Source organism: Arthrobacter globiformis (assembly GCF_030815865.1).
Classification (GTDB): Bacteria; Actinomycetota; Actinomycetes; order Actinomycetales; family Micrococcaceae; genus Arthrobacter; species Arthrobacter globiformis_B.
Window position 1 is genome coordinate 2,684,275 of record NZ_JAUSXI010000001.1, and the last position, 55,901, is coordinate 2,740,175.

The following is a 55,901-nucleotide window of genomic DNA, read 5'->3' on the forward strand; positions in this document are numbered from 1 at the left end:
GGTCCGAGTGGCAGGGACAACTTCAAAGAGGAACAGAGACATGGGTTTGCCTTTCAACCGAAAAGAGGGTGTAACCGGGGTAGGTGAGACGGCGGCAACGCGCTTCTTCCAAAGGGCGTAAGTCGCGTTGCGCACTACTCCTTTGCATCGATTGGTACGCTAATGATTAGCACCCTAACCATATTGGGCAATGAGATTACAAAGAATGAAGTGTGCGTCAACAGGCGGGCCAGCTGAAGTCGAACTGGTGCTCAAGAGGAGACCCACTGGCTGTAACAAGGGCAGTACGGACCGTAGTTGGGGAATGGAAGCCGATATTGGATGCCTTGAGACTTACGGACTCCCAGTATCTGCTGACGTTGGCGTCCGTGGAGCTCGGTGGCCCGTTCCAGTGAGTCTTCTCCGCCCTTTGTAGGCGCCGATGCCTAGCCGCGTTGCACCTTCTGACGGTTGCCGGCCCGCGTGCGCACGGACGAAGAAGTAGCGCGGATGGGCGATAAACCTGCATTAGCGCTGTCCCGGTCGAGGTGCGGCTCGTATGCCTGGTCGAGTCGCCCTTCCCAGAGTGGCCACCCGGCAGTCCGCCATCTCCGCTCCCGGGGCGCGTGGCTTCATGATCGAACGCAACTCCGGGGCCTATCGGATTCGTTCCTGGTATCGCAGGCCTGAGAGTTCGCACACCTCCATACCGAATACGACGAATTCCTGCACTTGGCCCTTTCCCCAGCACTGGCCGGCGAAGCAATAGCAAAGGGGTAGGCCATGGCACACCCGCTGACAGGCATCACGCGGGCCTAAGAACAAAGTCAGGAGGAAGGCGATGAGCACAGCCGCGCCGGTGCAGCTGTATTCATGTACCGGGATCGGGCGCGTACGATGCCACTAACCAATCGGTTTGGCCCTCGCGGCCCCTGCCGGTAAGGAGTCGCTCGTGTTCGTCGATGTTGTTGTCCAGGTCCAGCCCCTCGATCTGATGGCCGCTCGCTTGCAGATGGCCCTGTCGCTGGGCTGGCACATCATCGTTGCGTGCTTCGGCGTCGGCATGCCGGTGATCACGCTGCTGGCCGAGTGGCGTGGCCACAGGACCGGTGATTTGAACTACCGTCTATTGGCCAGGAGGTGGGCCCGGGTGATGGGCGTCCTCTTCGCCGTCGGTGCCGTCTCGGGAACCATCCTCTCGTTCGAGATGGGCCTGCTCTGGCCCGGACTGATGGGAGTCTATGGGGAGGTGATCGGCCTGCCGTTCACCCTGGAGGGCGTTGCCTTCTTTATCGAGGCGATTTTCTTGGGCATCTACCTTTACGCCTGGGACCGGTTGCCGCCGCGCACGCACATGCTGACAGGGATCCCCGTCATCCTTGCCGGCATTGCCAGTGCCTTCTTCGTGGTTACGGCGAACGCCTGGATGCAGCAGCCCACCGGGTTCGACGAAGAAAACGGGCGGATTATCGCAGTGGACCCGGTGGCAGCCATGTTCAACCCCGCCGCGCCGCCACAGACCGTCCACATGATCCTGGCCGCATTCATGGTGACAGGTTTTGGCATGGCCTCGGTCTACGCCTTCGCCATGTTGCGCGGGCGGCGCGACAACTACCACCGGCTGGGCTTCATGCTGCCCTTCGCCGTTGCTGCCGCTGTCACTCCCGTCCAGATCGGGGTAGGCGACTGGGCAGCGCACTTCGTCGCCAACTACCAGCCAGTGAAACTCGCGGCCATGGAGGGCATTTTCGAGACGCAGCGGGGAGCCCCGCTGCATCTCGGCGGTATTGCCGTAGATGGGGAAATGCAGTACGCCATTGAAATCCCCAGCGGCTTGTCCCTCCTGGCACACTTTGACCCGAACGCTGAAGTAATGGGCCTTAACGAGATCCCGGAGGACGCCCGGCCGCCAGTGAACATCGTTCATCTCGCCTTCCAGGCCATGGTGGGCGGAGGCTTTGCCCTGCTGGCGCTCTCCGTTTGGATGGCAATCGCCTGGAAGCGGCGCAAGGATCTGCCCCGGTCCGATTGGTTCCTCCGGGCCGTGAGCCTCTCGGGCCTCATCGCCGTGGTCTGTTTGGAGGCCGGCTGGGTGGTTACCGAGGTGGGCCGGCAGCCCTGGATCGTTTTCGGCGTCCTGCGGACCTCTGACGCCGTCAACCCTGCGCCCGGGCTGTTCTACGGGTTCATTCTCGTCTCCGTGGTGTACCTCTTCCTCACAGTTGCCACTCTCTATGTGCTGCGGCGGCTCGCCAAAGACAAGCCGATTCCCCTCGCGCCTCAGGAGTCGGATGTGACAGGCTACAAAATCATCTAGGAGGTCAGCCATGCCGCTTGCCGAGCTGCTGATGGCAGCAATGTGGATCTGCCTGACGGCGTATGCACTGTTCGGAGGAGCCGACTTCGGCGGGGGCTTCTGGGACCTCATCGCCGGCGGGGCGGAGAAGGGCAGACCGCAACGAAACCTGATTGAGCATTCAATCGGCCCCATTTGGGAGGCCAACCACGTCTGGTTGATTTTTGTGATCATCCTGACCTGGACCGTCGTCCCCTCGGTGTTCGCCGCCGTGTCCTCAACCCTCTACATTCCGCTGACCCTCGTCGCCCTGGGCATTATTGCAAGAGGATCAGCCTTCGCGTTCCGAAAGGTCAGCCAAAAACTGTGGCAGCAGCGCCTGTTCGGCGGAGCCTTTGCCCTGTCCTCCGTAGTTACTCCCTTCTTCCTCGGCACCGTCGGCGGCGCCCTTGCCTCCGAGCGGGTTCCTCCGGGAATAGCGGCAGGTGACCCGATCACCAGCTGGGTCAACCCGACCTCGCTTGCCAGCGGACTGCTCGCCGTGGCGACAACTGCCTACCTTGCCGCCGTGTACCTGACCCACGATGCCCGAAGGGAAGGTGATCCAGCGCTCGCCCAGGCCTTCCGCCGTAAGGCCCTCGCCTCCGGAGTGGTCACCGGCGTGCTCGCAGTCCTCGAGCTGCTCATCTTAGCGACAGACGCCCCAGGGCTGTTCCGCCAGCTGCTGTCCATGCCCGCGTTGCCCTTCGCCGCCGTATCGCTTGCTGCCGGCGTGGCGTCCCTGATCCTGATGTCCCGGCGCAGTTTCCTTACCGTCCGTCTCTCCGCGGCCCTCGCCGTTACGGCGCTACTGTGGAGCTGGGGAATCGGGCAATATCCCAACGTCCTTCCCGGACTCCCTCTCGCCGACGCTTCAGCGACCGAAAGCGTCCTTTTAGCCAACTCAATTGCCGTACTGATCGCCGGGATTCTAGTGATTCCCTCTCTGTGGTGGCTCTACGCAATCTTTCAGCGGGACCAGTCCGCCAACCGCCACTGACGGCAACGATCGTATCCGCGTTGGTGCTTGATGGTCCGCCAAGATGGTGACCTACTTGGACCAGAAGGGTCGGTCCACGGTCAACTTGCTCGGACTGTCCGAGGAACGGCGAAGGAAAGGGGATCACCTCTAAGGTCCCCGAAGGACGTCCTGCTGCTCACCGACGGCCGGTTCTCCAGCGGTACCACCGCCCTGCGCGTCCGTCACGTTGCTCCGGAAGCGGTCGACGGCGGTCCAATCGCCTTCGTCAAGGACGGGACCCGCCCCTTTGCACCAGCGCCTAGAATCCCTATTTTCATACTCCTACTTACCTGCACTTTCTGTTATCCCTCAGAAGGGGTACCGGGCTGCTTCTTGTTGAATGGTGACCCGCTGGATGTCAGTAAATGATTCGATGTTAGCTTCGGCTCCGCCGATCCGGCTTCCGTTTCCGGAGTTGCCGACGCCGCCGAACGGAACGTGGGCCTCATCTGCACGGTCTGATCGTTGATGTGCAGCAGGCCGGATGGGATCCTGCGGGCAACATTCCAAGCGTTCATCGCATTGCCGCCCATCACGCTCAGAGACAGGTCGTACTCGGATGGGATGGGTAAAACACAGCTGCACATCCGGTGGCACCAAGCGGTGGACCAGGGAAGGGATGTCGGGTGCGCGGTGGGGCTGGCTACTCAACGCTATGCTCCTTCCCTCGCACTTCTGTCGCTTCTCCGGCGTCGTGCCCAGGCCAGGAGGCGAATGCCCCTGCACTGCCTATCATCGCAACAATTGTCAGCGCTCCCGCAGCCCAGCCCAGACCAGCTGCCGCACCGACCCAACCGGCCAGCGGATACGTCAGGATGTAACAGGCGTGCGAGAGGGAAAACTGGGCAGTGAACACGTATGGCGGTGTCTCCTCCGGGGACGCAGCGCGCAGCAGCCTCGATGACTGTGTGAGGATCGTGGCGATCGCCGCGACGAGCAGGAACCAGAGCCCCAGCAGCAGCCACCAGTTAGTCCGTAATGTCCTGCCCGCGGCTCGCCTTTGTAGCATCGATGAGCCGCATCATCGCCGAGTGGAGTTGTTTGACATCCTCCCGGTTAAGGCCGAGGCTTTGCATCGTCGGCTTCGGGACTGACATTGCTTCGGCCCGTAACGCAGAACCTGCTGCTGTCAGCTCAACGGCAAGCGCGCGTTCGTTTTCCGGCACCCTTCGGCGGGTTATCAGACCCGCCGCCTCCAGCCGGCGCAAGAGCGGTGACAGCGTCGCCGGCTCATGAACGCCACAAGCAAATGCGGGCAGTTTTTGGTCCGGCGAACAAGAGCGCAATCGATCACGACATGACCGAAGAAAACAAGGAACTGCTGGAGAAGCGCCAAGCAGAAACCCAGCAGTGGGAAACTCTCCGCCGCCCCGGACGGCAGCACTTATGTCGTCCCCAAGAACCCGGATGACCAATCGCTGCGATGACGAAAGCAGCAACTGCGCCTCTCGGGCAGGAGTGCATGACATAGCCGTCGGCGCGAAGCCCGCAACGGGTGCCAAGGACATCGATAACGCCGACGTGTTGCGCATCCGGGCCGATTTTCCTGCCCTGGACCAGGAGGTCAACGGCAAACGCCTGATCTACCTGGATTCGGGCGCCACCTCCCAAAACCCTTTCGCAGTCATCGAAGCTGAGCAAGCGTTCTACCAGGAACGCAACGCTGCCGTGCACCGGGGGGCGCACAGCGTCGCTGTGGAAGCCGCAGAGGTGTTCGAAGAGGCCCGGCAAACTGTGGGCCAATTCGTCGGAGCGGCAGAGGACGAAATAATTTGGGTCTCAAACGCTACAGAGGCCGTCAACGCCCTGAGCTGCGCCTTCTCCAACGCAACGCTCTGGGGCGCCCGGCAAAGGGGCGGGGCTGAACTCGCCCCGTTCATTCTTGGTCCCGGGCGATGAAATCGCCGTCACCGAAATGGAACACCACGCCAACCTGATGCCCTGGCAGGAGCTGGCCTTCCGTACAGGGGCGCGTCTGCGGTACGTACCGGTATCGGACTGCGGGACCCTGCAAATGGACGAGGCCCGGCATTGATCGGCCCCCGGACCCGGCTGGTTGCGTATACCCACGCCTCCAACGTACTGGGCACCATCAACCCCGTAGGCCAGCTGGTATCAATGGCACGCGAGGTGGGCGCCCTGACCGTCCTTGACGCCTGCCAGTCAGCCCCGCACATGGCCTTGAACCTTCACCAGCTCAACGTGGACTTCGCCGTCTTCTCCGGACACAAATGCTCGGCCCCACCGGCATCGGCGTACTCTACGGACGCCGCGAATTACTCAACGCACTGCCTCCCTTCCTCACCGGCGGTTCCATGATCACAACCGTGACCATGGAATCCGCCGAACATCTGCCCGCTCCGCAACGATCTCCCAAGCAGTTGGGTCGGCCACTGCCGTGAAGTACCTCGACTCCATAGGAATGGAACGGATTCACCAGTGCGAGGCAAAGCTTGGTCAGCGTCTGATCGACGGACTGAACAGTATAGACCGAGTACGCATAGTGGGTCCCGCTGCGGGAGAGCAGCGGGTCGGCCTAGCTGCCTTTGACGTCGCAGGAGGTGCATCCGCACGACGTCGGACAGTACCTGGACGATACGGGGATTGCTGTTGCGCGTACGTCCTCACTGCGCCCAACCGCTCCACCGCCGACTTGGACTGACCGCAACCACCAGGGCCAGCACCTACCTCTACAACACCACGGACGGCATCGACACCTCCCTCGAAGCCGTCGCAGGAGTCCGCAGCTACTTCCGCGCCTAACGCTCAAGCATGCCGCTAGGGCAGGGGCGGCGGCGTTTCGTGAGCTTCGCCTCGGGATCGCCGGCGTTGCGTCGCGGCACCTTGCTGCGCGACGGTTCACCTTCCGGTTATATCGTCGCTGCCCGACGGCACTGTCTACTGAACTTACGCGAGGAAGAGCCCGCACTTAACGGGCTCTTCCTCACGGTGACTCAGCGGGATCTAGTGTGCGTGATCTCCGCGGCTGTATTCGTATACCCAGCCGATTAGTGCGATCAAAGTCAGGGCCAATCCGATGTACAGGATCCAAAACCCGACTGCCAGGCCGAGGAATCCGGTCGCTGCCGCGAGACCGAGAACAAGCGGCCACCAACTCCAGGGAGCGAAGTGTCCCTGCTCGCCGGATCCCTCGTGCATTTCGGCGTCCGGGCGGTCCTCAGGGCGTGAACCGACTCGCTTTCCCGTAAAGGCGAGGTAGGCACCGATCATTCCGCTCAAACCGCCCGTGAGGTAGAGCGCCAGGAAACCCACGGGTTCTCCCCAGTGGACAAGGAATCCATAAACGGTGCCGACACAGAAAAAGAACGGAGTCAAGTAGATGAAGAGTCCGCTTTCGATTCTCACGCGTCCGCGTCCTTCCAGTTTACTGAGCCCGTAATGCTGCGCCGTCATCGCGGGTACGCGGCTGCTGCAGATCTGGGTCGTGCCGGTGAAGCGCCGGGCGCTCGGACAGGACACTTGGCCGAAAGGTGAAGTCAAGGCCCATATGCGGACAAGACGTTCCCCATCCCGGTGAGGTACCCAGGCCCGTGGGAGCACCGGCCTTGTTGGGGGTTCCCGTGGTCCTTCTGTGCGCGCTACCGGTGCGATCCATCAGACTCATAGACTTGCTTTCCTTTTCTACATTTCACGTGCCGCCTGCCGGGGATGCGCCCGGGGTGTACACACAATTGGCTTGCTTTTATAACGGAGTCACCCTTTGTAGGGGTCCACCTTCTATAGGCGAGGGAAGGCCTGTTACCTGGGAAATTGCCAACTTATTGCGGCCTACGGCGTGGACGGACGATTCAGTCAACGAAGGACATCAGCAATTTCACTTGGCTCAATTCGTCGGCCGGTGAAAAAGGGAACTTCTTCACGAACGTGCTGACGGGCGCTTGTTGTTCGTAGATGGCGCATGAGATCGACGAGATCCGTCAGCTCCGGCGCTTCCAATGCAAGCAGCCACTCCCAGTCGCCCAGCGCGAAGGACGAAACGGTGTTGGAGATAACCTGGGGAAATTCCCGTCCAAGGAGTCCGTGATCACGCAGCATGAGTCCGCGTTCCTCTGCCGGGAGCAGGTACCAATCGTACGAGCGCACAAACGGGTACACACAGACCCATGCTCCAGGCTTTATCCCTTCGGCGTAGGCCGGTACATGGCTTTTGGCGAACTCCGCTTCCCGATGAACGCCCATCGCAGAGCATGCAACGGTTGTGCCTGCGAAGAGGCGAGTACGCCGAATTTTCCGGACGGCGGACTGAAGCGCCTCGGGCCGGCTGCCGTGGAGCCAAACCATGACATCGGCATCGGCGCGCATGGAGGAGACGTCGTAGGCTCCCCGAAGGGTCGTTCCGTCCTGACTGATTTCAGCTAGCAGGTCCTCCAAGGAGGCCGTACTGTCCGGTGTCGTACTATCCGCGCCGCGGCTGAAAACCGTCCAAAGCGTAAAAAATTGTTCAGGTTCCTTGACAGGAGTCCGGGCAGTAGACGCGGAAATGCCGTTCAAAAGGTGATGCCTGCTTTCAGGGAGCATTTTCATGGGCGGGGGAGGCGCTAACCGAACTAGCGGTTACCGTGCCACCAGGTAGGAAGTGCCATCAGCATTGCGCACGGTAGCCCACTGCCGCAGTTGCTCTTCGCGCTGAAGCTGTGCTGCATCCCGCCGCACAACCACCCGGCCCGCGACCGAACCCTGTTGCGCGGGGCCGAAAACCGCCCTTAGCTTCCCTGTGCCCCGCATGAACTTCCGAACGAACGACTCTTTGCCAGCCATGCCTGTCCCTCTTCCTTACGGTACTTCCGTAACACTTAGTGTACTAAGTATTAGACCGCTAATCTAATTGGGTCTGGCTACTGCCGACGCGCAGGACCGTACAGGAGAGATGACAAAACTATGGGTTCAAGCAACATTTTGATTCCTTCTAAGCTGCTGCCCAGGGACGGACGTTTTGGTGCCGGTCCGTCCAGGATTCGTCAGGAGCAGATGCAGGCGCTGGCAGCAGCAGGTGCAACCCTGCTGGGTACCTCACACCGTCAACCCCCTGTACGGAACCTGGTGGGCGAGATCCGTGACGGGTTGAACTCGCTGTTTGCTGCACCATCCGGGTATGAAGTGGTCTTGGGGGTCGGAGGCGCCACGGCGTTCTGGGACGCGGCCACCTTTGGACTCATCGACAGCAAGGCCCACCATCTGTCCTTCGGAGAGTTTGGATCGAAGTTTGCGGCCGCCACGCATAAGGCGCCTTTCCTGAAAGATTCCACTGTTCTCAGGAGCGAGCCGGGCACACGTCCTGCGTTCGCGAGCGAAAGTGGTGTGGATGTGTACGCGTGGCCTCAGAATGAGACGTCGACAGGCGTCGTAGCGCCCGTGCAGAGAGTAAGCGGGGCGGACGATGGAGCCCTGACTCTGGTTGACGCTACCTCCGCCGCCGGGGGACTGGCCGTGGATGTCAGCCACGCTGACGTCTACTATTTTTCGCCTCAAAAGAATTTTGCATCCGATGGTGGCATGTGGCTCGCGCTGTTCTCGCCGGCAGCGCTGGAGCGGGTCGCGCGGATCAAAGCGTCCGGTCGCTGGATCCCGGACTTTTTGGACCTGCAGACGGCCATCGCTAATTCCCGGCTGAACCAGACCTACAACACCCCAGCCCTCGCCACCTTGGTGACTCTCAACGAGCAAATTTGGTGGCTTAACACCAATGGGGGGCTCCCTTGGGCGGCAGCACGTACAGCGGATTCAGCCTCGAGGCTCTATGACTGGGCAGAGAAATCCCCACATGCTGATCCGTTCGTATCCAACCCCCAAGACCGGTCCAACGTCATCGCCTGCATCGATTTTGACCCTTCAATCGATGCAGCCCAAGTAGCCGCCACCCTTCGCGCCAACGGCGTCGTGGACGTCGAGCCGTACCGCAAGCTTGGCAGGAACCAGCTCCGGGTTGCGACCTTCGTGGCTACCCAGCCTGACGATGTGAGTGCCCTCGTACAGTGCATCGATTTCCTGCTGGAAAGACTGGTGAGTTGACCTCAACGCGAAGGCACGGCTCTTTGAGTCAGGCGCCACATATCCATCCCTGAGCCGCGAGCCTCCATCTGTGACGCCCTTGGCCCATCAGGCTTCTAACGGCGAACGACCGAGATGGTGGGCAGAAAGTAACGCGGCGAGTCCCTGAAAAACCTGGCCGAAATACCAAGCAAATACTGTCTTCGATGCTGACCAGCCCTGAACGTCCAAAAAGCCCTATCAACTGGAGCCTACCCCTATGTCCTATGTGAAGCCCGGTGATCTGATCACGACGATGATCGACGCTGGTGAGTCGAAGGTATTCATGTCCACCCGGGACACGATAGTGCGGGCCGCGATGGCCGGTGCGCTGCTCTCCCTGACGGCTGCGTTCGCCGTCACGGTGAGCGTGACCACCGGCATCCCGCTGGCGGGGGCGATCCTCTTCCCGGTCGGGTTTATCCTGCTGTACCTGCTCGGCTACGACCTGCTGACCGGGGTGTTCGTCCTGACACCGCTGGCGCTGCTGGACAAGCGACCCGGCGTGACCGTCCGCGGCGTCCTCCGCAACTGGGGGCTGGTGTTCGTCGGAAACTTCATCGGAGCGTTCATCGTGGCCCTGCTCATGGCGGTCGTCGTCACCTACGGCTTCGCGATCCCGCCGAACGAGGTCGGCGTCGCCATCGGCCACATCGGCGAAGGTCGCACACACGGCTACGCCGAACACGGCGCATCCGGCATGCTGACGCTGTTCGTCCGCGGAATGCTGTGCAACTGGATGGTGTCGATCGGCGTGGCCGGCGCCATGATCGCCAAAGACGTCCCCGGAAAGGTGATCGTGATGTGGATGCCGATCATGCTGTTCTTCTTCATGGGCTTCGAGCACTCGATCGTTAACATGTTCCTGTTCCCCTCGGGCCTGCTGCTCGGCGGCGAGTTCACCATCCTGGACTACCTGGTCTGGAACGAAATCCCGACCGTGCTCGGCAACCTCGTCGGCGGCCTGCTGTTCACCGCGCTTCCTCTCTACGTCACCCACGCGCGGACCAAGGCGCCTTCCAACACAGTCGGGAACCTCGAGCTCCCGGCAGGGGAAGATGTCGCACGCACCGAAACCGGTATCCGTCACTAGGGCGTGTCGCCTAGAGTGACCGGGACGAGCTGGTACACCCACACGGGGTACGCCTACATCGGAAGCAGCGGAGCTCTGCACGAGTTCGGGTACGGCCTGCCGACTGGATCCCGGCCTCCGGCCTTCTGTCCATCTTCAGGGGAGCTCGCGGCCAGGCCGAATCCGGCTCGTCATCGGTTGCCCGGCTTCGGACGGTTGAAAAGTCTCTCCCCGCTCATTTTCAAACGCCGACAATGAACCTTCCGTCAACCCGCGCACGCCTGGACCGCCCTTTGCTGCCCGCTCACTTAGGGGACTTTGAGCGGTCTACGGCTGGCGTCAATTGTGGTTATCCACGGCTGCAAATTGGGAGCCGTTGGGCTAGCTCCCTGGCAGCAGTAGCGGTGGATAACCTATGAGACTTGTCCCCGGCTGTGGGCGGCGGCAGCCTACTTCCTCACGGTAGGGCGGGGCATCAATTCCAACTGCTTCTGCAGTCTAGGTAAGGACGCTTGTCAGGTTGGGGTGTAGGTCAGCCGGATATGACGACCCGGCGCACCACGCCTGTTCCCGGGTGGCAAAAGATCTCGTCAGCCTGTTGTCAGTCAGTTTCCGAAGTCGCCTGAACCGATGTCTGAAGTCGCCTGCACAACCCAGCTCCTGCGCTGGTGGTGCAGTCCGTTTGAGGTGTTCCTCATCGAGGCATTGTTATTGTGCTCCTCGCACTTCGGCGATCGTCTCTGGGCCGGCCGGGTGCCCCTGATCTCAGGGGCACCCGTATCCGAGTCCGGAATCACCCGCTTCTAAGCGGTCAGAGAGACCCGAGAGCATCGAAGAATCACTGCCAGCCGAGACGTACCGCTAAGGCCATTAGCACCGGCCTTTATGAAGCTTCGTTTCTCCGCCGCAACGTAGGCATTGTTCAGAGGTGATCCGAAGGTGGGGCGTAAATTTACTGGGGGTTGAGGATGGAGCGAATGAAATTTCGAAGCCAGTTGTGGGCGGGGTCGGCTTCGCGTTGTAGCGGCCACACCATGGAGACGGTGAACAGCGGGGAGGGGATGGGCAGCTCACTGAGCGTCACGTTTGCGGCCTCCGCAATGGCAGCAGCGGCATGGCGCGGGAGTGAGACGACAACATCTGCTGCTTTCAGGGACGTTATGGTACCGGCAAAGTGGCTGGTGGAGCCTGCCACGGCGCGCCCTAACCCTCTTGCCTCCAACAGGTCATCGATCAGGCCCCGCCTGCCATCGAAAGAGACCAGGAGGTGGCGGAGGGACAGATAATTCTCCAAGGAGATGGGTGCCGGTATTCCTAGGCGTGCACTGTCAAAGACGCAGGCGTAGGTGGAGGAAAAGAGTTGTTCCTGGTGATAACTTCCCCCCATTTGGGGAACGGCGGCAATCGCCAGATCGGTGGAGCCGTCAGCCAGCTGGCCTTCAATGGTGTGGCGGTTGGCCTGGCGGATGATGACCGTCATCTTCAATTGCCGTCGCTCAAGTTCCTGCAGGATCAGGGGCAGTGTGTGCGCTTCGATGTCATCGGACATCGCGATGGTGAATGCCTTCGAGCTCAGGGTGGGATCGAAGCCTGGTTCGCTATCGAGGACCCTCGAAAGCTCGCCAAGAGCCAGCTTGATCCTGGGCGCGATCTCAAGGGCTTTCGGCGTCGGCACCATCCCGTCCCGCGAACGGACAAAGAGCTCGTCATCAAGCATCCTGCGCAGGCGCCGGAGTGAAGCGCTCACGGCCGCCTGGCTGACCTTCAATATCCCGCCGGTACGCGTGACATGACGTTCCTGCATAAGCACCGTGAAGGTAACAAGCAGGTTCAAGTCCACCCGGGATAAATCACTCTCATTCATAATCATCATCACCAATATTAGTTTCACTTCTCGCCGTCTTGTCCCTACCTTTAAAGGCATGACCCGACTCACAGTTGCCGCAATCCAGGCCGGCTCACCCCTCTTTGAGACCCCTCAAGCCCTCTCCAAGGCCGAAAAATATATCCGGGAGGCAGCCTCGGCGGGCGCATCCGTCATCGTCCTTCCGGAAGCGTTTCTTGGCGGCTACCCAAAGGGCCTCGACTTCGGGATCACGGTTGGATCACGCTCCGCCGAGGGCCGGAACACCTTCAGCCGCTATGCCGGCTCCGCCATCACGGTCCCGGGCACGGAAACCGACCGGCTTGCGGAACTGGCCGCTGAACTCGAGGCAACCCTTGTGGTCGGAGCCATCGAACGGGAGCACGGGACCCTCTACTGCGTATCGCTGTTCTTCACCCCTGACGGCGGGCTGGCCGCCAAGCACCGCAAACTCATGCCGACAGCCGCGGAGCGCTATCTTTGGGGCCAAGGCGACGGATCCACCATGCAGGCCGTCCCCACGGACGCAGGCATCCTCGGATCGGCCATCTGCTGGGAAAACTACATGCCGCTCTACCGGCAGTCCATGTACTCCCAGGGAGTCGAAATCTGGTGCGCACCCACAGTGGATGACCGTGAGCAGTGGCAAGCCACCATGAAGCACATTGCCCTTGAAGGACGGTGCTTCGTGATCAGCGCCAACCAATACCTCCTCCGATCTGACCTCCCGGACGACGTCCAACCGATCCAGGGCGACAACCCCGAGACGGTGCTCATCGGCGGAGGAAGTGTCATCATCTCCCCGTTGGGCGACGTCCTCGCCGGCCCCCTCCGTGATACGGAGGGCGTCCTCCTGGCCGAGATCGAAACCGATGACATCGCCGGTGCCAAGTTCGATTTCGATCCGGCAGGCCACTACACCCGGCCCGATATCTTCTCACTGCACATAGACACAGCCCCCAAGGAAAACGCGATCATCAGCGGCTAAGGCCCATCAGCGTGCTGCAGCACGTGATAGCCGGCAAAGCCTGACCGCCTATCCCAGCAACCGGTGACTGTCGATTACCGTAACCGATCGATGGCAGGACTGTTCAGCCCATGCACAATCACGTTGTGTGAATTACTCAACGCACTGCCGCCCTTCCTCACCGGCGGTTCCATGATCACAACCGTGACCATGGAACAGGCCCACTACCTGCCCGCTCCGCAACGATTTGAAGCCGGTACCCAGCGGATCTCCCAGGCCGTCGCACTTGCCGCAGCCGTCAAGCACCTCGACTCCATCGGCATGGAACGGATCCACCAGTGGGAGTCCAACCTTGGGCAGCGTCTCATCGAAGGACTGATCACCATTGACGGAGTACGCATAGTCGGTCCCGGCCCCGCCTTGGCCTCGCAGCTTTTGACGTCGAAGGAGTGCATCCACACGACGTCGGACGGTACCTCGATGAGACGGGTATTGCCGTGCGCGTCGGTCACCACTGCGCCCAACCGCTGCACCGCCGACTTGGACTGACCGCAACCACCAGGGCCAGCACCTATCTGTACAACACCACAGACGACATCGACACCTTCCTCGAAGCCGTCGCAGGAGTCCGCAGGTACTTCCGCGCCTAACGCGCAGACAGCCTGAATCACTGGGCGCGGCCGCCTTAATGTCGCGCAAGTGGCTTGACTGAAACGATGACGTGCACCGATAAAACGTCGAATTTAGCGCTTACGGCTGGTTCCTGCCCGGGGGCAGGGAAAAGTGCTGTTCTCAGCGGCCGGTGAGGAGTTCCTCGTCGCGGGAGTCGTCATACTCGTCCCGGGCTTTGAGGATTTCGGGCACGTGGCTTTCAGCCCAGACGCGTAACTGGGCCAACGGCACCAGCAGGGAGCGGCCCGTTTCGGTCAACTCATAATCGACCCTGGGCGGGACCGTGGCATGCACGGTCCGGGTGACGAGTCCATCGCGTTCCAGCGCCCGAAGGCTCTGGGTGAGCACCTTCGGTGTCACGGTGTTGACCATGTTTTTCAAGGCAGTGAACCGCACAGGACCATCAGCGAGAACTTGGATGATCAGTGACGCCCACTTGTCACCGATGCGCTGGAAAATCACCCGGGAGGGGCAATCCGGGTTAAGAATGTTGGTCATCCTGCCATTGGTATCCATCGGGGTACTCAGTTCCTTTGAAGCTATCAGTATCAAATAAATACCATAGAGAGGTATCAACAAGACATCAACCCCAAGGAGAACCTGTGAAGATCGCAGTCTACGGAGCCACCGGCATGGTCGGCAGCCAGATCGTCAACGAAGCGCTGACCCGCGGCCACGAAGTGACCGCCGTTTCCCGCCGCGGCGCAGAGGTTGCCGGCACCGTTGTCCGGGCAGCTGACCTGGCAGACGCCGCAACCTTTGCCGCTATCGCCGATCAGCACGACGCCGTCGTCCTGGCCACTGGCCCCAGCCGCACCGGCGGGGACCACGGTGAATGGCTCACCGCGATGAAGACCGCCTACTCCAACGCCAGCGGCACCCGCCTGCTGGTCGTGGGCGGCGCCGGCGCCCTGGAAATCAACGGGACCCGGCTCGTTGACACCCCTGAGTTCCCCGAGGCCTATAAGGCCGAGGCCCTTACCCTCGGTGCAGCCTTCGACGCCATCAAGGAAGCCCCGGCGGAGCTGGACTGGACCATGCTCGCACCGGCCCCCGTGATCCAGCCCGGCGTACGCACCGGTGCGTACAACACGGCCAAGGACTCCCCGGCCGGCGACAGCATTTCTACCCAGGACTACGCGGTCGCCATGCTCGACGAAATTGAGCGCCCAACCTACCGCAACGCCCGGTTCACCGCCGCCAACAACTAAAGCGACCTGCTGGAACACCTCCAGCTAAGCAGCGCCTTCAGCTAAGCAGTGCCGTGCGGGCAGATCATCGGCTGGCCGCACGGCACGGGCCGCGGTGAACCTCACCACCTGTGCAAAGGACCAACATGACTTCCACCAAATTGACCTATGTCTTCGATGCCTACTGTGGCTGGTGCTACGGTTTCGCCCCGGCATTGCACGAACTGGCCCAGGATGACGGCATGGACATTGAGGTCATCAGTGGCGGCCTCTTCAGGGGCCACCACGCCAGCCCCATCGGGGCGCTGCCGCACATCCCCGGGGCCAACGCGCGGATTGCAGTTCTTACCGGCGTCCAATTCGGTGAAGCCTACGAAGCAGTTCTCTCAGACGGGACGCTGTACATGGATTCTGACGATGCCGGGACAGGGCTCGTTGCGCTGAAAGAAGCATCGTGCGGCAGGGACCTAGACATGGCCGCGGCCATGCAGCAAGCGTTCTACGTCGGCGGACTCAGCCTCTCGGACACTGGAACCTACCGGACCATCGCAACCCGTGAAGGGCTGGACCCCGACCTTGTGGAAAAGCTCTACACCGATCCCGGCGTACGGGAAAAGGCATTGGCAGAACAGGAACGCGTCGCAGATCTCGGAGTCCACAGCTACCCAACCCTTCTCGTCCACACAGCTGCAGGGCCGGGTAAAAATCGGCAGCCCCGTCTACACGGCCCAGCAACTGCGCAAGGCACTAAAGGACCTGCAGGAAGCACAGCACAGCTGAAATCCCATCATCTCTTTGGAAGGACAAAGGCAGCTGTGCTCCGCTTTCAGGCATCACCAGATGCACCAGTCGCCAACCGTGCTTTTATTCCCCTAACAGGTGAACAGCCTCTCGTCCTGTACAAGTTCCGATGGACGGCAGTGCATGAACACCCAAAAGCAACGTCGGACGAGTTCTCTCATCTACTTCTACTCGTCCCACTCCAATGCCGATAATGCACCCCGTCAACCTGGGTGAGCTAGGGGTGCTGTGGGGAAAATCCCGCAGCGGACTTTCGCCTACTATCGGCTTATAGACGACCACCACGTCACCGATAGGCCCAGGAATGTAGCGTTTTGAGGCCGTCGTGATGCGGCGGGTGAGCGTCAGCTCGGCGGTCACAAGGTCCGGGGCTGGCCTCCGGCCTCGGGAAGGGTGCAGATGTGCCCGTCGGCGTCTATGGGATAACCGCAGAGCGAGCAGATCGGACGCCCGGCGCCCACGACCTCACGGGTGCGCTTGGCGAATGCGCGGGCGGTGCCGACCGGCATTCGCACCAGCAGCATTTCGGGCTCGTTAGGGCCGTTCTCATCAAGGGATTCGTCGTTGTCATCAGCATCGACATCGGTGATGGGGTAGGCCTCTATTACGACCTGCGCCGTCGTTGGGTCCCAACCTAAGCTCATGGCGCCGGCCCGAAACTGCTCCTGAACGGCCTCGAGCTGGTCATTGTCGACAAGTTCAATGGGAGTACCCGTGGGAACGCTGAAGGGGTTGCCCTCGACGGTGACGAGCTGATCGAGAATTTCGTCGATCTTCTCTGCGAGCAGAGCCGACTGCTGCTTCTCCAGGGCAACGCTCACAATCTGCGTCCCTGCGCGCACCTGCAGGTAGAACGTGCGCGCCCCCGGAAGGCCAACGGTGCCAACGACGACCCGATCAGGCCAGGCAAACTCGTGAACACGTGTAGGCATGTCAGTATTTTAGGCACGTGAGGTTCATGGTGCCTTTTGCCCTGCACCGCCTCCCACGAGTGCATCGCCAGGGGGGACGCCGTTCGACAGCCACGACAGGTCGCCCGCTTCGGTGTTGGCCACATAGACGCTCGACCGACTTTCGCCGTGGAAGTGCGGTCCTCGATCGGCGAGGTTCGGGTCATGCCTTCTTCGGTGGTGTCCGCCCATGAGATGTTCGAAGGAGGTCGCAACGCTATGACGCTCGTTGAAACGCCCGGCCCTCGGCTTGCTCTGCAACAATGCCCAGCTATTTCGTGCGTCGGATTCCGGCTCAGCCCGCGGAGCATCGTCACTGTGGGCGGAGCGGCGGCCCGTGTGGACAGGGATTCTCAACGCCGCAAAAGGGCTGTCAGGCTCGGACGGATTCGGGCTCAAAATGCGCACAAAAGAGGGTGTGGACAGTGTCCACACCCTGGGCTTCGGATTCGGTTGTACTGGCGGCGGACTGGGGCGGGCTGGGGATGTTTTCGGGGAAGTGGCGGATTCTCAGGGGGAGAGGCTGGTTCGAGTCCCACCTCGGGCACGCGTTATCCCTGTTCAGGGGCTTTTTAGCCTCTGAGTGTGCACATTTTGTGTGGTGAGGGGCCCCTTCGGGGGTCTTTTTCATTGGTGGCCGGTGGTGGTGTGGCCTGCTGGCTCCTTCCCTTCCTGGATCGAGCGGTTGTCGTTCGTTACCTGTTCATGGACGCCGTTGGCTTGGGCAACATGACCTGAGACAAATCGGGTGTGGGTTTCTTTTCTGCGTCGTTTGTCGTTCATTGGGCTCCTTCACTTCGGTTCGTGGTGTCTTCCTGCTTCTTCATGGTTACCTCTGTCGTGTACTGCATGACGCTGAGAAATTTTTGCTGAGATGTCCTGATGTGAGGTGCCGGCTGCACTGGTTGATTCTTCATGCCTGTTCATCGCCCCTGCGTTGGACAACTACATGACGCTAGGGTTTGCACCGAGCCGTCCCGAGCGGTGGTGCCTGCTGCCTGGCTGGTTGTTCATATCCCTTCATTTCCCACGCTTTGCACAGCAGCATGACCGAAGTCGACGAGAGCTCATGTGTCTGCACAGGGATCCGCTCACAGCAGATGGGGTGCGGGAGGATCTTGTTGGGCATGGCCAAGCTTTTCGTAGGCGGGTAATCCGGGGCGCCATGAGTGCCTTCCGCCCGGACGGTGAGCACCTGCATTGATGGACATGCCTGACGCGCGACCCGGTGGGCTCTTGTGGCCGCCAGTGTAGCCCTCAGGGCACCCCTTGCGGGCCTCAAATAGGGCAGTTCATGTGGCTATCGAGAGGGCATCATTCGCGTGGACTTCTTCCAGCGGGGGAGTAGCTGTGAGGTGCCGTGCTGGAGGACGATCAAGCGCGACGGCTCAGCACCGTCGGGCAAACGCTGCTTCACCGCGCGATGTCGTGGACGGCACCCGCAGCGCCCGCACCGCCCCGGCGTGGGCGTTTTAGCCGCAGAATTAGGTTGAGGGGTAATAAGCAATACAACGCCTGCTCCTGCAGCAAAAACGCAGCCAACGTCGATACCCCGACGGGAGGCAGATGCGGCAAGGGCCATCGACGCTGAGAGAACCGCGGCACTGACGAATTGGCGAACTGCAACAACACCCAGGGGGCAGTCCCCCGTGGTCGGGGTCGGTGCGCGTCGAACCGCTCCTGTTCGAACCCCTGGACCTCGTCGTCCGCAAGGACCACCGGCTGGCGGCCAAAGACTCCGTCGGGCCAGAAGACCTCCGCGGGGAAGCCTGGGTGGCCGTGCACCAGGGATTTCCCCTCGAGAACGCCATCGAACAGATCGCCGGCATCGGCGGTGCCGAAGCACGCATCGCTCACCGGATCAACGAGTTTTTCGTTGCCGCGGCCGGGTCGCCGCCAGCGACTGGGTCGCGTTAATGCCCCGCTACACCACGGACATGCATCATCATCCGGACCTGGTCCTCCGTCCGATTTCCCGTCTTGGGCCCGGCCGGCACATCGACTGCCTCGCCCGACCCGAAACCCTCGAACGAGCGAACGTGAAAACCGTTCTGGCCCAACTCCGTGCCGTCGTAGCCGGCCTCGCCTCGCCCCGGCCTTCTTTTTGAGACGGTGCCGACGTCCGCCGTAGCCCAACTCACCACCGTCAGGTAGTTCGCAAACGGTGGATCGTATTTGCTACAGGCGGTCCGGCTCGTCCACGAATCTGTGAGTCGCATACTTATCTGTCTCGTTTTCCGCAGCGCTATTGGGCATGCTTGCCCATCCCCTCGCGTCCCGTTAGCGGATGGGCTTACGGGACTAGTCGCTCGGCCACAAAGCGCTGCGGAAACCTGTGGACTTTGCCGATAAATGGCGGCGTTCTGTGATCGCTTCATGTCGCATCGCTTTGGGCCACTAGCTGTCTTGTATGGCTAGGGTTATGAGACTCGTGGAACAGCCGCGGCCGTTGCGCCGTAGGCGTTACTGGGTTTACTCCGCTAGGAGGGTGGCGCATCGGCGGTTGGCTGCGAAGGCGCGGCGCATGGCTTCCTGGCCGAACACGCTCCCGCGGTGGCTGTCTTCGCTGGCTCCGGCAAGGCCTGTCTGTGCGAGTACTCGCGTGACAAAATAAGCGTTACGCACCACCGTATCTGCATTTGCGCTTGCGCTGAGGATCGGAAATGAAGAGAGAGCTGAAGGACGCCGCGAACGCGGTCGAGGATGCATCCAACTCGAGGGCTCTCGTGATTGCCGCGAGGGCAGGTTTTGCCGTCAGCGGCCTGTTGCACCTGCTGATCGGGTTCGTTGCCATCCAGTTGGCATTAGGCACGGCGGGAAAGGCGGGAACCGGCGGATCAGGCCGGTGCAGTCGCCCAACTCGCCTCCCAGCCGCAGGGTCTGCTGCTGCTGTGGGCCGGATTCGCCGCATGCGTTGCTCTGGCTCTCTGGCAAGCCAGCAGCGCCGTGTTTGATTATGGGCAGCTGGAGGCGCGGAAGAAGGTGGGAAAGAAGCTTTCCGCAGCCGGCAAGGCGGTAGTGTTCGCAGTGATCGCACTGACGTTCGCTGCCTCCGCCAGCGGAAACAGCAGGAACAGCGGAAAGACCACCAGCGATTTCACCGTCTCCATCATCAAGGCGCCCGGGGGTGCGGTCCTGCTGATCGCCATCGGGGCCGTAATCGCCATCGCCGGCCTTGTCTTCGTGGTGCTTGGAGTCAAAGGATCGTTCAAGAAGGATCTGCAGTTGCCACCCTCGGGCACCGCCCGGTCCATCGTGACGGGACTGGGAGTGGTCGGCTATGTAGCCGAGGGCGTCGCACTGTTTCTGGTGGGATTGCTGTTCATCATTTCCACCGTTAACGCCAGCCCTCGGGAGTCCACCGGCTTGGATGGCGGGCTAAAGGCGCTGCGCGAGCAGCCGTACGGGGTTTACATGCTGACCGCCGTCGGCGCCGGTCTGATCTGTTACGGGCTGTACCTGATGGTGAAGGCCAAATTCGCGCGGATGTAACCTGCCCGCCGACCCGGCCAGCTCCCGCTCCACTGCCTCGCAGAGGGGACGAACATACCGCGACGCCAGCCGACGCTTCCGGGTCACCGCCGGGAGCGTTTGCCCGTAGGAGCGCTTTCCGCATGGAAACAGAGTGACCACCGCTATAACCAGGCTTATGACCGACGTCGCGAGCGTGATCTAGCTCGCCGAGGGCTATCAACTCCAAGTAACCGCTTAACCTGCCACTCGTACTCGCCCACCAACAAGCCCGACGATAAGAAAGAACGAGGGCGACTGCCTCCCAAGCGGAAAACATCAGACCGCTGTAACCTCCCCGCCACCGATCGGGCGGGCGTTTCAGTTACCAACGCGCCCAGCAGGGCCGGGACTGCATCCGTTGAGGGTTCAGCAGGCGTCCGCTGCCCTTGGTTCATCCGTGCAGCTTCAATTCCTTAGATTTTGCGGGACCGGAACGATCCCGGCGACGAGTGTGCCAAGACGGGCCGCCGCAGCCAGCTCCAGTCCAGTATCCGTGAAAACGAGGTTGTCACCGCTGATAACCAGAACGTGCCCTGCCTTGTATCCTTCCAACCATGCGGCGTCGCCAGCGTCTGCTTCGTCGAGCTGCTGGCTGTGCATCAGTTCACCGTCAATGTGGAGTTGTACGGTCCCTCCGCCTGCCAGGGTGCACGTGCACGTGTTCCCCACAGGGATGGCTTGCTGCACGATGTCGCGGTAACTTGCGGTTAGGGACAGCTGGAACCCGTGGTTGAGCAGCGCCGATACCAGCGCCGACGTCATCTCCCCGCCCGGTTCACCAAAGACCAAGCTCGGCACCAGAGTGTAAGCCAGCACGGGGATGTTCGTCTTCCCCAACCCGCCCCCGCTAAGGACCATGCGGGCACCTATCGACGCCAGGGCGTCCATAGCATCGTCAGTCTGGCGCACTCTTAGGCCGGGTTCTTGGCATCTGAGATGGCAGACGGCAGGATCGAAGGTGAGACAGACAGTGTCCTCCAGATCGTGGCTTTCGGTGATATCCACGGTAAGGGACAGCGCATCGCCGGTCCCAAGTCGCAGCCGGCAGGCGGCGCAGTGCTTGGCCGAGGCCATGACCGAATCGATGTACTGAGCGGTGTCCCTGCCCTTGAAAACCTCTAGGCGTCGGTCCCAAGCGACATTGCTGGTGATAGGCATTTCCGTAGTCCAATCCATTTGAGCCACCCAGCGACGCAGCGCCGGTGCGGGCACTCACGTCCTGCAGCGGGAGAAAGGCCCGGGTCAGGCATCCGACCGAGGAGTCCTTTGTCGTATCCGGAGCACTGACCGGACCCAACTCCCCAGCCAGATACCGGAAAGGCTGACGCCGCTACCTTGGGGAAACCTGTTAATACCCTGTGGGACTGAACCAGAGGGGGAGCCGAGGCGGACCCCCTTGCCGCACGATCGGATTCTCAAAGGCCGGCTAAGCCCCCCGTCCACGCAAGAAGTGTCCGGATAATTCCAGAGTTTTCAGGAGACCCTGCTGAGATGACACACGAGGAAGACCACCCGGCCATGGGATGCACTATCAGCGATGCTTGCCGGTGCAGGACGCCCGTCCAAACCATCCGTCTGAACCAGCCTGCGAAAGCCGGATTTAAGACCCGTTCTCGGTCCCTTCCTGTAACCCATAACAAGTTGCCGTCCCCGGCCCCGAGTGGTGCGATAACTACTTCCCGCACCACCATACTGCGCTGGCAGGTTCTGAAGATCCTGAATGAAGTATTCGACGACCCCGACACCACACCCGATGCCCGCAGAAGCCTGCTGCAACAAATGCAGGAGAACCCCGGCCACCCAGAATTGGCGTTACTGGCCCACCTAGGTGTCATTACGGCTCGCACCTTCGCCATGGAGTGATGCGCAGGGTCGGCCAGTAAGCACCTGACACTCTGGGCGCAGGTCAGGAATCCACGGCTGCTCGCCGTTCAACGGGCACTTCAAGACGCAACCTTCGCGTGTTCATCGGCGAAGAGCAGTTCGCGCCGGAGAACCGGTTGAAGGAGTCTGCCCCAGTTCCTGTCGAAAGAAGCCCAGCAGGCACTCCTATCACCGGACGTTGCCGCCCGCCGGTGCATGACGAAGAGCGGGTAATAGTTCAAGGAGGCGCTGCCCAGATGGGCGCTAACAAATGTGCGCTAACAGCAGGCAGAGGCTCGGCCAGCGGCACCGGGGTCAGTAAAGGTAGACATCGATGATCAGGGCCGCAAGTGCGGTTGCGGCGTCTGTCCCGACAATGCTGCGGGGCGCGTCGCGTCTGCAGGGTCCGAGCATCAGGGCTGCAGCAGCCCCTGCGAGGGTAAACACGGCTGTTCCGGTGTCCTGCCAGCTGACCGGAAACGGCGAACGGCAGGTCATGGGAAACAGGCCGATTGCTCCCGTCCAGTTCAGAATCGAATTCCAGGTCATTGGCATTACGGGTGCGGCTCCGGATGCGGTGGCCAGAACGCCGAGCCGGCGTTCCCACGCACCAGCACCAGCAGTGCGAGGGCAGCGAAGGCGGACAATAAGGCACCCAGGAACATCTTCGACAGACTCATCACAGGCCTGACCCTTGCACACACAATGCTGCAACCACGAGTCCAGTGTAGGAAGCCCGGGCAAGGACGGTACCCCCTCCCCGCCGACGGGAGGCAGCCAAGGAGCGCGGGTCAAGGGGGTAACCAAAGTGCAGGCCAAGCACAAACGCCGATGGCCCAAAGTGCGAAGAACCAAAAGGCCAAGACCTGCAGCCATGCGGTTGCTGGGACCCGGCGAATCCGCCTTGAGGTGATGCCGGCGAAAAGGACGTAGTATGAGTGCATAGACATGCACATATGCACTTAAGGGGTTGGGCCGATGCTGACCGTTATCCGGAACGTGACGTACCGGCGGCTGTTCGCCGCGCAGATCGTTGCACTCATCGGTACCGGTCTGCTCACCGTGGCGCTGGGGCTGCTGGCTTATGACCTGGCCGGCAGTAATGCCGGCGCGGTGCTGGGCACGGCCCTGACGATCAAGATGCTCGCCTATGTTGGCCTTGCGCCGGTGATCAATGCCTTGGTCGCGCGGTGGCCCAAAAAGCGGGTCCTGATCGGTGCGGACCTGGTTCGGGCGGCGATGGCGCTCTGCCTGCCGTTCATTACCGACGTCTGGCAGATCTACATCGTGATCTTCCTGCTGCAGTCCGCTTCGGCTACGTTCACACCGGCGTTCCAGTCGCTGATCCCGACCATCCTGACCGATGGGCGGGATTACACCCGGGCCCTGTCCCTGTCCCGGCTGGCTTATGACATGGAGGCTCTGGCCAGTCCGGCGATTGCCGCGCTGCTGTTGACCGTGCTCAGCTACAACAATCTTTTCCTGGGCACCGTCGCCGGGTTTCTCTTCTCGGCGTTCATGGTCGCCATCACGGTCCTGCCTAAAGTCCGGACCGCCGAGGGGCCGACGACGTCACTCTGGCACCGGACCACGCTGGGAGCCAGGATGTTCTGGCGGAACCGGCGGCTGCGGTCCCTGCTGGCGCTGAACCTGGTCGTCGCGGCACCCACGGCCTTGGTGCTGGTGAACACCGTGGTTTACGTCCGGGATGTCCTGCACCGGCCGGACACGGACCTGGCCCTGGCTCTGGCCTGCTTCGGCCTCGGTTCCATGCTCGTGGCGTTGACCGCGCCCCGGCTGCTGGAGCAGTTCGGGGACCGGGCAGTGATGCTCACCGGCGCCGCCGTGATCCCGTTCGTCCTGGCTGGCGCGGCCGCCCTGACGCTGCTGGGTGTCCCGGGCGCGGGGTGGTGGCTACTGCTGGGCCTGTGGTTCTTGCTCGGTACCGCGAACTCCACCATCCTGACGCCCTCGGCCCGTCTGCTGCGGGACGCCTCCACTGAGGAGACCCGGCCGTACCTCTTCACGGCACAGTTTTCGCTCTCGCACGCCTGCTACATCCTGACCTATCCGCTGGCCGGGTGTGTCGGCGCGGCCGCCGGGCTGGGCTGGGCTGCCGCCGCCTTGACGTTTATTGCGATGATAGGTGCTGCAGGTGCATTCCTGTCCTGGCCCCGGAACCGCGCCGCGGCGTCCCAGGAAGCTGATAGCGAGGAGCGGAGCGATGAGCAGCCAGCCGGAGCGCGCGCCCAAAGCCGCGCCTGAGAAGCCCTCCCTGATCCACCCGGTCACCCCGGGCCCGGAACTGCTCGAGACAGCCGCCGCTATTCTGCGGATGCTGGCCGAACCCACCCGCCTTCACCTGCTGTGGCAGCTCTCCGATGGCCCCAAAACCGTCACTGAACTCACCGCCGCGTCCCGAGCGCCGCGCACGGTGGTCAGCCAGCATCTGGCTAAACTCCGACTCAGCGGCCTCGTCGACACCCGCAAAGACGGCCGCCACGTCATCTACTCCCTCCACGACGGGCACCTTGTCCGGCTCATCCGCGAAACCGTCAACCACGCCGACCACAGGATGACCGGCGAACCCACCCACGACTGAATCCGGGTCATGCCAGCCACGACCGCCCGAACGGCGGGTCGTCAACGCCCGCCCGCCGGTGCTCGCCTCAAAGCGCCACGCCGAGACCAACCATGAGAATGGCCCGCAATGATCGTTGACTTCATCCTCGAGCTAAGCGTGGTTGCGCTTACGTTCATGGAGCAGCTGTTCGACCGCCGAAGGCCCGCAGCCAAGGGGCAAGCTTCGCAGAAGTCTGGAACGCCTGAAGGCCAGGCGCTCCGAGAACCCCTAATCATTCCTCGAAGTCGGTCGTCTGCACCCTTGACCTAATAGGGTGGCAGATCGTTCGGATCTTGGATGTCGCGCAGATGGGCCAGCAGAACCTGCTCGGGGCGGTCGGGGCTTATGGCCAAATGTCGCAGCAGTGACGCCCGCACGTCGGGATTGAGGTCGCCTTGAACCAGGAGCTCGCCTATCAAGCGCTTGAGCTGGAACTGTAGAAGCCCGCCCTGTACGGACCGTGCCGGCAGAGTATCTGCCGCGGGAAAGTGCCTTTCGGAAGGGGCGGCACGCTTACGATTGGGCTTGGTCATGGGAGGAAGTTCGAGAATAGTCATCGATCCTGCCCTTTCGCCTGCGGGGAACCGTGGAATGGGCTCTGCTTGCCATCTGGCGTCACGAGCACGGGGACTGCTCCGGTGACCAGTGTGCCCAGGCGTGCCGCTGCCCCCAGTTCCAGGCCAGTGTCGGTGAATGCGAGGTTGTCACCGCTGATGACAAGGACGTGCCCTGCTCTGGCTCCTTCGAGCCATATGGCGTCGCCGGGGTCTGTTCGGTCCAGCTGTTGGGAATGCATCAGTGCACCGTCAACGTGCAGTTCAATAGCTCCGTCGCCGCTAACGGTGCAGGTACATGCTTGCCGCACCGGGACAGCTTGCCGCACGATCTCGCCATAACTGTCGCTCAGGGCCATTTGAAACCCGTGGTTGAGCAGTGCTGAAACCAGTGCGGATGTCATCTCGCCTCCGGGCTCACCGAAGACCAGGCTGGGCACCATGGTGTAGGCCAGCACGGGAATTTTCGTCTGCCCGGTCCCGCCCCAGTTGAGAACCAGCCGGGCACCAACGGAGGCCAGATCATCCCCGATACAATCGGTCGCCTGGCTCACGTTCAGCCCGGGTTGCTGGCACTGCAGGTGATAGACGGCAGGATCGAAGGTAAGGGACACCGTGCCCTCCGTATCGCAGCCTTCGGTGATTTCAACGCCAGGGCCAAGGCAGCGCCGGGACCAAAAGGGAGCCCGCACGCGGCACAGCGGCGGGCCACAGCCATCACCGACTCAATGTATTGGGCGGTGTCCCTGCCCTTGAAAGTTTCCAGTCGTGCGTCCCACGCGACATTGCTGATGATGGGCATTTCCGCCGTCCAATCCGTGATGCCACTCCGGTGACGCGGTCATTGCGCGGCAATCACGTCCTGGAGCGGGAGTTGGCCGCCGGGCTGGTGTGACGCGAGGCGTGCGCTGCCAGACCCGGCGCACTGACCGGAACGAGTCTGAGGTCTAACTCCCCAGCCAGATGACACAGTCTGACACCGCGACCCTGCAGAATCCCCTGTCCACCCTATGTACCTAGGCGCTCAAGATGCCCCCTAACCGCTGAGGGCCGGCCACGCTGAGGATATTTTCAGGACCTTGGAACAACGACTATGGAGACCGAGCCAGGGCTTGACGGCTTTTCCCAAGGCGATGCAGCCACTATGGAACCCTGGCCGCCTGTATGCCGCGGACCTGGCGAAGTCGTGCGGAGCCTGCCGCGTGCCGTTGAAGCCCGACGAAGAGCTTTCCCTGCTCGTGAACATCACGCAAAGTACCGCGCCGGATGGAACCGAGTACCTCACCTTCGCCGACTGCGTCTGCCACCCGTCGTTGCAGCGGGCCGGTCCTGAAGGTTCAGGAGACTATCTGGAGGCCGGACGAACTTTCGCCGGTGGCCGCCCGGGTGGTCCTCTCACACAGAAATCCAGGGCCGGCCGGGAAAGGATAGATCCTGTGCTGGCCTACACCCTGGTGCCGGTGCTTAGCTTCGGGGAAAACGGCCGCGAACTGACCTCAGCCCTGGTCTTTCTCCTGCTCAACCATGGTTTCCAGATGGCCATGAGCCCGAACTACCCGGACATCCTAGAACAGGCCGGCCCAACGGCCGCCGGCTGCAGCACCACCCTGACGCCTCAAGGCCTCATCCGGCTCACCATTGACGCGGAAAACCTCTACCGCGAACAGCTTGACCCTGAAGACGCCGACGACGCGGAGTGGCTCCGGGCAGTCCGTCACGCCAGATCTAGGTCATCAGCGGAGACAACCTCGACATCACGGCAACGACCCTCGACCTTTACGCCGCCGCCCGGCACGGAACACTCGTGAGCGGGACCGTCCCCGTCCAGGCTGCGCCCGCATTGTCCCCATTTCCTCACGTGACCTCGCTGAAGGGCAGCGCGCATCCGGTCGCAGCTCCGGGCACAGAGTGAAGCGGTGGCAAGCCAGCGGGCCCGGATCGCTAATGCGGTACCGGGCCCGGGGTTCCAAGACTCAGCCGAGGTCATCACACGAACTGCCCAGCCCAGAACGTTCCCAGTATGAGCCATCGCCCGGGACGGACGCACCCCTTTTCTACTGGTGGCAGAAGTAATGTCCGCTTGAGCAGCCCGGCAGCACCGAAGTCTGTCGGGGACAGCGCCCTACTGGCTTTCTTGATCTGTGCAGTGAGACTCATGTCTTCCCTCCGGGTGTCAGGTTACTGCTCCATGCCCCTGGATGCGTCGGCTGTCGGCTCGGACGGGGTATAGGGGGTCAGGGCGAGGATGAGGGCTATGGCGCCCGCCGCGGATCCTGCGGACCGGCCTCAGGTCCCTCGATTGCGGGGCCCTGTCTTGAATCGCCGACAGTCAGCAGGCCCGGCCACGGGCTCCGGTTACGTGGGCGGAACGGCCAGCAATAGTGGGGCGACGGCTGCTGAGGCCACGAGGGTTTTCTTCACCGTGCAATAGAGGGTCCCCCCACATTGGGCGGCCATGGCGGGCTTTCCGCAGGGGAGGCGGATTCAGTCGTGATGCGTGGTGCCCAAGCTCCATCAAGGATGTTTGCAAGATCTCCCTGTTAGTCCTTGATCTCAGCGCGACACCACAGCTCGCGCTTCTGAGGCCCCGGTCTCTGGAGAAAATACTCAACAGGGGATGAGAGCATGTTGAAGAATTTCGATGTCAAACGCGCCACCCGCGCCAAGAGTTCTGGCGGGCGGGACCCGGCGCCCCGGCCCGAGGCCTCAGGGCTGCGCCGGTGGTTGGCGACTGCAGTGTCCACAACCATGCTGGCGGCTGCGCTGGCACCGCTGGGGATTGCCCCCGTGCAGGCGGCAGTGGCCGGAATGGGTGCGGTAGACCCGCAGAACGGCTTTCCCACCTGGTATTCGGACGGCAACGTCAAATTGCAGCTGTGCTACATGGCTGGTGCTGGGTGCCTCTCCGAGCCCCCGGACGCGGCGAAGCCGGCATCCTATCCGGACAATTTCCCGGAGGAGGCCTTCTGGTTCCAGGCCAGCGCCACGAGCGGGAACCTGCTCTACGAAGCGGCCCTGGAGGGAGCCCACCTCAACGGAGCCGTCGTCTCCGGGGAGCAGATGGGCTTTGGCCGGCTCCGCTTCATCGTGGATAACCTCAAAGCCGGGGCATCGTACAAAATCACCCACCCTTACGGTGTTAACACCTTCGTTGCCGCCCCGGACAAGAAAGTCCCCACCCTGGGCCGGATCAAGCAGACCATTGATGCCGGAGTCTGCGCTCCCAGCGCCACGACGCCTTGTGACTGGGCGGGGGTCGGTGAAGCTTTCCTCGGTGACTACAAAGTAGGTACCACAGCGAGCTTCCTCAAACAGGTCGGAGCCGACCCTGGCACCCTGGGTGACATCAACACGGCCCGCCCGGTAACTGGAGCCCCGTCCGGGAACAACTTCGTCACCGTGGAAGGACCCGACGCCGGAGGCCCCGGTGTTGACGTCCTGACCGTCAGTACGTTCACGGTGCAGGGCCTGATCTACGATGGCGCTGATGCCGCTCCGTCGGTTCCCGATCTGACCGCAGCCGGTGACAGCGGCCGGTCCGGCACCGACAACATCACCAACGCCACCACGCCAACGTTCACCGGCACCGTTCCGGGCACCGGTCCGGCCGGTACCACCGTAGAGCTGCTCGTGGACGGGGCCGCGGTAGCGTCAGCCGTCTCGGACGGCACCGCATACTCCCTCTCGCCCGCGTCCCCCATGGCACCGGGGTCCCACAAGATCCAGACACGCACACCCAATCCCGCCTACACGCTGGATCCGAACGGAATTCCCGTCGACCCCGCCGCACCCCAGTACCTGGTCTCACTGGCACTGACAATCACGGTGGATACGACCGCGCCTTCGACGACCGTCTCGGCACCTTTTCCATCGAACCCCACACTGGACAGCACACCGACGTTGAACTTCACCCGGGAAGCCGGAGCAACGTCCGAATGCCAGCTGATGCCGAGCAACACCTCGTGGGATCCTGCCTGCAGCTCCCCGCAAACCTACGATGCCCAGGTCGACGGTAACTACACCTTCAACGTCCGCTCCACCGATGCAGCAGGCAATGTCGGCGCGCCTGCGACATACTCATGGCGCATCGGCCCGGCAGATACCCTGGCGCCCACCGTCGCAGGGCGCACGCCTGCCGACGCCGCCCTAAATGTGAGCACCACGGCCAACGTCACAGCCACCTTCAGCGAAGACGTCCAGGGTGTCAGCGACACCACGATGACCCTCCAGGACGCTTCCGGAGCCCCGGTACCAGCTGGCGTCACCCGCAACGGAGCCACAAATCAGTGGATCCTGGACCCGACAGCGAACCTTGCCGCAGGCGCCACGTACACGGCCACGCTCACCGGCGGCCCGGCCGCCATCAGGGACGCCACGAACAACCAGCTCACGACCACCAGCTGGACGTTCACCACCGCGCCCCCGCCCGACACCACCGCGCCCACCCTAACCGCATGGACACCATCAACGGCGGCCACCAACGTCGACACCACAGGCAACATCACCGCCACCTTCAGCGAAGCCGTCCAGGGCGTCAGCGCCGCCACCTTCACCCTCAAGGACGCAGCAGGAACCGCCATACCCGCCACGGTCACCTACGACTCCGCAACCCGCGTGGCCACTCTTGACCCGACTGCCAGCCTCGCAGCCAACAACACCTACACAGCCGCACTTGCCGGCGGAGCCTCCGGAATCCGGGACGCCGCCAACAACGCGCTGGCAACATCAACCTGGACCTTCACCACCGCCCCACCGCCCGACACGGCCGCACCCACCCTGACAACACGGGCACCGGCCCCGGCGGAGACCACCGTCAGCACCACCGTCAACATCACCGCCACGTTCAACGAAACAGTCCAGGGTGTCAGCGGCACCACATTCACCTTGAAGAACACCGCCGGAACAGCCGTAGCAGCCACGGTCACCCGCAACGGAACCACCAACCAGTGGATTCTTGACCCAACCGCTGCCCTGGTCCCGGACACGAAATACACCGCCACCCTGACCGGCAGCCCCTCGGCCATCAGGGACGGAGCCAACAACCCGCTGGCAACAACCAGCTGGACCTTCATCACCGGTCCCGCACCCACCATCACAACCCGCACCCCCGGAACCGGAGCCTTCGCCGCCTCCACCACGGCCAACATCACCGCCACCTTCAACGAAAACGTGACCGGTGTCAGCGGCACCACATTCACCCTGAAGAACGCGGCAGGAACAGCAATAACGGCAGCAGTCTCCTACAACGCCACCACCCGGGTCGCGACCCTTAACCCATCAGCCAACCTCACAGCCGACGCCAAATACACCGCTACCCTGACCGGCGGTACCACCGCTATCCGCGACACGGCCGGCAACCCGGCTGCAACCTCAAGCTGGACCTTCACCACCGGTCCAGCCCCCACTATCACCAGCCGCACAGCCGCCTCCGGCGCGACCGGCGTTTCCCGCACGGCAAACATCACCGCCACCTTCAGTGAAAACGTCGCCGGTGTCAGCGGCACCACGTTCACCCTGAAGAACGGCACCACCTCCATCACCGCGGTCGTGACTTACAACGCCACCACCCGCGTAGCCACGCTCAACCCCTCAGCGACCCTGGCGGCAAGTACCCGGTACACCGCCGCGCTGACCGGCGGGGCTGCAGCAATCCGGGACGCCGGCGGTAACCCACTGGCCAGCACAACCTGGACCTTCACCACCGGGAGGTAACGGACGGCTCCACGACTGCAACACATGGTGCCGGGCCCCTGAACACTGACAAACCGGTTCAGGGGCCCGGTCCTGGCAAAGGACGTCTGGATGTTCAGCATCGCTGTCGCTCGTGCTGGACCGTAATCCGGAAACACCCGTTAGCGATCTCCGCACAGGCGGCCTTGCTGGATATCTGCAGGCGGCTGGCCATGGAACGTCGGAGTGAAAGCGGAAGCCCCCGCATCCAACCAAGTGGATGCGGGGGCTTCCCAGCGACAGGTACCGCCACGGCTGAGCCGCAGTGAGCCTAGAGACAGGCTAGACCCGCTATCCGGTTTGCCCCCCCTGGAACGCATACTGATTCGGATCAGGTTTCATCGCGTTTAGTGCGGGATCCTCTCTTCTGCTGACGGCCCCCATACGGCATACCGATAGGCGTCCTTGCCGAACCGACTGAAGAGCGGTCTCAGACGGTTGGCCTCGAGTCAGATGCCGGCGCAGTTGCCGAGTGCGTGGAATTGGGTGCGGTCGTATGCGCTCAGCGTGAACCAGGGAGTCCGACGAAGGCCCGCGTGGTGAGTTCATCAGCGCGCTCGTGGAATTTCCGTGCCAGTGCGTAGGCTTCACGCGCTTCCTCCGTGAACTCTGCACCCGCGAGGTCACCAGCCCAGTCCAGCAGATCAGCGATCTTCTTCAGATGCTGATAGCGCGGCTCTTCCTTCTCACGCACGTTCATCGAGATCCCCATTTCTCTCCATTCGCTTATTTCAACGTTCGCGGCCCCATAACCTGAGGACAGGTGTAGGGATGCCACTTCGTTATAGAAGCTTCAAGAAGACTGCTGAGCAATTGGTACACCGAGCCGCTCGATGAGCTGAACATCGATAAAGTCGCCCAGGCTGACCCTTCCGATTCAGCGCCCCGTGGAGGTACCCCCGACTGCAGCACAAGGCCGTCCGCCTGCTCGACCGCCGCAACGATGCGCTCTTATCCGTCTTCGGCGCCGGGCTGCACCAAGACTTCCAGGAGGCAGCCTGGGATGACAAGCCCCTGAGCGAACGTGGAATCAACGCTCGGCCCGTTAGCGAATACCTCCGCGAACTCGACTTCTATGGAGCCGTGCCGCCGCACGACCGCCGCGGGGGTGGCCGGTCTCGTACTGGAGCCGGTCACCGCCGGCGGCCCGCCGGCCGCTGTGCGAACCCTGGGACCGCGGGGTGCTGGTGAATGGTTCGCTGGGCTCACCAAGGAACATTTAGGACTGGTGTGACGCTTTGTACCAGGACCACCGGTCAACGGCTGTCCTCTTGCAGAATCGGAATCGACAGGGCGCACGAGCTTAAGACGAAACGAGGATCACGCGCCGTCGGGCTCGCCGGCGGGGGTGGGCTCCGGTAGAGGTACGACTGTCAAACTAGGGAGGCGGCGGCGCCGGGTCTGCAGAACGCTCGGCGCGCCATGGCCTGCGCCACTCCGCAGCTTCCCAACCATCCATGATGTAGATCCGCTCGTGAGCAACACGGTCGCCCCTGAATTCCATCAAACTGACGCTAAACATCCAAGGCGCGCCGTCGTAGCTGATCAGGTTCTCCACAATGACCAGGTCATCGCGATGGGTAATTCGCCGAGTGTGGAACTTGAGCTTCGCCGGGTACTGCCGTCGCCACTCGCGGAAGTTCTCCACGCCTTCGAACCGTTCGCCAGACTGAGGGAACTCGAGCACAGCGTCGTCGTGGTAGATCTCATGGGTGATGTCCTGGTCCAGGCTTGCATACTCCCAGTGACGCCGCAGGGCCTGCAGGAGGTCCGTCTCATTGAGCATCGCCACCACCTCCTCACACCAGGACAAATGTAACCTCGGGCTCCTTGCATGACAATGGAGGGCCGGTCGAACTTCAGGCAACAGCGTTCCTCTGGGGTGGTCCGCGATCACAGACCGAGTCCATGGATTGGGCCACTGCTGGTTTCACGGTCGGATCCATCCATAATGGGCAGATCAGGATCTTGACGGTTGAGGGGAAAATGTGGTGGAACCAGTGTGCTTTATTGATCCGTTTGCAGCTGAGGACCCAGCTTCGGTGCCACCGCCGTCCAAGCCCTCGCCCGTCCCGGCCCCGCCGACGAAAACAATTCCCTTGTCCCGTGTTATGCCTTCCAGCGGCCGCGAACGTGAAGTGCGTCAGCTAATCCACGACCTCGCCGTCCTGAGCACAAGGCAACGGCCGACAGAAGCTTAGGTCGCAGTTTCCTCCGTCATTTTCTCGGCGTGGCGTGGGGTCGAGTCAGTAGTGCTTTTTTGGCCATTTCTTTACCTGATCCAACAGCCGTCATCAATGTTGCAGCCCGGCGGGCTGACCGGTAGAAAACGCCGTTTTAGTCATGGAGCGGGAGTTCTTGCCGCTACCTCTACCCCCGCGCTTGAACGCCGATAACCAGGATTCCGTCAAGCTGGGGTAGGTGGGCGTGCAGTGGCCGGGGAGTGCCTTTCCCCTTGCTGGGAGAGCCGTAGTTTCAGGAGGTATCCCGAAACTACGGCTCTTTGTGGTGGAGTTGTTCAGCCTTGGTGCCGAAACTTTAGCCACCCTAATCCCTGGCCCGGGAGCTAGAGCATCCGGTATCTAGATTCGTGGGACTCTCGGGTGTCGGAGATAAAGGCCCTTGACGGGCTTCTTGCCTGGGTGACCCGCTAGCCTTGCTGGACCCGATTGAGAAAGTGTCCGGTGCGGTTTTGGAGGCCCTCAATCTGGCGGAGGACGACGGCCGCCGGGTCCGGGTTGATCTCATTGGCCGGAGGCTCCTTTCGCACGTTTCCGCAGCACACGAAGTCTGCGCAAATTAATGTGCCAACGGTGTTCCCGTCACGACCGGACTGGCCAGCGCGCTTGGCTACCCAAAGGAGCACATCTTCCTTGGAGAACACATCCCGGCACAACTCGCAGAGCACGGAGCGATTTTTCTTTGCGCCGCCTTCGGGTGCGCGGAGCATAATCCCGGTCACGCCTTTTGGCCCGGGCACCTCCAAATACCCTCGAAGCGGCATCTTCTCGTCGCGCCAGCCCAGGAAGTCCAGGCTGTCCCAGTCCTGGGAATCGAGGTTTCTGGGCAGGGTGAGCCTTGCGGCCTCGGAACGGGTTGCGTGATAAAGGATGAACGGATTTGTTGCGGCGTGATTGCCTGCATGACTGACTCTTTCGAAGATGTGGCTTCCCCTTTCCGGGGACGGTCATGGAATGTCAGCTTCCGGGCGCGCGAAAGGGACCGCAATCTACGTCTTTTGTCAGTTGGTGACCTGAAGAACTAGGGACGGTTCCGCATCGAGGGGAAGCTGGGCGGAGCAGCGGCCACACTGCAGGCCATGACGGCCACCTCGCTCACTATGGCCGCAGCGACCGCAAAGGTCCCCCGCGCACTCATTGCCCTCGTTCCCTCACCTTTCTTCACCGGTCATACCCGGTTCTCATATCCTGCCAAACCATATCCAAATCTGTCCAAAGGTCATTGCCACCATCCCTGGCAACGCAGCCGCCTGATGTGAGGAGCAGGACGCAGAAATCGAGAACAGACGCACGATTCTCACAACGAATGCAAGGGACAGTGAAGTGCCGATAAGGGATATTCCGTCAACCGGCTTCGGTGGGGCAAACGCGTGGTTGCTGATCACGCGGCCGGACCTGGTGGCGACTTCATTCCGTCCATGGCTGGGGTCAATGCAGGTTATCCACGGCTGGAAGTAGGGAGCCGTCGGGGTAGCTCCCTGGCAGCAGTAGCGGTGGATAACCTACGAGAATTGTCCCCGGCTGTGGGCGGGCGGACCGGACTTCTCGTTCGCACGCAGATCAGTTCCGGTTGTTCCGAGGACCAAGGCAAGGAGCCGTGTGTCAGCTTGGAGTTGCCGCTGTGAAAGGCTGCAGCTATGGACAACGCATCTCGGGAACATGACCTCGTTCTCTACGGAGCGACGGGTTTCGTTGGCCGACTGATCGCCGGCTACGTCGCGGAGCATGCACCGGCCGGTATCCGAGTCGGACTCGCGGGCCGGTCCAGGTCCAGACTCGAGGCGGTTCGGTCGCAGTTGCCAGTCGGGGCGCACGGATGGGCCCTCATCGAAGCCGACTCGGAGGACGCGGACTCAACCGCCGCCCTGGCCTCGGGCACACGCGTGCTCTTCACAACCGTCGGTCCATACGCGAAACACGGGCTACCTGTCGTCGATGCCTGCGCACGGGCCGGTACCCACTACGCCGACCTCGCGGGTGAGGTGTCCTTCGTCCGGGAGGCGATCGATCGCTACGACGCTCTGGCCAAGACGAGCGGGGCCAGGATCGTGCACTCCTGCGGCTACGACTCCGTGCCGTCCGACCTCGCTGTACTGCTGCTTCATCAGGCAGCAGAAGCCGATGGCGCTGGCGGTCTGCTCCAGGTCCAACTCATTGCTACGGCCAAGGCTGGTATCAGCGGAGGCACACTCGAATCAATGCGCGGGCAGCTCGACGCGATGCGATCGAGCACCGCCCTGAAGTCATTAGCCGTGGACCCCTACGCTCTGAGCCCCGACCGCACACGGGAGCCGATGACACAACAGCCTCCTGACGCCGGTCCCGTGCGCCGTTCCGATGACGGCACCTGGACCGCGCCTTTCATCATGGCCCCGTTCAACACTCGGATAGTGCGCCGCAGCAACGCATTGCAGGGCTGGGCCTACGGCCGCTCCCTTCAGTACGGCGAGGTGATGGGGGTGGCCCCCGGACCGGCAGGAGCGGTCATCGCCAGGGCAATGGCACTCGGGCTCCGGGCATTTACGGGCGCGATGGCGTTCCCGCCGACCCGGGGGGTGCTCGACCGCTGTCTTCCGGCACCAGGTGCGGGTCCGAGCACCAGCACGCAGCGCGCGGGCTGGTTCCACTCCCAGGTGACCGCCCGCACTGAAGACGGGCACCGATACCAGGCGATTGCTGCTGGCCCCGGTGATCCCGGTTATGCCGCCACCGCCGTGATGGCAGGCGAGACTGCACTCGCTCTTGCCCTCGACGGTGACCGGCTGCCGACCGCGAAAGGGTCGCTGACGCCGGCCACTGCACTCGGCAACGTGCTCATACGGCGACTCCGTGCGGCCGGCCACACTTACCAGATAACCAAACTCGTCTGAACCAGGTCCTGCAGGTCAGCTGATATCGGGGCAATCATTGACTGAACCAGTCCGACTAGCGGTCCATTGGGATTTCGCCGAGGGAGTATGCCAGGTCATCTAATGAACGGGACCAGCGATGCGTTCCAATCGGCTTTTAGAGGGCGTGTTCACGGTCTAAGGCATGTTCGCCGGAGTCGCGGATCCCGTCGATATTGGAGTCCGTGGCTAGTGGCGCGAACCAGCCGTTCCAATTCCAATCGGTGGTTTCCGGGGCGGCAGTGGGGAATAGCTCGAAGGCCTTCTCACCGCTTCGTCCGTTAACAGTGGGGCGAGCCTTCACGAGCCTTCACACCTGAGTCCAGACCAGCACTCTGCTCCAGGTCCGGGGAGCCCAACGCGGAGCCTCTTCCCTCCCCATTTTCGAGGGCCGATAACCGGCCTTCCGTCAAGCTACTTAGAGCCTGACGTCAGGTTTGGGCGTAGCTGAATTTGACGGAAGACTGAAAACGTCGAAGATTTCCATAAGCTGTGCCCTTTCACGGTTAGCGACGTGGGCAGAGTAGGTACGAGGGCCAGTGGTGAATCTGGGGAATCCCAAACCCTCACCCGGACCCCCGTGTGGCGTAACGGACAGTGCCCGGATCTTTGGGTGCTGGTACCCCATACAAGTACTCACAGCCGCGTGGGTCGCCTGGCAAGCCGCCTACTACGGTTAAAAAATGCAGTGACAGAAGCAGCATCCTGGCACGACGGAACATTCTGGCCCATGCTCGAACGCATCAGATCCAAACCGTGTGGCTTTAACGACTGCATCAACGAAGGAAGCCACGTCGATCACCGGTCCTTTTTCAGGGCATCAACCGACCCCAGATTCTGACTCCCTCGCCGAACTGGGAGCTACAGCAGCAATCGAATAGACCGCAGCAGAAAGGCATGAAACATAAGTTCCGTGCTCTTTCTGCGGCTGTTCCAAGGAAGACCCCTATGGAGCGGAGCACCGGTCAACCGCTGATTGACGGGCGCTTCGTCGGGGCCAGGAGGCGCCCGCTGGATCCGCGGATGGTGAGCGTGGTCCGCAGGGCCGAATGCCCCAGCGGCGTCACCGGGCTGGGGCTCTCTCCGGGCCGGCAAGGGCGGCCACGAGCAGGTCCAGGGCAGCTGCGCCGCATGCCTTGAACGGAGAAGAGATCGTTATCAGTGTTGGTGTGGTGAAGTCTGAGCCGAAGATGTTGTCGAAGCCGACCACGCTGAAGTCTTCCGGTACTTTACTCCTGCTGCCTGGAGTTCCTGCATAAGCCCTATAGCCAGCAGGTCGTTGTAGCAAAGGGCGGCGGTGGCTCCGGACGCGATAACGTCCGGTGCCGCGCGGTGACGGTGTCCGAAACAGATTGCTGAGACAGTTCCAGATTCGCGCCCAGCTCTTTGCGGGTGGCTGCGAGCTGGTGGTGATTGAGTGACATGGCGAACGCCCTAGTTACCCCGCATTAAGGGTGTTGTCATTGGCGAGTTCGAGTCCCTTCGCAGCAGCCAAAGTATCCGCAGTGAATCTTTCCTCGGACATTCACATCTCAGGGTGCTTATGCGTCTGGAGTGGAGGGCATAGGCGCCCTTGAAAGCTCGTTTCACCTACGACAGCGGGAGTTGCCGCCGCCGCTCTCACCGTCCGAGTCGTGCCTCAGTCCCGCGGGGCTTGACCGCAATGACAGGAATGTTTGCGTCGAGGAGGATCTGCTGAGCGGCGGAGCCCAGCAGCAGTTTGCCTACCGGGCTGCGATGCTTGACGCCTACGACGATGACCGAGGCATTCACTTGCTCCGAGGCGTCCAGGAGTTCGCTTACGGCATCGCGGTGGCGGACATCGGGAGTGCGGAACGTGACCGGCACCCCGTCGAGGTGGTCGCCTTCCGGGTCGAGTTGGGCGCCCTCGGATTGAAGACCAGCAGGTCCTCTGTCCGCCGCTGGGCCTCGGCGACGGCGGCGGTGAGGGCGGCCTCACCTTCGGGGGTGCCGGTGCGGTCGATGATGACGGTCATGGATTCCTCCAAATTGGGTTTTCGAGATGGTGTGGTGGTACAGACTGATTACTCTGCTGCCGGCTCGCGAGATGCTGCGGCAACTTCGACAGGAGTGGGGCAGGAAGACCTGTCAGGGGACGTACTCACGGGCGAACTCGTGGATGCCGTGGCCGACCTCCACCGGCTCCGCCCCGGGCAGTTCGACGATCCCGCGGGCTCCGACGGGTACGACCACAGTGGTGCGCAGCGCCCCGTCCTCTAGCGTCCAGTCGATGCGGGCCTCCCCGTAAGGCGTCCGGTGGGTGGCTCCGGCGCTGGTCAACGTCCCGCCTGGGCGGGGGGCGAAGCGGATGCGGCGATATGCGGTGTCCGCGGCCTCCAAGCCTGCGACCACCCGGTGCATCCAGTCAGCCACCGCGCCCAGAGCATAGTGGTTGAAGGAGGTCATGTCTCCGGGGTTAACCGTGCCATCAGCCAGCATTGAGTCCCAGCGTTCCCAGATAGTGGTTGCTCCCATGGTGATCGGGTAGAGCCATGACGGGTAGCCGGTAGCTTGGACCATGAGATAAGCCTCGGTCAGGTGGCCGTCGCGGGTGAGGGCATCGGTGACGACGGGGGTGCCGGCGAATCCGGTGGAGATCCGCCCGCCCGCCTCGCGCACGAGCTGAGCCAGGCGGTCAGCGCCGGCCTGCCTTGACCGCATGTTGGGATAGAGATCAAAGGCCGAGATCAGGGCATACGCGGTCTGGGTGTCACTGGTCGCCCGGCCCTCGTCGGTGAGGTAGCGGGTGACGAAAGCGGCCACCACCTTTTCGGCGAGGTCGGTGTATCGGGCGGCATCGTCATCCTCTCCCAGCAGGGAGGCGACCGCAGCGAGGCGGCGGGCGGAGTAGGCGAAGTATGCAGTGGCCACCAGGCCAGGCTCGGTGGTCGCCTCAAGCGGGCTCTCCGGCGGAGCGGCCGGATCCAGCCAGTCGCCCAGCTGGGTCCAACCCTCGCAGAGCCGAGTCGGTCCGGCTTTGGCTGCGACCTGGTCGACGTAGGCGCGAGCACTGGGGTATTGGCGGCGTAGTAGCTGGAGGTCCCCCGTGCGCTGGTACAGGACGTCGGGGGTGAGCACCGCGACGTCGTCCCACACTGCCACCGGATCAGGTGGCAGTTGAGCCCATTCCCCTAGGGGAATCCAGGGGACGTAGAAGGGCACAGTGCCGATCTTCTGCTGTTCCAGGGCGAGGTCTCGCAACCAGGAAGCGAGCATGCCGGTGACGTTGTAGAGAAAGGCCGCGGTAGCGGTGAACACTTGAATGTCCCCGGTCCAGCCCAACCTCTCGTCGCGCTGGGGGCAGTCGGTGGGAATATCCACGAAGTTCGAGCGCAGGGACCACAGGACGTTCTCGTGCAGGCGCTCCAGTTCCGGATCGGAGCAGCGGAACCAGCCGGTGCGTTCCATGTCGGTGTGGAGCACCCGGGAGACGACGTCACCGGGCTCCAACGGCCCCAGCCAGCCGGAGACCTCAGCGTAGCGGTATCCGTGGATGGTGAAGCGTGGCTCCCACTCCAGCTCCTTCCCGCCGAGGACTAGGACGTCGGTGGCGGCAGCATCGCGCAAGGTGCGGGTGTAGATCTCCCCGGCTTGGAGCACCTCGGCGTGGCGCACAGTGATGACATGTCCGGCCGGGCCGGTGGCACGCAATCGGAGGCGTCCGGAGTGGTTTTGCCCGAAGTCCAACAACCACCGTCCCTCTCCCTTGTCCTCCACGCTCACCGGGACCAGCTCCTCGATGCAGCGCACTGGGGGCCCCGTGGGCGCCACGATCACGGAGGCGTCCAGCGCGGTGGTCCGCGCCGGGGTCCAGCCGTCCAGATTCCAGCCGGGCCGGGACCACGCGGGGTCGTGGAGGCGGGCGTCAAACATCTCCCCGTCGTAGAGGCTGGCGGTGAGGATGGGGCCGAAACCGGCCTGCCAGTTCTTGTCACTGCAGATGGTGTGACGGATGCCGTCGGCGGTGATGGCCTCCAGCTGGACCAGAGCTGAGAGGTCTGTTCCGTAGTAGTCCCAAACCCCGCCCTCGAAACCGATCCGCCCGCGCCACCAGCCGTCGGCCAACCACACCCCGATGGCGTTCTCCCCGGCTTCAAGGAGGTCGGTAACGTCGAAGGCAGCGTAGCGCAGCCGGTGGGAGTAGCTGGTCCACCCTGGGGTGAACTCCTCGTCACCGACGCGGCGACCGTTGATCTCCGCCTCGACCAAGCCGTGGCCGGACAGATAAAGGCGGGCACTGACGAGGTCGGGAGGCAGGACAAACTCCGTGCGGACCCTGCCCGGCCGTCGCAGCGTGCCGGGTTCCTCGTCCCAAGCAGGACCGACAAGGCCGGCTACCCAGTCACCTGGCTCGAGCAGCCCAGCCTCCACCGACGCGGGCTCGCTCCACGGGCCCCACCCGTCCGGGCCTTGAACCTGGACCCGGACCGTGGCCCGCTCCCGGGAGACCAGTGGACGGGCCGGCCACGGCACCAGCACCTGGGCCTCCCCGCGCAGGACGTGCAGGCTCGTGTCCGTCTCCATTCCCGGCACCCCGAGGCTCACCTCGACGTGGGCGGCCGTCTGCACGAAGCCCTCCGGCGCCTCGCCGAGCTGCCAGGAAATCCGCGGCCGGGTTTCTTCGATACCCAAACGGGCGTTTTCATGGTGCTCGAAGCGGACGCGGGTGATGGTGGCGGACATCAGGGGCCTTTCGTGCGGAACGGTGGGAGCGGAAGAGACGTCAGGCGGCGGAGTCGGTCGACGGCGCGCCCGTTCGCTCCCCGACGGGCAGGCCTGTGAAAACCTTGGGCATGCGCGACACCCAGAAGATGCCGATCAGGGCGGCCACGACGGTGGTGGCGATCAGGAAGTAGAACAGCACCTCCGGGCCGTACTCAATGATCGCCGGGGTGAACAGCGCCGCCACTGCAGCCACCACTCGGGTAAAGGCGATGGTGATGCCCTGTGCACTGGAGCGGTACTGGGTGGGGAACAGCTCTTGGGACCACACCTTATACATCGGCTCCCCGCAGATTATGCCGGCGATGCCGTAGAGCACCCCGTAGGCGACCAAGGTGGAAACGGCCACCCCGAGTACCAACGGGATGGCGAAGGCCACCACGCACACCACGCTGCAGACGATGAAGACCGGCATCCGGTACCGAGTGTCCACCACCCGCATCAGCGCGAAGGTGGCCAAGAAGCTGGCGGTGAAGGCGATGAAGCCGATGGTGGCGGCCGTGGAAACCGAAGCGCCGGCGACGTTGACGTAAAGATAGGTGCCGAACTGGCCGCCGGTGTTTGCGGCAATGTTGGCCAAAGCGTAGAACAGTCCTGTTCCCACCAGCGGGCCTAAATAGCGTGCCGAGAACAGTCCCCTGAGCGCGACCCGGTCGACCGTTCCCGCTACTACGGCGGCCTGTTCCCTCGCCCAGGCCGGGGATTCCGGCAGGAACGCCCGTAGAATCAGCACCACCACGGCCAGCACAAATAGGTGCCCGTAGAGGATCCGGGCACCGGTCACCCCCATGCCACCCACGAAGATGGCCAGCAGCTGGACTACCAGCACCCCGGCCATCCACAGCACGTGAGAGAAGGCCACCATCTTGCCCTGCTTGCCCTGCGGGGCACTCTCGGCAATCATCGCAATCGACACCGGCAGGTCCGCCCCGCCCGCGAAACCTATCAGAATCACCCCTAGGTAGAGGATCCCCACACCGGGGGCCAGCGTCAGCAGCAGCGCACCCAAGGCGAAGAGGACCATCGTTACCGAGAACACCCGGCGCCGCCCGTACTTGTCGCCCAGCCGGCCTCCAACCAGGGCACCGACGGCGATCATCACCGTAAGCAGCGCCGAGAGCTGGCCGATCTGCCCGGGTGTAATCCCAAAGGGCTCTTGGAATAGGACCAGGGCGATGCCCGTAGTGACGATCGCTCCAGCGTCCAAATAGGACGCCATCCCAGCAACGCCGGCTATCCACCACGCCTTACGCAGGGAGGGTACTTCAGTTGAAACGTTCATTGTTTCTTTCCTTGGACAAGTGGAAGTCGTCTTGGCAGCTTTGCCGGTGACGCCAGTCGCCGTGCTGCATGTCACAGAAAAGACTACGGCATAATGAAACGTTTCATCAATAGGATTACAAAAAAATCTAGTCGGACTCGGCTTTTGTTGTAAGATTTTTTCCCGCCCCTCGCCGCGACACTAAGCCAGTGGCACTTTGTAGTGATCACCCCGGGAGGCCCCGGACCGACGGTCAAATGTGGCGCGGAACGTCCTGATGCCCCGCCTGTGCCGCCAGGTCACGCGCTCGATCAGGCAGGCGATCTGGTCATAAAAATGCCGGTCGTTATCGTCGTCGAAGATGGTCCGCGGCACCGTGTTCGGCTCTGTGGGCGGCCACAGGCCGGTGGCGACCAAGGCTTCGTAGAGCGGGTCGCCCATCCGGTCCAGGTTGAAGTCGCCCAGGACCATCAGGTTGTGGTTCCAGTCGTTGGGCCGGTCCGCCCAGGCGCGCATCCATTGCGCGAAGGCGGTGACTTCGGGGAGCCGTTCAGTAGCGTTTTTCCCCCAAAGGGCGTGGACCGATGCGAGGGTGAATTCAGTGCCGTTGCGGCTGAACCCGGCGAAGTACGGGGTGCGGGCGAATTGCCGGGCCGGGTCGTCCCCGATGGGCGGCAGGACTACTTCCCCGACGAGGCCGGAAGGCTGGACCCGGTCGGAGTTGTAGAGGAAGGCGAGCCGCTCCCCATTGCCCGTGGAGCCCTCGGTGACGTCGGAGGCGATCACTCGCCAGGCAGGTCCCAGCCAGCTCGAACAGGAACCGGAGCGCCTTGGTGCTGCGCCGGGCTTCCTGAAGGGCGACGACGTCGAAGCGGGAGATGACCTCGGCGATGCAGGCCACCGCATGCCAGTCCCGCTTCGGGGAGTCCCTCGGCCCAGCCGCCCACTTGGCGGTGACATCGCCAAACGCGCGAACGTTCCAGGTCGCCACCAGCAGGCTGGACTCTGTTCTGGCCGGAATGGCGCTGTCCAGGGCGGTGGAGAGCCTGTCCAGGGCCAGGGTGACATCAGCTGGAGGTGCAGTAGTCATGGTTCCATCGAATCACGCTGCCCCGCGCCGGCTCTGTCATACCGGCGGGAAGTCCACCGTGTCCGGGGGGCTCATATAAACGGATACACCGGGAAGATCTCTGGAATCAGCGATTCAGTTCTGCCGGAAGGGATACCCCCTGGGATTTTGCCGGCCGCGCCGGCGTCGGTCTTGGGCTCGTCGTCCGGCCCGTCGCTCGGGACGTCGAGTAGCTCGTCCTCGGAGCTTTCCACCTGAATGGTGTCGGTCGAATTCATCGCACTGCTTATCATTCAGCTGGCCCCCAAGTCTCCAGCCGGGAACCTCCCCCGAGCCTCCGTCACAGAATAGCCTCTACCGGGCGCTAAGTTGAGGTTTTTATGAATTCATAAAATCAGGAAATGCACTGATCCGGCCCAGCTTGGGGGCAGGCTAGGAATTCAGTTCACATAATCCTCCGGGCGCAGGCATCCGCATCGGGGGAGGGACCGTGTGCAGAATTTGGGGATCACGCTTCCGGGGACACATCCACCGGCCACTTTGAGGATGGTCCCCGGCCCCAGCCCGGGGCCAAGGAGGGTGCAGCTCATGCGCCGGGCTGTACCCCTTCTCTACTTGCGGTCCCCGGCCCGGGCAGGGGAGCCATTCCCGTTCAGTTCGATAGGTCTGAAAGTCGCGCGTTCCCTCTGCGAGCTCACCGTCATTGCCAGCCGGCCTGGTGCTTAGCCGGCCCATGTCTTGCGGTTGGTGGGTCGGGACGTGCTGGGGAATGTCGGTCCGCCGAACGGCGCGATGCGGGCTGATCCGGCGGCAACCCTCGTTATGACCAGAAGTCGGCCGCCTTGGCAGTATCCTCCAGGAACTCGTGCACCTCCGTGACTTTCCCATCGGAGAGCATGAAGACTAGCGCAGCCCTTTGGTCCAGGGGTGTGCCGTTGCGCTCGGCGTGGTTGCTCTGGACTCCAACGGTATGGTTCTCCCCTCCAATGACCTCGTCGAGGGTAACCTTGACGGTCCCATTGGATCGCGAGAATAGTTCACCGAAGTAGGCAAGGATGGCCTCCCGACCTTGCTTGACTCCGGACAGTCCGCCGCTGCCTCCCACATGCCAGACGGCATCCTCCGTGAATAGTGTGCCGAGGGTGTCCATGTCTCCTGCGCTGAACGCTTCATAGCCGCGCCGCACCAGCGCTGCATCTTCTTGTGCTCCCATTTTGGGACCTCTCCGTCGTCGTTGTCGGGTTACAGCGGGGAAAGACTAAGCCCTGGCGGCGGAGTTGTCGATGGGGTTTTGCTTGGCGAGTCTGTCCTGTTGTTCCCCCGCATTCATAAGTAGCGGTGGTGTTTCAGGAGCCGGAGTCTTTGTGGAACCGGATCGTGGCTGCCGGCCGCGCCGCCGGCCGATCAGCCAACCGGGCACGGCAGCGTCCAGGGCATGAACCTTCCCTGTATCAAGTTCATGCGGCGGGCCTTGAACCTCTGGGGTGCAGCCAGACACCGAGCTCATGTTCTTCGCCGGTGATGACCCCCTTGTGGCGCGGCCAGTCGTTACCTGCCGCCCTGTACCCGACCAGTGCCGCCAGCCGCTCCTGCCACCTGTCCTCGTCCGCCTCGGCGCGGGGCTTTCCCTCCCAGCCCGGAAGCACCTCAAGGCCTTCGCGGATCGCCGGGGCGAAGGTCCCGGCCTGGGTATCCCCGCGCCGGCGCTGCAGCCACACCGCCAAGGTCCGCTCCCAGGTGCTGTCGGCGGTCCTGGAGGGGTAGTGCCCGGTCTCCTGCACCAGGGCTACTAGTTGGTGCATCCGCTCAAGTTCCAGGGCTGTCATACGGGAATGTCCCGAGTTGGTGGCTGCCTAGTGGGCTTCACCAAGCAGTGGATCAGCAGCGCGTGCGAAGCGAAGGTGGTAACCGACCGTAGAAGCTGGAACTCCGGCCAGCTCCGCGATCCGTGCCCTGCGGAGGCCGCGTCGGTACATCAGCACCCACTCCTGGTTCGGAGCCGCGTCCCGCCTCGTCTTCGCCACGGGATCCATCCTGCCATCCGTGGCTTCCTCGACCGGTCCCTGACCACATGCATCGCCTGCGGCGTTCCGAACAGAGTCGTGGTCCCGCGCATTCGATGGGAGGCCCCAGCGGATGCCGCGAGGCGACATGCGTCGGAGCGCTCCGAAGCCTTCGGCCATGTCTGTAGAAAGCCTTCCTTCGGGCTCTGGCGCTCACGGGCCGGTTCTGATTTGATCGAGTTACATCCCCGTCCATCGTGGAGCGCCATGACATCCGACCTGAACCAGTTGAGAGATCTGTACCGCAAGTCGGTGGAGGCGTTCATCCAGGGCGATCCGAACGCGCAGAAGCCTCTGTGGTCGGAACGGGACGACGTCACGCTTGCCAATCCCCTCGGGCCCCCGGCGAAGGGCTTCGACCGGGTGTGTCAGGTCATGGATAGTGCGTCTGCGCTGATCAGTGAAGGCGAGGGCTACACTTTCGACAGCATCGCGGTGGTCGAGACTCCCGATCTCGCCTACGAGGTTGGGATAGAGCGCAGTGTGGCTAAGCTTGGGGGTGCCGAGGAGAAGGTCCCGATTAGCCTCCGGGTAACTACGGTCTTTCGCCGAGAAGACGACGGCTGGAAGATCGTCCACCGCCATGCCGACTCGATCTCCGAGGCAAGGTCGGTCCAGTCCGTCATACAGCGGAGTGGGGACACCTCATAGGCCCTCGTGCGGCAGGTGCTCCGGCAAGCCATCAACAGCCCCCGGATTCGGCTACCACACTCCGGCTTTATCGAGGGTGGCGTCACTGCGGAATAGCGGCCTGGTCCGCCCAGGGCTGCAGGAAGTCATGCCTTACGACGCGACCTGGCGCAGCCGCCCGTAGGATGGTCCGGTGTCCGATGAACCCACACAGCACCGCTTCCTGACTTCAACCCAGGCCATTGAAGAGCTGAACGTGAAACCGGACCAGATCCATGCCCTGATCAAGGCCGGGGAGCTGCGCGCCATACAGATCGGCGGCCACGGCCTGTGGCGTATCGGGCGCCAGGACATCGAGGATTACATCGCCGAGGCGTACCGGCGCACCGCCGAGCGCATTGCTGCCGGGGAAATCAGCGACGACGGGGAACCGGGCGCCGAGTAGGGGACGAGCATCAACCGGTCACACGTACTCCGCCCACCGCCCCCGTCCACGGCGTATCGCCCGGGCCGGGCAGCAATAGATGCGCGAAAACGGACCCGTGCTGAAGTGCCATGACCTGCGACGTGGCCCCGGCGCAATCCAGCGCGAGCTCCACCGGCTGAAAGGGGCGCCGGGATGCTCTTGCCCAACGGCGACCTTCCCACCGGAAGCACCAACGCAGGCAGCAGTGACGGTGTACAGTCCGGGCGCCGGGACCTTCGCCGTCGTGCCAAAGCCCCTGGCGGGGCCGTCCAGTGGCCCCTCCTCAAATAGCAGGACTGGCCCCGGCACTGACTTAAGGAGCCGGTCCAGCTCAGCGTAGTTCCTGACCCCGCGCTCCAGGACCTGAGGATCAGTGTATGGCTTCGGGGACCCAGTTACCGGCGCCGGGTCAGCCGGTAGCGTGCGCACGGATGCCGGGTCAGTTGTTTGTGTGCGCACGGGCTCGCGGTATTCATAGACGCACCCCGCCGTTCCGAACAGAGGGATCAGCAGGCACAGGGCAAACGCGAGCCGGTGGCGCCTGTCCTTCGTTCCCACGCTTCCATAGTGGGCAAAGCCCGCCGTTCAAAACAACCACGTGCCGCCCCGGCCCAGAATTGACCCTGGAGAGCAAATGCCAATCCGCGGCGGGGCAAGCTCGATGAACGAGCCAACAGTCATTATCGGCACGCCCCTCCAGGACTCCGGCAGTCTGCCCAGGGATCCGCGGGCTCTGCTGGACATCATCTACGAGCGGACGAAGGGCGCCGGGAAGTCCCCTGACGCAGAGGCATTCGTGACGATCGCGGACGGCCTGCGCACCCGGGGTCGTCCCTGCCGACCTGCGCGCCGCACTATACAAGGCCGCTGCCCTCATCCCCGGCGTCACCGTCGGGGACCGGCAGGCGACAGTGGACGGCAGGACGGGGACCGCCATTGGCATCCCCTCTGCCGACGGAGTAGTGAGGACGGACATCATCATCGATCCCACCTCGGGACTGGTGATCGGGGAACCGGTAGAAACCCGAGGGATGGCCGCCAAGGGGAGGCCATCCCTCGGCCAACAATCTCAGGGTCATCTTTCCCAGAGTTATCACTTCACCGACGGCTAGCCCAGGCATACGGTGGCGCTGGGGGCCATTGGCCGCCAAACCGTCCCGAGCGACGTTCCCCTTGGAGTCGCCCGCCGGTTCCTCGACGCCGAAACGGGTCGCTATAGATCGTCCTCGCCCATCATTGCCTTTCGGAAGAACCGCTGAGTGACTGCATCTGCATAGATGCCTACGGGAAGCCAACAGGCATCCCACTCCATCAGTAGGGTTTGCAGACGTGCATCAGCGATGCGTTGATAGGCGTCGCTGATACCTCGAGTGCTGCGCCTCCGCGAAATCTGAAGATCCCATCCATCATGTTCCGAGGGTTGAACAGCGATATAGCGGCCAGCTTTTTGTCCGCTGATTATGAGCCAACGCGGTGTTCAGACCACTCGTTGGATTCCGATGCCAGGGGTTCTGAGACCGAGTTTCATGGATTTTCGCCAGTTGACGGGGACTTTCGTCCGTGAAGGCGAATGTAGTCGCTCGGGCGAGTACGTAGGGCTGAATGAGGATGAGTCCCAATCGCCTGAAAGCAGCCGGAACGCCGCTTCTAGGAATGCCAACAGAATCTGGCCGATTCGGAGTTGAGGCGGGGCCGAACGCCGCCCGGATCAGTACTCACGTTTTCCTGCCATGCCGTTTCCTTGCTGCCGCGTTCGATCCTGTCACGGTCAGCAAATCATGTCGGAGCCAGTTTGGCGTGCAGCGGCAACCGGAGCCAGGATTACGAAATGGTCCCGGGAAAGGTTCCTCAAGCGGCACGGCCAAACCGCCGGTAACGCTGCGATTTAAGCGCCATTTTGGACTAACAGTCACACTCATTGGTGGCTTGACGGTTTTCCTCCCGTAAGAAGGCCAACTAGGTAAATCAGCAGTCCCTGGGAGTGACTCCGCCGCCTGCTCGGGGATGCTGTCCGCCGGCTCAATGGCCGGTGCGCATCCGATCACGTGCGCAGTTCATCAGGGCGGACAAGTCCAGCCCATAGGTCGGCCCTTCGCCGGAACCGTACTCCTCGAGTCGGGCCGCACCGCGCTCGAAGAGACGGAGCGCGCCAATGCTGTTTCCCCGGGCGGCGTGGGTGAGCCCGACGCAGATCTGGGCGAGACCCTGCCAGAGGTTGCGTTCTTCGGCCGGCCCGGCTTTCCAACGGGCCTCGAGTACCTCATGGGCGGCGAAGGGCCGGCCGGCCTCCACCAGACTCCGGGCCGAGACCAACGTCTGCGCCGGCGGCAGCGGCTCCTCCGAGACCGGCTCAACGCCGGCGCTTCCGTACGGCAGGGGCCGCCCAAGAGCGTCACGGGGGCGGGCCTGACGCGGGCGGCTTAGAGCATCCCTATCCCTGTCACCGGTCATTGCAGTCTCCATCCTGAGCGTGGCTGGACCTTGTTAGGTTCATTAAACGGGCATTGGTACGGAACGACCAGCTGAACAACAAGCGGAGATCGTCGGCGTATGGCTCGCCGCGTCCGAACTCGACGGGTCTGAGCACTTCCTGGGCCGCTCGAGTGAGTATGCCAGGAACGGCCACGGCGGCAACGTCGCACTCCGGGAACTGGGTGCCGCCGACGCCCGGCACCGGCAGCACTTCCAGTTCAGCATCCTGCAGGTCTTCTCGCCGAGCGCTCCGTCCGCGCAGGTGGATGCTGCCGAAGCACAATTGAAGCGGGCGCTCCTGACCCGGCAGTCCGGCATGAACCTGAACTGAGAGCGGCCGCGCCGTTCCGAGCCGGCGTAGGTGGCGCTTGGCACACTTTGGCGGTGACATCTCTGCTGACGACCTGTCACCCCCCATAGTGATGGGCCCCGCATCTGCTGACCAATGTCAAGCGGTGCGGAGATCATAGGGTTGGTTGGGAGTGTGGATGCCCTCGAATCGTAAACCCAGGGCGTCCGCGCGGCTGTGGAATTTGCGCGCCAGTGCGTAGGCTTCCCGCGCCTCGTCCAGAAACTCCGCACCGGCAAGGTCGCCGGCCCAGTCCAGCAGATCTGCGATCTTCTTCAGGTGCTCGTAACGTGGAGCGTCCTTCTCTGACAAGTGCATTCCATATCCCCCAATGGTTGTCGTCGGCGAGGCCTCAATCATGCCCGGCCAGATTGCTACATATACCAGTCGGCTTGTTTGAATAAGTTTTCTGATGGTCAGGTTTCGCGAGGCACGCAACGGAACCGCCATTGTTCGTCGTGCTCACACCCCGATAAGAATCGCTCAACGCGCTGCTATCCGGTATACGGATACGTGACTGCGGGCTGCCGCTGAGAATTCGCTCCGGTTCCAGTCTGCCCATCGGGATTCGAGCTTAAATCCGGCCAGCCGGGCCATGAGATCTAGCTCACTGGGCCAGATGTATCGGTGCGGTGTCCGTGCGATCCGGGCATCGCGGCCATCAGACAGCTCCGGGCCGAACCGCACATGGTGGGAGATGACGTGCTGGTGGAGCACATCGTAGGTATCGACCAGGAGGTACCCGGGCTCACTCACCTCGACGGTTCCGCCATGTCCGGGTGGTAGCGAACGCAATTGGGGCACCCAGAGTTCAACTACGAAGCACCCGCCAGGTGCAAGGTGGCGAGCAGCATTTTGGAAGCAGCGGATCTGTTCTTCCTGGGTAAGGAGGTTGGAGATGGTGTTGAACACAAGGAATGCAAGGGAGAAATCGTCACCCGCCCACGCCTCGGTCATGTCACCCTGGACCACGGGAATGCGGGCTTCTCCGACCTTTTGACGGAGACTGGCGATCATCGCGTGAGACAGTTCGATACCGCTGACAGCGACCCCCGCCTTCGAGAGTGGGATGGCTACACGGCCCGTGCCTATGGCAAACTCGACGGCCGGACCGTCGCCCGCGAGCTTTGCCAGGACCTCAACCGTCGGGCCCAGTACCTCGGCCGAGAACATTCCCTCGCCTGGCGTGTCGTACCGTTTCGCGGCCTCATCGTCCCAGAGCTGTTGCTGGTTGATCATTCCGTCACTATTGCACTCCGCTTCGTGGCATATCTACCGGCCAACGTCACAGCTCTGGATCAGGGTGTTCCTGAGGAACATTCGCGATGAAAGGGAAGTTGATTCTAGTAGACGCCGCGGGTACCGCCGTGGAGCGCTGCGATCCTGTCCGATCCGCGGGATGGCGCAGGCTGCCGGTGTACTTGGGCGATGAAGGGAGACTCTTCAGGAGGTTCCGATGGGCATTCTCGTCGTGATCGGGCAGCTGCTTTTTACGGCGCTGTTTCTGGTATCGGCCTACGGCCACCTCACCAGGCGGAAGATGATGGCCGGTTACGCCAAGAGCCGCGGGGTACCAGCAGCGGAGTCTCTCGTGGCTGCGACGGGCGTCCAGATGGCCGTAGGTTCGCTCATGGTCGCGCTTGGGGTTTGGCCAGATCTCGGTGCGTTGATACTGTTCCTGTTCCTCATAGTGACCGCCTTTGGATGCACTCCTTCTGGAAGGAAAGTGAACCCCAGAACCGCGCCATGGAACGGGTGCAGTTTTACAAGGATTTGGCACTGGCCGGCGCCGCACTCGTGATGTTTGCAGCGTTCGCCGCCTTGGGCCCTGGAATTAATCCCGGCATCACGGGCCCACTCTTCACCATCCGCTAATCATCCGATCGGGCCGTGAACAAGCCAGCGACGACGTCCGGTCGCTTCGTGGGTCCGGCGGCAACTAGCGATGGCGGGTGGCCAGCCAGCGTTGGCGACCACCCACCGCGGGTCCCACTGCGGAGCTGGTGTTACTCGAAGAACTCGATCCGCGGTTCGCCCTGGACGCCGGCGCGCTGCATGGCGTTCTTCAGATCCGGGCTGGCGAAGAACGCCCGAGCGGTCGCAACGTCATTGAAGTGATGGATCACCAGGAAATTGTTCGGATCATCTGCCATCCGGTGAACGGGCTGCTGGGTGACGCCACCGTTGTTCTGCATGGCGCCTAGCGTCCGCCCAGCCGGAATTCTGTCCAGAGCGGGTAGTGGTCCGAGATCCGCCAGGAGATTTCGTTCTTCGTCAGTCCGGTCAATACGTGGGGGATGAAGTCGAAGAACCCGGCCCGCTGGTGGTAGGCGATGCCGTCCAGCAGGGGCGCGCCGTCGGGTTCGGAGAACCAGGCGATCTGGTCGTAGAAGTGGTTGGCGTGCATTGACGTGCGTTTGGGCGGTCAATAGCGTGAGCGTGTCCAGCAGGAGGCATCATGTGGGAGTCGGTGACCGAGGGCGGTCCCGATGAACGTTCCCTCGGCGGACCGGCTGGGTTTGGCTCGGGCGATAGCCTCTCTCCCATCCTGTGCACCGCCGCTGGTACGCTCGGCGTGTCATCAGTTCGCAGGGAGCCGAGCATGCGGGAGCATAAGGACGTCGTTGTCATCGGGGGCGGCCACGCCGGGCTCGCGATGAGTAGTGCCCTGCAGCGGCGAGGGCGCGAGCACGTCGTCTTGGAGCGTCGGCGAATCGGTGAACGCTGGCGCACCGAAAGATGGGAGTCGTTGCGCTTTCAGTTCCCGAACTGGACGCTCCAACTGCCGGGCTACTCGTTCCGGGGAAACGATCCCGACCGGTTCGCACACTACAGCGAGATCCTCCGTGTGGTGGAGGACTACGCAGTGAGCATGGGGGTCCCGGTGCGCGAGCACACCGAAGCTCTCGCCATCACAGGACGCGGCGCGGGCGAGGGCTTCGAAGTGTCCCTGGCCGAAGGTTCCATCCACACGCAACGCGTAGTTATCGCAACGGGACCGTTCCAACGTCCGCGTATCCCCCAACTGGCCCGTGACCTCCCGCCGTCGGCGCTGCAGATCGACCCCACGCATTACCGGTCACCTAGGCGCTGCCGGCAGGCGCCGTGCTCATGGTGGGCAGCGGCGCCTCAGGCTGCCAGATCGCCGACGAACTGCTACATGCCGGGCGCCGCGTGTACCTGTCGGTAAGCCGGCACCGGCGCGCACCGAGACGCTTCAGGGGCAGGGACGTCTACTGGTGGCTAGAGGCACTGGGCCGTTTCGACCAGACAATTGACAGCTTTCCCGATCGGCAATACCCGCCTTCCACGGTCGTGACCGGTGTGAACGGCGGATACGACGTCAACGTTCGGCAACTGGCCGCGGACGGCGTAACCGTGATCGGCAGGGTCATCGGCACATCAGGCCGAAACCTCGCTGTCCGAGCCAACGCGAACCAAGTACTCGATGAGGCCGACCAGGCCTAAACCGCCTTCTTGTCGGCAGCGCGTCAGTTCATCAGCGGCAACGGGATCGATGAGTGGCTCGAGCAGGAAGAGGCGGAAGAACCGATCCATCTCCCCGCCGTGGAAGAGGTCGACTCGCTGAATCTCGCCAGGGAAGGCATCAACACGATCATCTGGGCGACCGGCTATGCCTACGGCTTCGACTGGGTCAAGATCCCGGTGTTCGACAACCGCGGTCGGCCCATCCAACAGCGTGGCGTCACTCCGGTTCCTGGGTTGTACTTCCTCGGGCTGCACTGGATGCACACCTTCAAGTCAGGCCTGCTCTCAGGTGTCGGCGCGGACGCAGAATTTCTCGCCGGTCACATGGCTCGAGGCTCGGACAGATGACTCGCCAGCACTGTCACAGTCATCTCTATCAGCAAAACCGCCAAACCAAGCCTGCTAAAACTGCCATGCTTGGGCTGACTTCTCGCCGAGCACTCCGGCGGCACATGTCGATGCAGCCGAGGCCCACTTCAACCGCGCACTTCTCACCCGACAGTTCGGCATGAATCTGAACTAGGGGCTGCTATCCGGTGACGTTTTCCCCGTGACGGGCGGCGAGTGGAAGGTCGCCCATGGACGTCCTACCGGTTCGAACTGCTCTCCTACGACGTCGTTGGCGACGTGGCCTACAGTCTTCGCGGCGGTAGACCTGGGTCGCCCGCAGGACGAAACTGCGCGGTTCTCCGTCCACCGAGGCCGAGATGTGTTGCAGTCCCGGGGTGGCGAGAACGTGAACATGCCCGACCTCAAATTCACCATCACGAGCGCTCCGTCCTACGTGGCCGAAGGTGACAAGTTTCGGTTCACCGCCGAGGTCAATCCCAGCTCGTGCCCGTTCTTCCTCACCCCCGTATCCACCACCGTTCGGAAGAGGCACGGTCCTCGCTGAGAGAGGGAAGCCAAAAAAGTTCGGTTCCGTTAGGGCCGGGAAATCCGAGTCCTTGCAATGCCCCGTCGAGGGGCGCCTCTTGCCATCCCGGTGCCCACGGCTGAAGCGAAACTCTGACTGGAGGGCTCATGCTGTCGTTCGAACAGGCCAGAGCGATCGCTTATGAGGCCTCGCCCCCACCTGGGAAGCAGGGGAGTCCGGCGAATACACGGTCGCCGACTACGGCTATGAGGACGAGACAGCGTGGCTTCTCATCGACGGCGGGAGCAAGTTGGTCATTGACGTCGACTACTCCTGCCAACTCATCGGTCGGGGGAGCACCTTCGTTGACAAGAGGACCGGGGAGATCATTTCCCTGACCTGCCTGGAGGACCCGGACCACTTCGACGCAATGACCCCTGTGGGACACCACCCCGACGAAGACCTCTGAGCTACAGCGGTGGTTCGATCGCGTGCAGGTGCAGGATCGTAACCTCAGCGTGGTCTGTGGAAGGAAACCCGGCTTGGGCGAGGATTCTTTGGAAGTGGTCACTGGCGAAGCGGGCCCTGAGAAGCTCCTCGAACTCCCATACCCCGATGAGATATAGCGAGTCGTCATCGACAGCGCAATGATGACGCAGCTCTCCAGGCGGCCCGCCGGCCTCCATGATTACCTTGTGAGCCCTGTCGTATGCCCGGGTCAATTCTTCGACATCACCGCGAAATCGGGCGATCAAAAGTGCGGACATCTGAGCCTCCGGCATCGGGAACTCTGGCTCCCTGAGTGCAAGAAGATCCCTCGCCTCAAACCAGAGTTCGCTTTGAACCCCAAGGGTAGTCCGGGAGAGCGCAGGGTGTGCGTTTCCAGTGAAAGCAGCAGACTATCCCCGTCTCAGGAACTATACCTATGGGTGACTAGCCCGAGACCCCCTGTTTCTAGGCTTTATATGGGTTTTTTGTCTCACAGAGTCTGTCTCACCACAATGTCTCATAGAACCGTCAAGGGTCTGCGTGACATGATGTGCGCATGAAGCTGGGCTACGCGAGGGTGAGCAAGACAGACCAGGACGCGCGGATGCAGATTGCCGCCCTCGAGGAAGCCGGTGTCGCCAGGGACAAGATCTTCATCGATCACATGTCGGGGGCGAAAACTGCGAAGGAGCGTCCCGGCCTGACCGAGCTGCTCAAATACGCCCGCGACGGGGACCAGGTCTTTTGCTGGCGAATCGACAGGCTCGGGAGGTCCGTGATCGACGTCCTGAACACCGTCGACGAAATGACCAAGCGGGGGATCGGGCTGCACTCCCTGGTAGACGGAGTGGACCCTTCTACGGCCTCCGGGCGCCTACAACTCGGCCTGTTCGCGACCCTGGCCGAATACGAGCGGGAGATCATCAACGAGCGAGTGCGTTTCGGAGTGATGGCCGCCCAGGCCAGGGGAGTGCAGTCCGGCAAACGGCCGGCGGACCCCGTCAAAGTGGAGAACAAGGTCGCCGCGGCGAAGAACCTGCTCGCCACCGGCAAGACCGCCCAGCAGGCCGCAGACGCCGTCGGATGTCACGTGCAACTCTCTACCGATACTTGAAGGAGTACGGCGCCGAGGAGCCGGTAGCCGCCGCCGTGACGAAGCCTCCGAAGGGCAGGTCCCGATACATCGACAAGGGCACGCTGCCTGCCCGGGACTAATCTGCGCATGTTTCGTTGTAGAGTCAGCCCGCGGGGCTTGTGCTGGGAATACGACGCGGGGGATACGGGATGACGAATACTGGCAACGATGTAGAAGGCCGAGCTCAGAACAAACCGACAAGACCAAGATTAAAGTGGTACTGGAAACTTGCTGGTTTCTTATTCTTTGGTTTCACCATCTTTACATGTCGATGCCCGCTCTGAACTCATTCGGTATTGAAGGCCTTCGATGTGAGGTCATTTCAGCAAGACCCGATACGAGCTCTGGTGGAACTAGAGGCTCGGCTTCGACAGCCGGTGTTCTGGTAGAAACGACGAACTGCGGGACAATGCACGTGTCCGAGGGCGTGTCGTTCGACAATCAAGACGAGGTTGCTGAGTCCTTCAAAGGTGGTAGCGAATACGAGTTCGACCTTGGCTGGTTCTCACGAGTGGTGACCAAGGACATCAGGCACGAAATCCCCTCAGTGCAGGACTACCGCTTAGCAA

56 protein-coding genes and 6 pseudogenes (1 of these 62 running past the window's edge) are annotated in these 55,901 nt (G+C 62.6%); 29 read left to right on the top strand and 33 right to left on the bottom strand.

Annotated elements, in window-relative coordinates; genetic code table 11:
• On the bottom strand, nt 1-42 hold the beginning of the coding sequence (locus QFZ33_RS12205) for a DUF4242 domain-containing protein (protein WP_307027793.1). It extends 489 nt beyond the left edge of the window; the window shows 42 of its 531 coding nt (coding positions 1-42); it begins with the start codon at nt 40-42; its stop codon lies beyond the left edge, outside the window.
• A gap of 639 nt (nt 43-681) precedes the next feature.
• Between QFZ33_RS12205 and QFZ33_RS24090 the strand changes: the two are divergent.
• The 4 genes and pseudogenes from QFZ33_RS24090 to QFZ33_RS12220 all read left to right on the top strand — a co-directional run.
• A pseudogene (locus tag QFZ33_RS24090) lies at nt 682-759 on the top strand (hypothetical protein); the annotation flags it as partial.
• 172 nt (nt 760-931) lie between these two features.
• A complete protein-coding gene (locus QFZ33_RS12210; RefSeq protein ID WP_307027795.1) occupies nt 932-2,296 on the top strand; it encodes a cytochrome ubiquinol oxidase subunit I in 1,365 nt (454 codons plus the stop codon).
• A gap of 10 nt (nt 2,297-2,306) precedes the next feature.
• A complete protein-coding gene (locus QFZ33_RS12215) occupies nt 2,307-3,314 on the top strand; it encodes a cytochrome d ubiquinol oxidase subunit II (protein WP_307027797.1) in 1,008 nt (335 codons plus the stop codon).
• A 138-nt stretch (nt 3,315-3,452) separates the two neighbouring features.
• Nucleotides 3,453-3,578: pseudogene (locus QFZ33_RS12220) on the top strand (hypothetical protein); the annotation flags it as partial.
• 725 nt (nt 3,579-4,303) lie between these two features.
• On the opposite strand, the gene QFZ33_RS12225 reads toward QFZ33_RS12220, so the two are convergent.
• A complete protein-coding gene (locus tag QFZ33_RS12225) occupies nt 4,304-4,621 on the bottom strand; it encodes a MarR family winged helix-turn-helix transcriptional regulator (protein WP_307027799.1) in 318 nt (105 codons plus the stop codon).
• A 181-nt stretch (nt 4,622-4,802) separates the two neighbouring features.
• On the opposite strand from QFZ33_RS12225, the pseudogene QFZ33_RS12230 reads away from it, so the two are divergent.
• A pseudogene (locus QFZ33_RS12230) lies at nt 4,803-6,098 on the top strand (aminotransferase class V-fold PLP-dependent enzyme).
• Nucleotides 6,099-6,299: 201 nt separating this feature from the next.
• On the opposite strand, the gene QFZ33_RS12235 reads toward QFZ33_RS12230, so the two are convergent.
• Both QFZ33_RS12235 and hemQ read right to left on the bottom strand, forming a co-directional pair.
• Entirely contained in the window at nt 6,300-6,701 is a 402-nt protein-coding gene (locus QFZ33_RS12235; protein ID WP_307027801.1) for a cytochrome c oxidase subunit 4, read from the bottom strand.
• A 447-nt stretch (nt 6,702-7,148) separates the two neighbouring features.
• A complete protein-coding gene (gene hemQ, locus QFZ33_RS12240) occupies nt 7,149-7,847 on the bottom strand; it encodes a hydrogen peroxide-dependent heme synthase (RefSeq protein ID WP_373427348.1) in 699 nt (232 codons plus the stop codon).
• A 387-nt stretch (nt 7,848-8,234) separates the two neighbouring features.
• Here hemQ and serC point away from each other — a divergent pair, with 387 nt between their 5' ends.
• The 3 genes from serC (at nt 8,235) to QFZ33_RS12255 (ending at nt 11,262) form a co-directional block, all read left to right on the top strand.
• Nucleotides 8,235-9,365, top strand: coding sequence for a phosphoserine transaminase (gene serC, locus QFZ33_RS12245; RefSeq protein WP_307027805.1), 1,131 nt, complete (start codon nt 8,235-8,237; stop codon nt 9,363-9,365).
• Between the two features lie 238 nt (nt 9,366-9,603).
• On the top strand, nt 9,604-10,476 hold the full coding sequence (locus QFZ33_RS12250) for a formate/nitrite transporter family protein (RefSeq protein ID WP_307027807.1): 873 nt from the start codon (nt 9,604-9,606) through the stop codon (nt 10,474-10,476).
• Between the two features lie 609 nt (nt 10,477-11,085).
• Nucleotides 11,086-11,262, top strand: a complete 177-nt coding sequence (locus QFZ33_RS12255; protein WP_307027809.1) for a hypothetical protein — start codon at nt 11,086-11,088, stop codon at nt 11,260-11,262.
• Nucleotides 11,263-11,407: 145 nt separating this feature from the next.
• Here the strand turns inward: QFZ33_RS12255 and QFZ33_RS12260 are convergent, their stop codons facing one another.
• Nucleotides 11,408-12,328, bottom strand: a complete 921-nt coding sequence (locus QFZ33_RS12260; RefSeq protein WP_307031793.1) for a LysR substrate-binding domain-containing protein — start codon at nt 12,326-12,328, stop codon at nt 11,408-11,410.
• A gap of 49 nt (nt 12,329-12,377) precedes the next feature.
• Between QFZ33_RS12260 and QFZ33_RS12265 the strand changes: the two genes are divergently transcribed.
• Together QFZ33_RS12265 and QFZ33_RS12270 are read left to right on the top strand one after the other, a co-directional pair.
• On the top strand, nt 12,378-13,307 hold the full coding sequence (locus tag QFZ33_RS12265) for a carbon-nitrogen hydrolase family protein (RefSeq protein WP_307027811.1): 930 nt from the start codon (nt 12,378-12,380) through the stop codon (nt 13,305-13,307).
• Nucleotides 13,308-13,436: 129 nt separating this feature from the next.
• Nucleotides 13,437-13,936, top strand: a pseudogene (locus QFZ33_RS12270) (aminotransferase class V-fold PLP-dependent enzyme); the annotation flags it as partial.
• Between the two features lie 142 nt (nt 13,937-14,078).
• On the opposite strand, the gene QFZ33_RS12275 reads toward QFZ33_RS12270, so the two are convergent.
• On the bottom strand, nt 14,079-14,474 hold the full coding sequence (locus QFZ33_RS12275) for a winged helix-turn-helix transcriptional regulator (RefSeq protein ID WP_373427269.1): 396 nt from the start codon (nt 14,472-14,474) through the stop codon (nt 14,079-14,081).
• Nucleotides 14,475-14,560: 86 nt separating this feature from the next.
• Here QFZ33_RS12275 and QFZ33_RS12280 point away from each other — a divergent pair, with 86 nt between their 5' ends.
• Both QFZ33_RS12280 and QFZ33_RS12285 read left to right on the top strand, forming a co-directional pair.
• The gene (locus QFZ33_RS12280; protein WP_307027815.1) at nt 14,561-15,169 is read left to right on the top strand and encodes an NAD(P)-dependent oxidoreductase; all 609 of its coding nucleotides are present in this window, start codon (nt 14,561-14,563) and stop codon (nt 15,167-15,169) included.
• Between the two features lie 125 nt (nt 15,170-15,294).
• Nucleotides 15,295-16,143, top strand: coding sequence for a DsbA family protein (locus tag QFZ33_RS12285; RefSeq protein ID WP_307027817.1), 849 nt, complete (start codon nt 15,295-15,297; stop codon nt 16,141-16,143).
• Between the two features lie 162 nt (nt 16,144-16,305).
• On the opposite strand, the gene QFZ33_RS12290 is transcribed toward QFZ33_RS12285, so the two are convergent.
• The 3 genes and pseudogenes from QFZ33_RS12290 to QFZ33_RS12300 form a co-directional block, all read right to left on the bottom strand.
• Nucleotides 16,306-16,881: a DUF3090 domain-containing protein gene (locus tag QFZ33_RS12290; RefSeq protein ID WP_307027819.1), complete on the bottom strand. Its 576-nt coding sequence runs from the start codon at nt 16,879-16,881 to the stop codon at nt 16,306-16,308.
• Between the two features lie 24 nt (nt 16,882-16,905).
• Nucleotides 16,906-17,031: pseudogene (locus tag QFZ33_RS12295) on the bottom strand (histidine phosphatase); the annotation flags it as partial.
• A gap of 495 nt (nt 17,032-17,526) precedes the next feature.
• Nucleotides 17,527-17,682, bottom strand: coding sequence for a hypothetical protein (locus QFZ33_RS12300; RefSeq protein WP_307027821.1), 156 nt, complete (start codon nt 17,680-17,682; stop codon nt 17,527-17,529).
• An 837-nt stretch (nt 17,683-18,519) separates the two neighbouring features.
• Here QFZ33_RS12300 and QFZ33_RS12305 point away from each other — a divergent pair.
• Both QFZ33_RS12305 and QFZ33_RS12310 read left to right on the top strand, forming a co-directional pair.
• Nucleotides 18,520-18,816 carry a LysR substrate-binding domain-containing protein gene (locus QFZ33_RS12305; protein WP_307031796.1) on the top strand — a complete coding sequence of 99 codons (297 nt, stop codon included), beginning with the start codon at nt 18,520-18,522 and terminating at the stop codon, nt 18,814-18,816.
• Nucleotides 18,817-19,845: 1,029 nt separating this feature from the next.
• A complete protein-coding gene (locus tag QFZ33_RS12310; protein WP_307027823.1) occupies nt 19,846-20,391 on the top strand; it encodes a DUF1206 domain-containing protein in 546 nt (181 codons plus the stop codon).
• Nucleotides 20,392-20,817: 426 nt separating this feature from the next.
• On the opposite strand, the gene QFZ33_RS12315 is transcribed toward QFZ33_RS12310, so the two are convergent.
• The 3 genes from QFZ33_RS12315 to QFZ33_RS12325 form a co-directional block, all read right to left on the bottom strand.
• Entirely contained in the window at nt 20,818-21,570 is a 753-nt protein-coding gene (locus tag QFZ33_RS12315) for a hypothetical protein (RefSeq protein ID WP_307027825.1), read from the bottom strand.
• A 1,020-nt stretch (nt 21,571-22,590) separates the two neighbouring features.
• Complete coding sequence (locus tag QFZ33_RS12320; protein WP_307027826.1) at nt 22,591-22,824, bottom strand: hypothetical protein; 234 nt, start codon at nt 22,822-22,824, stop codon at nt 22,591-22,593.
• 5 nt (nt 22,825-22,829) lie between these two features.
• Nucleotides 22,830-22,955 (bottom strand): hypothetical protein, encoded by a 126-nt coding sequence (locus QFZ33_RS12325; RefSeq protein ID WP_307027828.1) that lies wholly within the window; start codon nt 22,953-22,955, stop codon nt 22,830-22,832.
• 298 nt (nt 22,956-23,253) lie between these two features.
• Here QFZ33_RS12325 and QFZ33_RS12330 point away from each other — a divergent pair, with 298 nt between their 5' ends.
• Together QFZ33_RS12330 and QFZ33_RS12335 are read left to right on the top strand one after the other, a co-directional pair.
• Nucleotides 23,254-24,540 (top strand): MFS transporter, encoded by a 1,287-nt coding sequence (locus tag QFZ33_RS12330; RefSeq protein WP_307027830.1) that lies wholly within the window; start codon nt 23,254-23,256, stop codon nt 24,538-24,540.
• A complete protein-coding gene (locus QFZ33_RS12335) occupies nt 24,500-24,877 on the top strand; it encodes an ArsR/SmtB family transcription factor (protein WP_307027832.1) in 378 nt (125 codons plus the stop codon). Before QFZ33_RS12330 ends, QFZ33_RS12335 begins: the two co-directional genes overlap by 41 nt.
• Nucleotides 24,878-25,164: 287 nt before the next feature.
• On the opposite strand, the gene QFZ33_RS12340 is transcribed toward QFZ33_RS12335, so the two are convergent.
• Both QFZ33_RS12340 and QFZ33_RS12345 read right to left on the bottom strand, forming a co-directional pair.
• On the bottom strand, nt 25,165-25,455 hold the full coding sequence (locus QFZ33_RS12340; RefSeq protein WP_307027836.1) for a hypothetical protein: 291 nt from the start codon (nt 25,453-25,455) through the stop codon (nt 25,165-25,167).
• The gene (locus QFZ33_RS12345; protein WP_307027838.1) at nt 25,452-26,066 is read right to left on the bottom strand and encodes a hypothetical protein; all 615 of its coding nucleotides are present in this window, start codon (nt 26,064-26,066) and stop codon (nt 25,452-25,454) included. Before QFZ33_RS12345 ends, QFZ33_RS12340 begins: the two co-directional genes overlap by 4 nt.
• A gap of 498 nt (nt 26,067-26,564) precedes the next feature.
• Here QFZ33_RS12345 and QFZ33_RS12350 point away from each other — a divergent pair, with 498 nt between their 5' ends.
• Nucleotides 26,565-27,260 carry a hypothetical protein gene (locus QFZ33_RS12350; RefSeq protein WP_307027840.1) on the top strand — a complete coding sequence of 232 codons (696 nt, stop codon included), beginning with the start codon at nt 26,565-26,567 and terminating at the stop codon, nt 27,258-27,260.
• Between the two features lie 817 nt (nt 27,261-28,077).
• Nucleotides 28,078-31,164: an Ig-like domain-containing protein gene (locus tag QFZ33_RS12355; protein ID WP_307027841.1), complete on the top strand. Its 3,087-nt coding sequence runs from the start codon at nt 28,078-28,080 to the stop codon at nt 31,162-31,164.
• Nucleotides 31,165-31,684: 520 nt separating this feature from the next.
• Here QFZ33_RS12355 and QFZ33_RS12360 read toward each other — a convergent pair.
• From QFZ33_RS12360 to QFZ33_RS12370, 3 genes and pseudogenes are all read right to left on the bottom strand, one after another.
• Complete coding sequence (locus QFZ33_RS12360) at nt 31,685-31,894, bottom strand: hypothetical protein (RefSeq protein WP_307027842.1); 210 nt, start codon at nt 31,892-31,894, stop codon at nt 31,685-31,687.
• Between the two features lie 666 nt (nt 31,895-32,560).
• Nucleotides 32,561-32,968 (bottom strand): nuclear transport factor 2 family protein, encoded by a 408-nt coding sequence (locus QFZ33_RS12365; RefSeq protein WP_307027844.1) that lies wholly within the window; start codon nt 32,966-32,968, stop codon nt 32,561-32,563.
• A gap of 864 nt (nt 32,969-33,832) precedes the next feature.
• Nucleotides 33,833-34,326 (bottom strand): annotated as a pseudogene (locus QFZ33_RS12370) (FBP domain-containing protein).
• A 733-nt stretch (nt 34,327-35,059) separates the two neighbouring features.
• On the opposite strand from QFZ33_RS12370, the gene QFZ33_RS12375 reads away from it, so the two are divergent.
• Nucleotides 35,060-36,292 (top strand): saccharopine dehydrogenase family protein, encoded by a 1,233-nt coding sequence (locus QFZ33_RS12375; protein ID WP_307027846.1) that lies wholly within the window; start codon nt 35,060-35,062, stop codon nt 36,290-36,292.
• 1,081 nt (nt 36,293-37,373) lie between these two features.
• On the opposite strand, the gene QFZ33_RS12380 is transcribed toward QFZ33_RS12375, so the two are convergent.
• From QFZ33_RS12380 to QFZ33_RS12425, 10 genes are all read right to left on the bottom strand, one after another.
• A complete protein-coding gene (locus QFZ33_RS12380) occupies nt 37,374-37,520 on the bottom strand; it encodes a hypothetical protein (RefSeq protein WP_307027847.1) in 147 nt (48 codons plus the stop codon).
• Nucleotides 37,521-37,930: 410 nt separating this feature from the next.
• Complete coding sequence (locus QFZ33_RS12385) at nt 37,931-38,158, bottom strand: universal stress protein (RefSeq protein WP_307027849.1); 228 nt, start codon at nt 38,156-38,158, stop codon at nt 37,931-37,933.
• Entirely contained in the window at nt 38,110-38,307 is a 198-nt protein-coding gene (locus tag QFZ33_RS12390) for a hypothetical protein (protein ID WP_307027851.1), read from the bottom strand. The genes QFZ33_RS12385 and QFZ33_RS12390 overlap by 49 nt, the downstream gene beginning before the upstream one ends.
• 112 nt (nt 38,308-38,419) lie before the next feature.
• Nucleotides 38,420-41,014, bottom strand: a complete 2,595-nt coding sequence (locus QFZ33_RS12395) for an alpha-L-rhamnosidase (RefSeq protein WP_307027853.1) — start codon at nt 41,012-41,014, stop codon at nt 38,420-38,422.
• 40 nt (nt 41,015-41,054) lie between these two features.
• Entirely contained in the window at nt 41,055-42,335 is a 1,281-nt protein-coding gene (locus QFZ33_RS12400) for an MFS transporter (protein WP_307027854.1), read from the bottom strand.
• 180 nt (nt 42,336-42,515) lie between these two features.
• Nucleotides 42,516-43,100 (bottom strand): hypothetical protein, encoded by a 585-nt coding sequence (locus tag QFZ33_RS12405; RefSeq protein WP_307027855.1) that lies wholly within the window; start codon nt 43,098-43,100, stop codon nt 42,516-42,518.
• Nucleotides 43,101-43,475: 375 nt separating this feature from the next.
• Entirely contained in the window at nt 43,476-43,661 is a 186-nt protein-coding gene (locus QFZ33_RS12410; protein WP_307027857.1) for a hypothetical protein, read from the bottom strand.
• Nucleotides 43,662-44,203: 542 nt separating this feature from the next.
• Nucleotides 44,204-44,596, bottom strand: a complete 393-nt coding sequence (locus tag QFZ33_RS12415; protein WP_307027859.1) for a nuclear transport factor 2 family protein — start codon at nt 44,594-44,596, stop codon at nt 44,204-44,206.
• A gap of 244 nt (nt 44,597-44,840) precedes the next feature.
• The gene (locus QFZ33_RS12420; RefSeq protein WP_307027860.1) at nt 44,841-45,209 is read right to left on the bottom strand and encodes a hypothetical protein; all 369 of its coding nucleotides are present in this window, start codon (nt 45,207-45,209) and stop codon (nt 44,841-44,843) included.
• 27 nt (nt 45,210-45,236) lie between these two features.
• A complete protein-coding gene (locus QFZ33_RS12425; protein WP_307027861.1) occupies nt 45,237-45,407 on the bottom strand; it encodes a hypothetical protein in 171 nt (56 codons plus the stop codon).
• A gap of 246 nt (nt 45,408-45,653) precedes the next feature.
• Between QFZ33_RS12425 and QFZ33_RS12430 the strand changes: the two genes are divergently transcribed.
• Both QFZ33_RS12430 and QFZ33_RS12435 read left to right on the top strand, forming a co-directional pair.
• Nucleotides 45,654-46,097 (top strand): YybH family protein, encoded by a 444-nt coding sequence (locus tag QFZ33_RS12430; protein ID WP_307027862.1) that lies wholly within the window; start codon nt 45,654-45,656, stop codon nt 46,095-46,097.
• 172 nt (nt 46,098-46,269) lie between these two features.
• Complete coding sequence (locus QFZ33_RS12435; protein ID WP_307027863.1) at nt 46,270-46,521, top strand: helix-turn-helix domain-containing protein; 252 nt, start codon at nt 46,270-46,272, stop codon at nt 46,519-46,521.
• Nucleotides 46,522-48,561: 2,040 nt separating this feature from the next.
• Here the strand turns inward: QFZ33_RS12435 and QFZ33_RS12440 are convergent.
• From QFZ33_RS12440 to QFZ33_RS12450, 3 genes are all read right to left on the bottom strand, one after another.
• On the bottom strand, nt 48,562-48,993 hold the full coding sequence (locus QFZ33_RS12440) for a DUF309 domain-containing protein (RefSeq protein ID WP_307027864.1): 432 nt from the start codon (nt 48,991-48,993) through the stop codon (nt 48,562-48,564).
• Between the two features lie 469 nt (nt 48,994-49,462).
• On the bottom strand, nt 49,463-49,675 hold the full coding sequence (locus QFZ33_RS12445) for a hypothetical protein (protein WP_307027865.1): 213 nt from the start codon (nt 49,673-49,675) through the stop codon (nt 49,463-49,465).
• Nucleotides 49,676-49,846: 171 nt separating this feature from the next.
• Nucleotides 49,847-50,602: a class I SAM-dependent DNA methyltransferase gene (locus QFZ33_RS12450; RefSeq protein ID WP_307027866.1), complete on the bottom strand. Its 756-nt coding sequence runs from the start codon at nt 50,600-50,602 to the stop codon at nt 49,847-49,849.
• Between the two features lie 217 nt (nt 50,603-50,819).
• Here QFZ33_RS12450 and QFZ33_RS12455 point away from each other — a divergent pair, with 217 nt between their 5' ends.
• Nucleotides 50,820-51,164, top strand: a complete 345-nt coding sequence (locus QFZ33_RS12455; RefSeq protein ID WP_307027868.1) for a DoxX family protein — start codon at nt 50,820-50,822, stop codon at nt 51,162-51,164.
• A gap of 205 nt (nt 51,165-51,369) precedes the next feature.
• Here QFZ33_RS12455 and QFZ33_RS12460 read toward each other — a convergent pair whose 3' ends face one another.
• Together QFZ33_RS12460 and QFZ33_RS12465 are read right to left on the bottom strand one after the other, a co-directional pair.
• The gene (locus tag QFZ33_RS12460) at nt 51,370-51,558 is read right to left on the bottom strand and encodes a hypothetical protein (RefSeq protein ID WP_307027870.1); all 189 of its coding nucleotides are present in this window, start codon (nt 51,556-51,558) and stop codon (nt 51,370-51,372) included.
• A gap of 5 nt (nt 51,559-51,563) precedes the next feature.
• Nucleotides 51,564-51,770: a hypothetical protein gene (locus QFZ33_RS12465; RefSeq protein WP_307027872.1), complete on the bottom strand. Its 207-nt coding sequence runs from the start codon at nt 51,768-51,770 to the stop codon at nt 51,564-51,566.
• 195 nt (nt 51,771-51,965) lie between these two features.
• On the opposite strand from QFZ33_RS12465, the gene QFZ33_RS12470 reads away from it, so the two are divergent.
• From QFZ33_RS12470 to QFZ33_RS12490, 5 genes are all read left to right on the top strand, one after another.
• Nucleotides 51,966-52,553, top strand: a complete 588-nt coding sequence (locus tag QFZ33_RS12470) for an NAD(P)-binding domain-containing protein (protein ID WP_307027874.1) — start codon at nt 51,966-51,968, stop codon at nt 52,551-52,553.
• 125 nt (nt 52,554-52,678) lie between these two features.
• Entirely contained in the window at nt 52,679-52,831 is a 153-nt protein-coding gene (locus tag QFZ33_RS12475; protein ID WP_307027876.1) for a hypothetical protein, read from the top strand.
• A gap of 9 nt (nt 52,832-52,840) precedes the next feature.
• Complete coding sequence (locus QFZ33_RS12480; protein WP_307027878.1) at nt 52,841-53,200, top strand: hypothetical protein; 360 nt, start codon at nt 52,841-52,843, stop codon at nt 53,198-53,200.
• A gap of 394 nt (nt 53,201-53,594) precedes the next feature.
• Complete coding sequence (locus QFZ33_RS12485) at nt 53,595-53,747, top strand: hypothetical protein (protein WP_307027879.1); 153 nt, start codon at nt 53,595-53,597, stop codon at nt 53,745-53,747.
• Between the two features lie 271 nt (nt 53,748-54,018).
• The gene (locus QFZ33_RS12490; protein ID WP_307027880.1) at nt 54,019-54,177 is read left to right on the top strand and encodes a hypothetical protein; all 159 of its coding nucleotides are present in this window, start codon (nt 54,019-54,021) and stop codon (nt 54,175-54,177) included.
• A gap of 1 nt (nt 54,178) precedes the next feature.
• Here the strand turns inward: QFZ33_RS12490 and QFZ33_RS12495 are convergent, their stop codons facing one another.
• Nucleotides 54,179-54,475 carry a hypothetical protein gene (locus tag QFZ33_RS12495; protein WP_307027882.1) on the bottom strand — a complete coding sequence of 99 codons (297 nt, stop codon included), beginning with the start codon at nt 54,473-54,475 and terminating at the stop codon, nt 54,179-54,181.
• Between the two features lie 278 nt (nt 54,476-54,753).
• On the opposite strand from QFZ33_RS12495, the gene QFZ33_RS12500 reads away from it, so the two are divergent.
• Nucleotides 54,754-55,311, top strand: a complete 558-nt coding sequence (locus QFZ33_RS12500) for a recombinase family protein (RefSeq protein WP_307027884.1) — start codon at nt 54,754-54,756, stop codon at nt 55,309-55,311.
• Nucleotides 55,281-55,412 (top strand): hypothetical protein, encoded by a 132-nt coding sequence (locus QFZ33_RS12505; RefSeq protein WP_307027887.1) that lies wholly within the window; start codon nt 55,281-55,283, stop codon nt 55,410-55,412. Before QFZ33_RS12500 ends, QFZ33_RS12505 begins: the two co-directional genes overlap by 31 nt.
• The last annotated feature ends 489 nt before the right edge of the window (nt 55,413-55,901 follow it).

Excerpts from the sequence above, each read along its gene's own strand:
- QFZ33_RS12215 (WP_307027797.1), top strand. The coding sequence starts at position 2,307 with ATGCCGCTTGCCGAGCTGCTGATGGCAGCAATGTGGATCTGCCTGACG.
- serC (WP_307027805.1), top strand. The coding sequence starts at position 8,235 with ATGGGTTCAAGCAACATTTTGATTCCTTCTAAGCTGCTGCCCAGGGAC.
- QFZ33_RS12250 (WP_307027807.1), top strand. The coding sequence starts at position 9,604 with ATGTCCTATGTGAAGCCCGGTGATCTGATCACGACGATGATCGACGCT.
- QFZ33_RS12255 (WP_307027809.1), top strand. The coding sequence starts at position 11,086 with ATGTCTGAAGTCGCCTGCACAACCCAGCTCCTGCGCTGGTGGTGCAGT.
- QFZ33_RS12260 (WP_307031793.1), bottom strand. The coding sequence starts at position 12,328 with ATGATGATTATGAATGAGAGTGATTTATCCCGGGTGGACTTGAACCTG.
- QFZ33_RS12265 (WP_307027811.1), top strand. The coding sequence starts at position 12,378 with ATGACCCGACTCACAGTTGCCGCAATCCAGGCCGGCTCACCCCTCTTT.
- QFZ33_RS12275 (WP_373427269.1), bottom strand. The coding sequence starts at position 14,474 with ATGGATACCAATGGCAGGATGACCAACATTCTTAACCCGGATTGCCCC.
- QFZ33_RS12285 (WP_307027817.1), top strand. The coding sequence starts at position 15,295 with ATGACTTCCACCAAATTGACCTATGTCTTCGATGCCTACTGTGGCTGG.
- QFZ33_RS12290 (WP_307027819.1), bottom strand. The coding sequence starts at position 16,881 with ATGCCTACACGTGTTCACGAGTTTGCCTGGCCTGATCGGGTCGTCGTT.
- QFZ33_RS12300 (WP_307027821.1), bottom strand. The coding sequence starts at position 17,682 with ATGAACGACAAACGACGCAGAAAAGAAACCCACACCCGATTTGTCTCA.
- QFZ33_RS12315 (WP_307027825.1), bottom strand. The coding sequence starts at position 21,570 with ATGCCTATCACCAGCAATGTCGCTTGGGACCGACGCCTAGAGGTTTTC.
- QFZ33_RS12320 (WP_307027826.1), bottom strand. The coding sequence starts at position 22,824 with ATGACCTGGAATTCGATTCTGAACTGGACGGGAGCAATCGGCCTGTTT.
- QFZ33_RS12325 (WP_307027828.1), bottom strand. The coding sequence starts at position 22,955 with ATGAGTCTGTCGAAGATGTTCCTGGGTGCCTTATTGTCCGCCTTCGCT.
- QFZ33_RS12330 (WP_307027830.1), top strand. The coding sequence starts at position 23,254 with ATGCTGACCGTTATCCGGAACGTGACGTACCGGCGGCTGTTCGCCGCG.
- QFZ33_RS12335 (WP_307027832.1), top strand. The coding sequence starts at position 24,500 with ATGAGCAGCCAGCCGGAGCGCGCGCCCAAAGCCGCGCCTGAGAAGCCC.
- QFZ33_RS12340 (WP_307027836.1), bottom strand. The coding sequence starts at position 25,455 with ATGACTATTCTCGAACTTCCTCCCATGACCAAGCCCAATCGTAAGCGT.
- QFZ33_RS12355 (WP_307027841.1), top strand. The coding sequence starts at position 28,078 with ATGTTGAAGAATTTCGATGTCAAACGCGCCACCCGCGCCAAGAGTTCT.
- QFZ33_RS12360 (WP_307027842.1), bottom strand. The coding sequence starts at position 31,894 with ATGGGGATCTCGATGAACGTGCGTGAGAAGGAAGAGCCGCGCTATCAG.
- QFZ33_RS12365 (WP_307027844.1), bottom strand. The coding sequence starts at position 32,968 with ATGCTCAATGAGACGGACCTCCTGCAGGCCCTGCGGCGTCACTGGGAG.
- QFZ33_RS12375 (WP_307027846.1), top strand. The coding sequence starts at position 35,060 with ATGGACAACGCATCTCGGGAACATGACCTCGTTCTCTACGGAGCGACG.
- QFZ33_RS12390 (WP_307027851.1), bottom strand. The coding sequence starts at position 38,307 with ATGACCGTCATCATCGACCGCACCGGCACCCCCGAAGGTGAGGCCGCC.
- QFZ33_RS12395 (WP_307027853.1), bottom strand. The coding sequence starts at position 41,014 with ATGTCCGCCACCATCACCCGCGTCCGCTTCGAGCACCATGAAAACGCC.
- QFZ33_RS12400 (WP_307027854.1), bottom strand. The coding sequence starts at position 42,335 with ATGAACGTTTCAACTGAAGTACCCTCCCTGCGTAAGGCGTGGTGGATA.
- QFZ33_RS12410 (WP_307027857.1), bottom strand. The coding sequence starts at position 43,661 with ATGAATTCGACCGACACCATTCAGGTGGAAAGCTCCGAGGACGAGCTA.
- QFZ33_RS12415 (WP_307027859.1), bottom strand. The coding sequence starts at position 44,596 with ATGGGAGCACAAGAAGATGCAGCGCTGGTGCGGCGCGGCTATGAAGCG.
- QFZ33_RS12420 (WP_307027860.1), bottom strand. The coding sequence starts at position 45,209 with ATGACAGCCCTGGAACTTGAGCGGATGCACCAACTAGTAGCCCTGGTG.
- QFZ33_RS12430 (WP_307027862.1), top strand. The coding sequence starts at position 45,654 with ATGACATCCGACCTGAACCAGTTGAGAGATCTGTACCGCAAGTCGGTG.
- QFZ33_RS12440 (WP_307027864.1), bottom strand. The coding sequence starts at position 48,993 with ATGACCGGTGACAGGGATAGGGATGCTCTAAGCCGCCCGCGTCAGGCC.
- QFZ33_RS12450 (WP_307027866.1), bottom strand. The coding sequence starts at position 50,602 with ATGATCAACCAGCAACAGCTCTGGGACGATGAGGCCGCGAAACGGTAC.
- QFZ33_RS12455 (WP_307027868.1), top strand. The coding sequence starts at position 50,820 with ATGGGCATTCTCGTCGTGATCGGGCAGCTGCTTTTTACGGCGCTGTTT.
- QFZ33_RS12460 (WP_307027870.1), bottom strand. The coding sequence starts at position 51,558 with ATGCAGAACAACGGTGGCGTCACCCAGCAGCCCGTTCACCGGATGGCA.
- QFZ33_RS12465 (WP_307027872.1), bottom strand. The coding sequence starts at position 51,770 with ATGCACGCCAACCACTTCTACGACCAGATCGCCTGGTTCTCCGAACCC.
- QFZ33_RS12470 (WP_307027874.1), top strand. The coding sequence starts at position 51,966 with ATGCGGGAGCATAAGGACGTCGTTGTCATCGGGGGCGGCCACGCCGGG.
- QFZ33_RS12485 (WP_307027879.1), top strand. The coding sequence starts at position 53,595 with ATGCCCGACCTCAAATTCACCATCACGAGCGCTCCGTCCTACGTGGCC.
- QFZ33_RS12495 (WP_307027882.1), bottom strand. The coding sequence starts at position 54,475 with ATGTCCGCACTTTTGATCGCCCGATTTCGCGGTGATGTCGAAGAATTG.
- QFZ33_RS12500 (WP_307027884.1), top strand. The coding sequence starts at position 54,754 with ATGAAGCTGGGCTACGCGAGGGTGAGCAAGACAGACCAGGACGCGCGG.
- QFZ33_RS12505 (WP_307027887.1), top strand. The coding sequence starts at position 55,281 with ATGTCACGTGCAACTCTCTACCGATACTTGAAGGAGTACGGCGCCGAG.